Origin of the sequence: Sinorhizobium sp. CB7 (assembly GCF_041357635.1) — a bacterium.
Lineage (GTDB): Bacteria > Pseudomonadota > Alphaproteobacteria > Rhizobiales > Rhizobiaceae > Rhizobium.
In genome coordinates this window covers 1-57,191 of the sequence record NZ_JAULLL010000002.1, presented here as the reverse complement: position 1 = coordinate 57,191, position 57,191 = coordinate 1, and the positions used below count along the sequence as shown (strand labels likewise).

The 57,191-nt window shown below is 58.6% G+C and carries 54 protein-coding genes (1 of these 54 running past the window's edge); 27 read left to right on the top strand and 27 right to left on the bottom strand.

Annotation, left to right across the window (positions count from 1 at the left end; genetic code table 11):
- Together AAE029_RS04420 and AAE029_RS04415 are read left to right on the top strand one after the other, a co-directional pair.
- Window positions 1-375, top strand: partial view of a DUF1684 domain-containing protein gene (locus AAE029_RS04420; protein WP_371071596.1) — the 3' portion only. Its footprint begins 291 nt before the window's first position; the window shows 375 of its 666 coding nt (coding positions 292-666); its start codon lies off the left edge, out of view; the stop codon is at window positions 373-375.
- A 200-nt stretch (window positions 376-575) separates the two neighbouring features.
- Entirely contained in the window at window positions 576-995 is a 420-nt protein-coding gene (locus AAE029_RS04415; RefSeq protein WP_183926613.1) for a GNAT family N-acetyltransferase, read from the top strand.
- A 237-nt stretch (window positions 996-1,232) separates the two neighbouring features.
- Here AAE029_RS04415 and AAE029_RS04410 read toward each other — a convergent pair whose 3' ends face one another.
- From AAE029_RS04410 to dnaG, 14 genes are all read right to left on the bottom strand, one after another.
- Window positions 1,233-1,925: a B3/4 domain-containing protein gene (locus AAE029_RS04410; protein WP_371071595.1), complete on the bottom strand. Its 693-nt coding sequence runs from the start codon at window positions 1,923-1,925 to the stop codon at window positions 1,233-1,235.
- Window positions 1,926-1,929: 4 nt separating this feature from the next.
- Window positions 1,930-2,856 (bottom strand): DMT family transporter, encoded by a 927-nt coding sequence (locus AAE029_RS04405; protein WP_371071594.1) that lies wholly within the window; start codon window positions 2,854-2,856, stop codon window positions 1,930-1,932.
- 81 nt (window positions 2,857-2,937) lie between these two features.
- On the bottom strand, window positions 2,938-3,747 hold the full coding sequence (locus AAE029_RS04400) for an AraC family transcriptional regulator (protein WP_371072090.1): 810 nt from the start codon (window positions 3,745-3,747) through the stop codon (window positions 2,938-2,940).
- A gap of 27 nt (window positions 3,748-3,774) precedes the next feature.
- A complete protein-coding gene (locus AAE029_RS04395) occupies window positions 3,775-4,173 on the bottom strand; it encodes a DUF427 domain-containing protein (protein ID WP_371071593.1) in 399 nt (132 codons plus the stop codon).
- Window positions 4,174-4,263: 90 nt separating this feature from the next.
- On the bottom strand, window positions 4,264-5,202 hold the full coding sequence (panE, locus tag AAE029_RS04390) for a 2-dehydropantoate 2-reductase (protein ID WP_371071592.1): 939 nt from the start codon (window positions 5,200-5,202) through the stop codon (window positions 4,264-4,266).
- A 197-nt stretch (window positions 5,203-5,399) separates the two neighbouring features.
- Complete coding sequence (locus tag AAE029_RS04385) at window positions 5,400-6,425, bottom strand: DUF930 domain-containing protein (protein WP_371071591.1); 1,026 nt, start codon at window positions 6,423-6,425, stop codon at window positions 5,400-5,402.
- A 103-nt stretch (window positions 6,426-6,528) separates the two neighbouring features.
- Window positions 6,529-7,251, bottom strand: a complete 723-nt coding sequence (locus tag AAE029_RS04380) for a DUF930 domain-containing protein (protein ID WP_371071590.1) — start codon at window positions 7,249-7,251, stop codon at window positions 6,529-6,531.
- 199 nt (window positions 7,252-7,450) lie between these two features.
- Entirely contained in the window at window positions 7,451-7,744 is a 294-nt protein-coding gene (locus tag AAE029_RS04375; RefSeq protein ID WP_371071589.1) for a GYD domain-containing protein, read from the bottom strand.
- A 207-nt stretch (window positions 7,745-7,951) separates the two neighbouring features.
- Window positions 7,952-10,006 carry an RNA polymerase sigma factor RpoD gene (rpoD, locus tag AAE029_RS04370; RefSeq protein ID WP_371071588.1) on the bottom strand — a complete coding sequence of 685 codons (2,055 nt, stop codon included), beginning with the start codon at window positions 10,004-10,006 and terminating at the stop codon, window positions 7,952-7,954.
- A 492-nt stretch (window positions 10,007-10,498) separates the two neighbouring features.
- Window positions 10,499-11,536 (bottom strand): L-threonine 3-dehydrogenase, encoded by a 1,038-nt coding sequence (tdh, locus tag AAE029_RS04365; protein ID WP_371071587.1) that lies wholly within the window; start codon window positions 11,534-11,536, stop codon window positions 10,499-10,501.
- Window positions 11,537-11,557: 21 nt separating this feature from the next.
- A complete protein-coding gene (locus AAE029_RS04360; protein WP_371071586.1) occupies window positions 11,558-12,745 on the bottom strand; it encodes a glycine C-acetyltransferase in 1,188 nt (395 codons plus the stop codon).
- Window positions 12,746-12,887: 142 nt separating this feature from the next.
- A complete protein-coding gene (locus AAE029_RS04355; protein WP_371071585.1) occupies window positions 12,888-13,619 on the bottom strand; it encodes a class I SAM-dependent methyltransferase in 732 nt (243 codons plus the stop codon).
- A 46-nt stretch (window positions 13,620-13,665) separates the two neighbouring features.
- Window positions 13,666-15,540: a DNA helicase RecQ gene (recQ, locus tag AAE029_RS04350; RefSeq protein ID WP_371071584.1), complete on the bottom strand. Its 1,875-nt coding sequence runs from the start codon at window positions 15,538-15,540 to the stop codon at window positions 13,666-13,668.
- A 101-nt stretch (window positions 15,541-15,641) separates the two neighbouring features.
- The gene (gene dnaG / locus AAE029_RS04345) at window positions 15,642-17,654 is read right to left on the bottom strand and encodes a DNA primase (protein WP_371071583.1); all 2,013 of its coding nucleotides are present in this window, start codon (window positions 17,652-17,654) and stop codon (window positions 15,642-15,644) included.
- Window positions 17,655-18,216: 562 nt separating this feature from the next.
- Here dnaG and AAE029_RS04340 point away from each other — a divergent pair.
- The gene (locus AAE029_RS04340) at window positions 18,217-19,104 is read left to right on the top strand and encodes a hypothetical protein (RefSeq protein ID WP_371071582.1); all 888 of its coding nucleotides are present in this window, start codon (window positions 18,217-18,219) and stop codon (window positions 19,102-19,104) included.
- Window positions 19,105-19,182: 78 nt separating this feature from the next.
- Here the strand turns inward: AAE029_RS04340 and AAE029_RS04335 are convergent, their stop codons facing one another.
- Entirely contained in the window at window positions 19,183-19,632 is a 450-nt protein-coding gene (locus AAE029_RS04335) for a GatB/YqeY domain-containing protein (RefSeq protein WP_371072089.1), read from the bottom strand.
- 318 nt (window positions 19,633-19,950) lie between these two features.
- Here AAE029_RS04335 and carA point away from each other — a divergent pair, with 318 nt between their 5' ends.
- Both carA and AAE029_RS04325 read left to right on the top strand, forming a co-directional pair.
- Window positions 19,951-21,156 (top strand): glutamine-hydrolyzing carbamoyl-phosphate synthase small subunit, encoded by a 1,206-nt coding sequence (gene carA / locus AAE029_RS04330; RefSeq protein ID WP_371071581.1) that lies wholly within the window; start codon window positions 19,951-19,953, stop codon window positions 21,154-21,156.
- 152 nt (window positions 21,157-21,308) lie between these two features.
- Entirely contained in the window at window positions 21,309-21,626 is a 318-nt protein-coding gene (locus tag AAE029_RS04325) for an antibiotic biosynthesis monooxygenase (protein ID WP_371071580.1), read from the top strand.
- Between the two features lie 32 nt (window positions 21,627-21,658).
- On the opposite strand, the gene AAE029_RS04320 is transcribed toward AAE029_RS04325, so the two are convergent.
- Window positions 21,659-23,056 (bottom strand): MATE family efflux transporter, encoded by a 1,398-nt coding sequence (locus AAE029_RS04320; protein WP_371071579.1) that lies wholly within the window; start codon window positions 23,054-23,056, stop codon window positions 21,659-21,661.
- A gap of 141 nt (window positions 23,057-23,197) precedes the next feature.
- Window positions 23,198-24,442, bottom strand: coding sequence for a TCR/Tet family MFS transporter (locus AAE029_RS04315; RefSeq protein WP_371071578.1), 1,245 nt, complete (start codon window positions 24,440-24,442; stop codon window positions 23,198-23,200).
- On the opposite strand from AAE029_RS04315, the gene AAE029_RS04310 reads away from it, so the two are divergent.
- Entirely contained in the window at window positions 24,441-24,644 is a 204-nt protein-coding gene (locus tag AAE029_RS04310; protein WP_371071577.1) for a hypothetical protein, read from the top strand. The two genes, AAE029_RS04315 and AAE029_RS04310, sit on opposite strands and share 2 nt — an antisense overlap.
- Before the next feature lie 49 nt (window positions 24,645-24,693).
- On the opposite strand, the gene AAE029_RS04305 is transcribed toward AAE029_RS04310, so the two are convergent.
- On the bottom strand, window positions 24,694-25,596 hold the full coding sequence (locus tag AAE029_RS04305; protein ID WP_371071576.1) for a LysR family transcriptional regulator: 903 nt from the start codon (window positions 25,594-25,596) through the stop codon (window positions 24,694-24,696).
- Between the two features lie 112 nt (window positions 25,597-25,708).
- Here AAE029_RS04305 and AAE029_RS04300 point away from each other — a divergent pair, with 112 nt between their 5' ends.
- On the top strand, window positions 25,709-26,701 hold the full coding sequence (locus AAE029_RS04300) for an aldo/keto reductase (protein WP_371071575.1): 993 nt from the start codon (window positions 25,709-25,711) through the stop codon (window positions 26,699-26,701).
- Between the two features lie 61 nt (window positions 26,702-26,762).
- Here AAE029_RS04300 and AAE029_RS04295 read toward each other — a convergent pair whose 3' ends face one another.
- Window positions 26,763-27,674, bottom strand: a complete 912-nt coding sequence (locus AAE029_RS04295) for a neutral zinc metallopeptidase (RefSeq protein ID WP_371071574.1) — start codon at window positions 27,672-27,674, stop codon at window positions 26,763-26,765.
- Between the two features lie 380 nt (window positions 27,675-28,054).
- On the opposite strand from AAE029_RS04295, the gene carB reads away from it, so the two are divergent.
- From carB to AAE029_RS04280, 3 genes are all read left to right on the top strand, one after another.
- On the top strand, window positions 28,055-31,540 hold the full coding sequence (gene carB, locus AAE029_RS04290; protein ID WP_371071573.1) for a carbamoyl-phosphate synthase large subunit: 3,486 nt from the start codon (window positions 28,055-28,057) through the stop codon (window positions 31,538-31,540).
- A gap of 696 nt (window positions 31,541-32,236) precedes the next feature.
- The gene (gene greA / locus AAE029_RS04285) at window positions 32,237-32,713 is read left to right on the top strand and encodes a transcription elongation factor GreA (protein WP_371071572.1); all 477 of its coding nucleotides are present in this window, start codon (window positions 32,237-32,239) and stop codon (window positions 32,711-32,713) included.
- 21 nt (window positions 32,714-32,734) lie between these two features.
- On the top strand, window positions 32,735-33,802 hold the full coding sequence (locus AAE029_RS04280; RefSeq protein WP_371071571.1) for a glycosyltransferase family 4 protein: 1,068 nt from the start codon (window positions 32,735-32,737) through the stop codon (window positions 33,800-33,802).
- 22 nt (window positions 33,803-33,824) lie between these two features.
- On the opposite strand, the gene AAE029_RS04275 is transcribed toward AAE029_RS04280, so the two are convergent.
- Both AAE029_RS04275 and AAE029_RS04270 read right to left on the bottom strand, forming a co-directional pair.
- Window positions 33,825-34,751 (bottom strand): glycosyl transferase, encoded by a 927-nt coding sequence (locus tag AAE029_RS04275; RefSeq protein WP_371071570.1) that lies wholly within the window; start codon window positions 34,749-34,751, stop codon window positions 33,825-33,827.
- 5 nt (window positions 34,752-34,756) lie between these two features.
- A complete protein-coding gene (locus tag AAE029_RS04270) occupies window positions 34,757-35,224 on the bottom strand; it encodes an Lrp/AsnC family transcriptional regulator (RefSeq protein WP_371072088.1) in 468 nt (155 codons plus the stop codon).
- Window positions 35,225-35,458: 234 nt separating this feature from the next.
- Here AAE029_RS04270 and trxB point away from each other — a divergent pair, with 234 nt between their 5' ends.
- The 5 genes from trxB to AAE029_RS04245 all read left to right on the top strand — a co-directional run bounded on the left by trxB (window position 35,459) and on the right by AAE029_RS04245 (window position 40,386).
- The gene (gene trxB / locus AAE029_RS04265; RefSeq protein ID WP_371071569.1) at window positions 35,459-36,433 is read left to right on the top strand and encodes a thioredoxin-disulfide reductase; all 975 of its coding nucleotides are present in this window, start codon (window positions 35,459-35,461) and stop codon (window positions 36,431-36,433) included.
- 23 nt (window positions 36,434-36,456) lie between these two features.
- On the top strand, window positions 36,457-37,353 hold the full coding sequence (locus AAE029_RS04260; RefSeq protein ID WP_371071568.1) for a LysR family transcriptional regulator VtlR: 897 nt from the start codon (window positions 36,457-36,459) through the stop codon (window positions 37,351-37,353).
- 607 nt (window positions 37,354-37,960) lie between these two features.
- On the top strand, window positions 37,961-38,254 hold the full coding sequence (locus AAE029_RS04255) for an ArsR/SmtB family transcription factor (RefSeq protein ID WP_371072087.1): 294 nt from the start codon (window positions 37,961-37,963) through the stop codon (window positions 38,252-38,254).
- 126 nt (window positions 38,255-38,380) lie between these two features.
- Complete coding sequence (locus AAE029_RS04250) at window positions 38,381-39,508, top strand: alkene reductase (protein WP_371071567.1); 1,128 nt, start codon at window positions 38,381-38,383, stop codon at window positions 39,506-39,508.
- 77 nt (window positions 39,509-39,585) lie between these two features.
- Window positions 39,586-40,386 carry an aminoglycoside phosphotransferase family protein gene (locus AAE029_RS04245; RefSeq protein ID WP_371071566.1) on the top strand — a complete coding sequence of 267 codons (801 nt, stop codon included), beginning with the start codon at window positions 39,586-39,588 and terminating at the stop codon, window positions 40,384-40,386.
- Between the two features lie 13 nt (window positions 40,387-40,399).
- Here the strand turns inward: AAE029_RS04245 and AAE029_RS04240 are convergent, their stop codons facing one another.
- Window positions 40,400-41,374, bottom strand: a complete 975-nt coding sequence (locus tag AAE029_RS04240; protein WP_371071565.1) for an NAD-dependent epimerase/dehydratase family protein — start codon at window positions 41,372-41,374, stop codon at window positions 40,400-40,402.
- 93 nt (window positions 41,375-41,467) lie between these two features.
- Here AAE029_RS04240 and AAE029_RS04235 point away from each other — a divergent pair, with 93 nt between their 5' ends.
- The gene (locus AAE029_RS04235) at window positions 41,468-42,475 is read left to right on the top strand and encodes a LysR family transcriptional regulator (RefSeq protein ID WP_371071564.1); all 1,008 of its coding nucleotides are present in this window, start codon (window positions 41,468-41,470) and stop codon (window positions 42,473-42,475) included.
- Between the two features lie 62 nt (window positions 42,476-42,537).
- Here the strand turns inward: AAE029_RS04235 and AAE029_RS04230 are convergent, their stop codons facing one another.
- The gene (locus AAE029_RS04230) at window positions 42,538-42,819 is read right to left on the bottom strand and encodes a DUF2188 domain-containing protein (protein ID WP_371071563.1); all 282 of its coding nucleotides are present in this window, start codon (window positions 42,817-42,819) and stop codon (window positions 42,538-42,540) included.
- A 231-nt stretch (window positions 42,820-43,050) separates the two neighbouring features.
- Between AAE029_RS04230 and AAE029_RS04225 the strand changes: the two genes are divergently transcribed.
- On the top strand, window positions 43,051-44,148 hold the full coding sequence (locus AAE029_RS04225) for a calcium:proton antiporter (protein ID WP_371071562.1): 1,098 nt from the start codon (window positions 43,051-43,053) through the stop codon (window positions 44,146-44,148).
- Between the two features lie 120 nt (window positions 44,149-44,268).
- Here the strand turns inward: AAE029_RS04225 and AAE029_RS04220 are convergent, their stop codons facing one another.
- Window positions 44,269-45,471, bottom strand: coding sequence for a pyridoxal phosphate-dependent aminotransferase (locus tag AAE029_RS04220; protein ID WP_371071561.1), 1,203 nt, complete (start codon window positions 45,469-45,471; stop codon window positions 44,269-44,271).
- Between the two features lie 440 nt (window positions 45,472-45,911).
- Here AAE029_RS04220 and AAE029_RS04215 point away from each other — a divergent pair, with 440 nt between their 5' ends.
- From AAE029_RS04215 to AAE029_RS04195, 5 genes are all read left to right on the top strand, one after another.
- The gene (locus AAE029_RS04215; protein WP_371071560.1) at window positions 45,912-46,406 is read left to right on the top strand and encodes a hypothetical protein; all 495 of its coding nucleotides are present in this window, start codon (window positions 45,912-45,914) and stop codon (window positions 46,404-46,406) included.
- A gap of 206 nt (window positions 46,407-46,612) precedes the next feature.
- Entirely contained in the window at window positions 46,613-47,737 is a 1,125-nt protein-coding gene (locus AAE029_RS04210; RefSeq protein ID WP_371072086.1) for a PQQ-dependent sugar dehydrogenase, read from the top strand.
- Window positions 47,738-47,949: 212 nt separating this feature from the next.
- On the top strand, window positions 47,950-48,843 hold the full coding sequence (locus AAE029_RS04205) for a DMT family transporter (RefSeq protein ID WP_371071559.1): 894 nt from the start codon (window positions 47,950-47,952) through the stop codon (window positions 48,841-48,843).
- A gap of 486 nt (window positions 48,844-49,329) precedes the next feature.
- Window positions 49,330-49,545 (top strand): cold-shock protein, encoded by a 216-nt coding sequence (locus AAE029_RS04200; protein WP_007534130.1) that lies wholly within the window; start codon window positions 49,330-49,332, stop codon window positions 49,543-49,545.
- Window positions 49,546-49,691: 146 nt separating this feature from the next.
- Entirely contained in the window at window positions 49,692-50,123 is a 432-nt protein-coding gene (locus AAE029_RS04195; protein WP_371071558.1) for a BA14K family protein, read from the top strand.
- A 265-nt stretch (window positions 50,124-50,388) separates the two neighbouring features.
- Here the strand turns inward: AAE029_RS04195 and AAE029_RS04190 are convergent, their stop codons facing one another.
- Entirely contained in the window at window positions 50,389-51,030 is a 642-nt protein-coding gene (locus tag AAE029_RS04190; RefSeq protein ID WP_371072085.1) for an MBL fold metallo-hydrolase, read from the bottom strand.
- Window positions 51,031-51,214: 184 nt separating this feature from the next.
- Here AAE029_RS04190 and AAE029_RS04185 point away from each other — a divergent pair, with 184 nt between their 5' ends.
- On the top strand, window positions 51,215-51,832 hold the full coding sequence (locus AAE029_RS04185; protein WP_371071557.1) for a DUF1236 domain-containing protein: 618 nt from the start codon (window positions 51,215-51,217) through the stop codon (window positions 51,830-51,832).
- 214 nt (window positions 51,833-52,046) lie between these two features.
- Window positions 52,047-52,313, top strand: a complete 267-nt coding sequence (locus tag AAE029_RS04180; RefSeq protein WP_371071556.1) for a hypothetical protein — start codon at window positions 52,047-52,049, stop codon at window positions 52,311-52,313.
- A 155-nt stretch (window positions 52,314-52,468) separates the two neighbouring features.
- Here AAE029_RS04180 and AAE029_RS04175 read toward each other — a convergent pair whose 3' ends face one another.
- Window positions 52,469-53,359, bottom strand: a complete 891-nt coding sequence (locus AAE029_RS04175; protein ID WP_371071555.1) for a branched-chain amino acid aminotransferase — start codon at window positions 53,357-53,359, stop codon at window positions 52,469-52,471.
- 368 nt (window positions 53,360-53,727) lie between these two features.
- On the opposite strand from AAE029_RS04175, the gene AAE029_RS04170 reads away from it, so the two are divergent.
- From AAE029_RS04170 to AAE029_RS04160, 3 genes are read left to right on the top strand one after another with little or no spacing between them, the layout of a single operon-like run.
- Entirely contained in the window at window positions 53,728-54,216 is a 489-nt protein-coding gene (locus tag AAE029_RS04170; protein WP_371071554.1) for a MarR family winged helix-turn-helix transcriptional regulator, read from the top strand.
- An 18-nt stretch (window positions 54,217-54,234) separates the two neighbouring features.
- Window positions 54,235-54,927 carry a response regulator gene (locus tag AAE029_RS04165; RefSeq protein ID WP_371071553.1) on the top strand — a complete coding sequence of 231 codons (693 nt, stop codon included), beginning with the start codon at window positions 54,235-54,237 and terminating at the stop codon, window positions 54,925-54,927.
- Between the two features lie 33 nt (window positions 54,928-54,960).
- A complete protein-coding gene (locus tag AAE029_RS04160) occupies window positions 54,961-56,340 on the top strand; it encodes an ATP-binding protein (protein ID WP_371071552.1) in 1,380 nt (459 codons plus the stop codon).
- A gap of 350 nt (window positions 56,341-56,690) precedes the next feature.
- On the opposite strand, the gene AAE029_RS04155 is transcribed toward AAE029_RS04160, so the two are convergent.
- On the bottom strand, window positions 56,691-57,191 hold a 501-nt coding region (locus AAE029_RS04155), incomplete at its 5' end, for an IS110 family transposase (RefSeq protein WP_371071551.1).

The window sequence follows — 57,191 nt, the reverse complement described above, 5'->3', positions numbered from 1 at the left end:
ATCACCGTCGCAACAGGAGTGGATGGTGACCTGTCGATGCATGCGTTCTCCCGTACAACGGGGCTGGAGGCCAGATTGGGTGGCGAATTAACCCTTTACTGGATTGAGGGGTACGGCGGTGGCGTGTTCCTGCCGTTTGTCGACGCGACCTCAGGGACCGAGACGTATGGTGGTGGCCGATATCTCCTCGACACCATCAAGGGAGCGGATCTCGGAGTTGTCCGTCCAGACGGCGCACTGGTGCTCGATTTCAACTTCTCCTATTTTCCTTCGTGCGCCTATTCTTCCCGCTATGTCTGTCCATTAGCGCCATCGGGCAATCGACTGAAAGGCGCGGTGAGAGCCGGAGAACGGCTACCTGTCTCGAAACGATAAGTCGTGCCTGCTTCCTCCGTCTCCAATTATTTGGGCGGATTCCGTTCTTCGTTAGCGCTGGTTGCCTCGCATCTTGACCATGCGCGTATTGCCGTTTCGAATAATACCGCTGTGACAGAGATGGCAAAAATGCGCCAATTGCGGTCATTGCACCCCGATGGACCGCCCCTATAATCGTTCTACTGCGAGAGGCTGCTGATTTGAAGCTGGTACGGGTATCGAGCCAATCTGAATGGGAGGCGTATCATCAGATTCGACGGCATGTGCTGTTCGATCTGCGCGGATTGTCTGGATACGACGATCACCATCCTGACGACAGAAAGCCGGAGCATCTTCCGCTGATTTTTGTCGATGGCAATGAGTGCGTCGGTGCCGTCCGTCTTGATCTCACTGGGAACGGGAATGGGGTGGTTCGCACGGTTGCAATCGTTGCGGAGCGCCAGCGGCAAGGTATCGGCCGAGCCATGATGACCGCCGTCGAGAGACTAGCCATGGCTCACGAGGCAGTCAGGCTAGAAGCCCACGCAGCGCCCGACGCAGTGGGTTTCTATTACAAAATTGGCTGGGAAATTGTCGATGCACACCGGCCTAATCCTCTTATGGCAAAGCTTTTGAAATGACCGCTTATGGGTCGACAGCGGAACTCAGCCGTGTGTTCGCTCCGTACCCTCCATGGAGAAACTCCCATTGCTCTCCATGGAAAGCCGATCACAGATCAGATCATGAAGGACAACGTGGGAGTGAAACACCGGTTACGTCCTGACGCTAAGCTGGGCTGCTACACCCTTGCGCTGCTTTTCATGGAACCGGCTTCATTCGTGGATCATGCGGACAACCTCGTGAGAACTCACATCTAGTCAGAAATCAAATCTCGGCGATGCTTGGTTCAATATCCCGCTCTTGGCCGCCGAAGACCAGAGCTCGCCAATTTCTTCTTTGATAGCCGCAACGAGCTTGGCGACGTCTTCAGCCGCCGAAGCATGCATTGCTTCGGCGACAATCAGCGCTGCGCTGGTTCCTTCACCAACGGCCGAATAGCCGCTCTGCCGGTTCGTCCAGCGCCGGGCATGCGCCCGTCCCTCCCCGTCCGCGAAGATCACCTCAAGGACGCTCGGATGTTCCGTTTCGCCGGCAAAGGTAAGATACGTCTCATGGCCTTGGGCATGCCGCACTTCCAGATGGTCGGCTATTCTTGAAACGTCGAAAACGGCAATGGGGATGGCAAAGGCAAGTGAAATCGCGTTGCAAAGATCGACGAGCGGATGAAGCTGCGGTAGCGATTTTTCCTGCCGGAAACGCCGCAGGAGCGCCTCTGAGGCGCAGCGATATTGAGTAGGCTTCAGCCCCATCCGTGCAAAGGTCCGCCGCCACGCCTGGATCTCCGGAAATTCGCCTTCCGGTCCCATTGCCAACCGGGCCGCTGCGGCCGCCTGAAATTCTTCGATCCGGAGACCAACCGATACGTTCTTGCCGATGCCTTCGGCAAAGACCACCCCTGCAACCAGTTCGGGGAACTCTCTCCAGATCTCGTTCGAGTGACGGAAGTGCATAGTTCTACTTCTCCTTGAGGAGGTGCCTGCCATTGATCGATGGCACCGTACGAACCTTGCCTGGCGCCATAAAAGCCAAGCTCAAAATGGCGGCGAGAACGCAGCCGATGCCGATCAACTGATTTGTGCCAATCGGCTCCGCAAGAAACAAACCGGCGAATGTGACGGCCGACGCCGGCGCGAACGCCGTGAAAAGCGAGGCTTCGCTGCCGCTCACGCGCGCCGCGCCTGCATACCAGAGCAAGAAGCCGCCGACGGTGGGAACGAGAGCGTAATAAACGATTGCTGAGATGACCTCGGCAGAAAGCGCATCACGACCGGGCGCTTCAAAAAACGCTGGAATCGCCGCAATTATCAGACCGACACCGGTCATGATTGCAGAGAGCGCCAGCGGCTGCAACTCAGCCTGCAGTCGCTTGTTCAGCAGAATGAACAAGGCTTCACATATGACGGCGGCGAAGATCAGTGCGTTGCCCGCTAAGGAATGATCGCCGGCATTGCTGGGAGTAAGGGCAATCATGAAAACACCGGCTGCGGCAAGGGCAATCGCCATCAGCAGGAAGCGATGCGGCCGCTCGCCGAGGACAAGAACGGCCGTTGCTGCCGAAACCGCAGGAAGCGTCCCGATAATGACTCCGGCATCTGCGGCCGATGACAGCCGCAGCCCGGAAATCAAAAATGTCGTGTAGCCGACGCTGCCGGCGCCGGCCTGCGCGATCAGGATGAGCCAGCTACGAAAGGGCAGCTTCGGCAACTCCGTCCCCTTCAGCCGCATCAACAGGATGAAGATCGGAAGGGCGATAGCGAAGCGCAGTGCGGTTGCGGTGAAGGGCGGCAATCCCGAGGCAATAATCTTGCTGGCAATCACCGTGCTTCCGACCAGCACCATCGCCAGCGCAAGATAGAGATATCCCTGAATCCGTTTCGACATGACGCCTTCTCGATTGGATGGCGCCAGAAGAACTCAAGAGAAGTTCCTGGTCTTGAACGAAATTGCAGGCGATCGAGTAGGTCAGCTTACGGCTTCGGCATAGACGCCCGGCGAGATGCCGTAGTTGCGGACGAAGACGCGCGTCATATGGCTCTGGTCCGCGAAGCCACTGACAAGAGCCGCCTCAGCGAGAGCCGTACCCTTGGCGATAAGTCGCCGCGCGAGATGGACGCGCCGCTGAACGAGATAGGCATGCGGCGTCAGTCCGGTGACCCTTGCAAAAGCGCGTAGCACCTGAAATCGGTTGAGACCGCTCACGCGCGCCAGATCCGACAGGGTCACGGTTGCGGTCGGATCATCGTCGATCAGGCCTCGCGCCAACCTTATGGACTCCGGAACCCCCGTCTCGCCTTCAGCCTCGGTCTGATCGCACATGACGTCAGCGACAAGCCGCAGGAACAGTTCATCGCGCTGAAGGGAATCCGGGGAGCCCTCTGTATCGATTGCGGCGGAGAAAAGGCTGTCGAACCGCGCTGCGATGGCTGCCTCATGGATAACCGGCCGTGGGATCTCGACGGCCCGACTTCTCCCCTCGGTGACATCGCAAACGACGTCACCAATCAAGCCAGGCTCGAAATAAAGAATACGCCACCAACGATCGTCGCCGATCGGCGCGCCGTCATGGACTTCGTTGGGATTGACGGTGATGACATCGCCGGCACCGGCCTCCACCATGCCGCGGCCGCTCAGCGACTTCTGCGCGCCGCGATAGATGACGCCGATGCCGAATTGCTCATGCGTATGTCGGGGAAAGCTGTGGCGCGTCTCCGCCTCCACCGCCTCCACTCCGGCGATGGCGCAGCGATATAGCCTGAATCTGCCGCGCGTCATTTTCGCCATTTCGTTATCCGGTGGAGTCTAGAACTGTCCCGCCTCAGGCGCCGGCAATTCCTCGATACCATCAACGCGGTCCGGATAGAAAGCAAGATGATCCTTGATCTCTCTAACGGAGTCATAGGGCGTCTCATAGGTCCAGACGGCATTCTTCGACCGATCGCCACCAAGTGGAATACTGTAATAGGAGCAATCGCCCTTGTAAGGGCAATAGGTCTCGTGGTCCGTGCGCTCCAGAAGCGACATGTCGACGTCCTTGCGCGGAATGTAGTGGACGGGCGGATAGGATGCCTCGCGCAGCGTCAGCACATTGCGGCTGTCGGCAATCGTGCGGCCCGCGAGGGTCACGACCACCCGCGACGGATTGTGATCGACTGTGATCGGATGATCCGGCCCCGGAATCTTGATGGCCTTGGCGGTCATGGATGTCTCCTCTCTTAGCTTTGAGGCTTCGACCCGATCAATATAGGGTGGAGACTGGCTCCAACCAAAAGGCTGCCGCATTCGAAATGCTCAGCCCTGCCCGCCCTCTCGCTGCCGCCGGGCCTCATAGGCTTTCAGATGCGTATAGGCGATGTTGAGCATGGCATAGGACGCGCGCTTATGCGGATCGGCGCGCGCGAGCATATCGCCGATGATCTGGTCCCCCTCGATGCGGGCGCCGGCTTCGATGTCGCGCAACATCGACGCCGTGATCGGCGAGCCAGCCTGCATCAGGAATCCATTGGAACGCTCGATGACCGACTGCTCCATCGGAAAGCCCCGCACCGCGGCAATTTCCAGGCATTCCGAAACCAGCCTCAGGGCAAGCTCGGCGCCGCCGGCCGCGACATAGTCGCCGATCGAAGAACGCATCAGGCAGGTTATCCCGGCAAGGGAGGCGATGAATATCCATTTCGCCCACATATCCCTAAGAATATTGGTGCTTGCCTCGACATCGAACCCGGCACCCGACAAAACTTCGGTGATCGCCTGGATCCTCGCCGGCATGCCACCACGACGATCGCCGAAGGTGATGCGATGCGCTTCGTTCAAATGCAGGATCGTACCGTCCGGGCCAATCGTCGACGATATGAAGCATGCGCCACCGAGCACGGCTTCAGCACCGAAACGCGCCTCCAGCCGCTCGATATGCGCCATGCCATTCAGCGTCGGCAGGATCGCGGTCTGCGAGCCCACGGCCGGGGCGAACGAATCCATTGCGTCGTCGAGGTCATAGGCCTTGCAGCTGAGAAGCACGAGATCGAAGGTCTCATTGAGGGTGTCGGTGGTCACAAGCTTCGGCATGGGAATATGCGCGTCGCCCGTTGGGCTGCGGATGATCAGGCCACTCTTGCGTAGGAGCTCTGCCCGCTTCGGCCGGACGAGAAAGGTCACGTCCCTGCCCGCGGCTGTCAGCCTGCCGCCGAAATATCCGCCGATACCACCGGCGCCGACTACGAGGATCCGCATGATTGAATGTCCCGTTGTTTCATTGTGACGATTGACGACAAACACCATCGCGCAAAGGAAGCCGACGTCAAGAAAGTGGCATGCCGATCAGTGGCAGAACAACCTTCGATATGAAATCACAGGCCGATAATCGATAGCAATGATCCATAGCCGATTAGTCAGCTCTGCGACCAATATTGCCTGAATAATAAATGCGCTCAATCCAGAGGAAAGCCGCGGCTTTTCCACTCGCTTTTCGGCACCGCATTACCAACGGCATATGAGAAGGAAACCACTTTTGTCGCATCCGCATCCACGTCGCATCTAAAACTTAGGTTGTACCAGCGACCGCGATCTCGAAACGCATCGCGCCTTACGTTGTCGGCTCCAGCGGGAGGAAAAGGCACTATGTCCGGCTGATACTCAGCATATTGGAGCTGCGACCGAAGCTCGGTTACACAGAGCAGTTTGATGCGTTTGCCTGGTGACAATTTGCCTATTGCAGTTCTGATCCGTGGATCAGAGATGGCGTCTGGCGAAAACAGGGTCTTGGCTTCGGTAAGTTTCTCGTCCTGCACGGGTTTAGCGTCCAGCGATTTCGGTGATGCCAATGTTTCTTTTTCTTCGGGCTTTATCTCTTTCATCGGCTTTTCCGGTTCCAATTGCGTCTTGGCCTCATCCGTCCCTTCAGCATCCGGGCCATTCTTTTCGGCATGGACCTCAGCAACCTCAACCTCGGGCAGCCTGACATCCTGAGGGACGGGACGTGCCGAAGGCTGGTTCTCCGCAGATTTCGGCTGTTCGGCTTCAGTCAGCGGCTGCTCGGCAGGCTTTCTGTCTTCCGGCTTCGTTATAGCAACAGGGGGGGTCCTTGCCTCCGGTTGTTGCAACCCAGTGTCCTTCGGCCCGAATTCGTATACCGGCCGCGCTGTACTCAGCGCAGGCTTGGGCGCGGCCGGATCTCCAGGCTGAGGCTTCTCCCCTTCCGATGGCGCAGAAGTGTCTTGTGGCGGCGGCGCTGGCGGCGGTTTCTGAGCCTCCTCCTTCGGCTTCTCTTCCGCCGCTTTCTCTTCCGGCTTATCTTCAGGGGGCACGAGATCGACGTTAACGGTCTCTTCCTCAGGCGGCGATTGCAGGTCGGGCAACTTGACCAGGAAGAAGGCGACAGCAGCGACATGCAGCACAACCGAGGCAAAAACGCCCCAGCCGATACCTTTCCGCCGCTTCTCCGATACCTGGTTCATGCTGCACGACCATGATGACAGCTTCGCATGTGGGCCGAAACCGACCGGCATCAAGCCTTAAAGCCAGAAAACGACGGAATGACGCCTATGAGCAACAACCGACCTAATCATCCGGTCCATCCTCGGCGACGAGATCATGCGCCTGCCATTCGCCTTCTGGAATAGGAGCGCCAATGGCAAAGGCGAATGAGACGACCTTGCCGGAACGGGCATCGAGCGCGCATTTGAACTTGAGGCCATACCACTTTTTCCCGGCCCGAAAGGCGCCGCCCTTCACCTCGACGCCATCTGCCGTCACCTTCTCGGCCGCCATCGCATAAGGGGCGACCAGATCGGCCGGTGGCCCAGATTGGGAACGGCTGATCTGCTCCAGCGCCTCGAGATCACAGAGCTGGAGATTCCGCTCCGCAGCGGAAAGCTGTCGGAGCGCTTCCCGCGCGTGCTTGCTGCGTGGATTGGACAGCACCTTCTCCGAGAAGAACTGCTTTGCCTCGGTGAATTCCCTTTCTTTTACAGCGGGAGGCAAAATAGGCGGTACGTCCTTCGCCGGCGCTTTGGATGGATTAGGCTCCCTTGGGGGCGGCTCGCTAGGCGTGATCTCCGGCTTCTGCAGCACCTCCTTCGGAGTTGCGCGCTCCGGGGTAACGACAGGAAGGCTGGGCGCCGACACGATCTGAACGGTTATGCCCTCTTCCGGCGGCGCCGTCTGAGATCCGAGGTGCGGAAGGAAGAGCAGAAGAAGCAGGCAGACAATAAGGTGCAGTCCCAGCGATGCCGGAACGCTCCAGCCGACCTCCCTCCGCAACTGCTCTTCCGCCAATTCCATTGGCTAGAACGGGAACCTTGAATGACCTACATCAGGTGACGAACGCCTAGACGTTTTCATCAATAGCCCTTGCCAATGAAAAGTCGGACGACCACGATCAGGCAGACGTCCGACAGCCAGATTTCTCAGCGCCGCAACAGTCTCACCGTCACGGGAGTTCCGCAACGGCTATAATCATCGCTGTTCTATCGGCTTGTCTTTATCCGAGCGATGTTATGATTTCACGATAAGCAGCTTCCGGAAACGACTTCAGGGTGCGCGTGCGCACATTGCCGGCGGTGCTGAGAGAAAGAATGAAACGCGCCATCACCGCATCGTCCGGCGCCTCGCAGACGGCAACCATGTCATGATCACCCATGGTAAGATAGAAGTCCTTGAAGGAACCACCCATCTCTCCCAGCGCCTTCTTGGCCGCGTCGAGCCGTTTCGGCGAATCCCGTACGCTCTTTATGCCTTGCTCCGTCCAATTGATAAGCAGGATATAAGTGGCCATTTCACACCTCCCAACGGAGGGCTTGGTCCACGCAGGCGTGTGTGGCGTCTCCCCGCGCGCCGCGATCGCTCCCTTCGCCCCCGTTTGCAAGAAGCATAATAAACTTGTCACCGAGAAGGGACAAGTAAACTGGTCACAGCGGCACGGCTTAAACTAAAAAGCCGGGCGCGAGGCCCGGCTTTCAATCGACGTAACATCGCCGAATGATCAGCTGTCGAGGAAGCTTCTGAGCTTGCGCGACCGGCTCGGATGCTTGAGCTTGCGCAGAGCCTTTGCCTCAATCTGACGGATGCGCTCGCGCGTGACCGAGAACTGCTGGCCGACCTCTTCGAGCGTATGGTCGGTGTTCATGCCGATGCCGAAGCGCATGCGCAGAACACGCTCCTCACGTGGCGTCAGGGAGGCCAGAACGCGGGTCGTCGTCTCGCGCAGGTTCGCCTGGATGGCCGCATCGATCGGCAGCAGCGCATTCTTGTCCTCGATGAAATCGCCGAGGTGAGAATCTTCTTCGTCACCGACCGGTGTCTCGAGCGAGATCGGCTCCTTGGCGATCTTCAGGACCTTGCGGACCTTTTCGAGCGGCATCGCCAGCTTTTCGGCCAGTTCTTCCGGCGTCGGTTCGCGGCCGATCTCATGCAGCATCTGGCGCGAGGTACGGACGATCTTGTTGATCGTCTCGATCATGTGCACCGGAATGCGGATCGTGCGGGCCTGGTCGGCGATCGAGCGGGTGATCGCCTGCCGGATCCACCATGTCGCATAGGTGGAGAACTTGTACCCGCGGCGGTACTCGAACTTGTCGACCGCCTTCATCAGGCCGATATTGCCTTCCTGAATAAGATCAAGGAACTGCAGGCCTCGGTTCGTGTACTTCTTCGCGATGGAGATGACGAGGCGAAGGTTCGCTTCGACCATTTCCTTCTTGGCGATGCGCGCCTCGCGCTCGCCCTTCTGCACCATGTGCACGATACGGCGGAATTCCGAGATCGAGATACCGGTTTCGGTCGCGAGATTCTGGATCTCCTGGCGGATATCCCGGATCGTCGTGTTCTCGCTCTTGGCGAATTCCTTCCAGCCGCGGGCAGCCAGATTGCCGATCGACTTCATCCAGTTCGGATCGAGCTCGGCGCCCTGATACTGTTCAAGGAACGAGTCGCGCTTGACGCCATAGGATTCCGCCAGACGCAGCAGACGGCCTTCGTTCTGTACGAGGCGCTTATTGATGTCGTAGAGCTGCTCGACCAGCGCATCGATGCGGTTCTGGTTCAGCGACAGAGACTTGACGGCCTTGATAAGCTCATCCTTGAGCTCCTTGTAGCGACGCTCCTGGGCGGACGACAGGGTACCGGAAGCAGACAGCCGCTGCTCGACCTGCTGATCCTGCAGCTTGCGCAGTTTCTTGTAGGTCTCGGCGATATTGTCGAGCGTCACCATCACCTGCGGACGAAGCTCGGCTTCCATGGCAGCGAGCGAGAGGCTGGATTCGTCTTCGTCCTCCTCCTCTTCCTCGACCGGCATTCCTTCGCCGCCGACATCGGTGATGTCATCATCACCCGAACGGGTGCGGCGCGCCTTTTCCTTCTCTTCCGCAGCCTTCCGATCAGCCTCGATCTTTTCCGGGCTCTGGAACTGCGGCGCAGCCTTGGCCTCAGGACCCGAATAGGTCGTCTCGAGGTCGATAATCTCCCGTAGCAGCGTCGTGCCTTCGTTGAGTTCGTCGCGCCAGATGATCAGCGCCTGGAATGTCAGCGGGCTTTCGCAGAGGCCCGCGATCATGGTTTCGCGGCCGGCCTCGATGCGCTTTGCGATGGCAATTTCGCCTTCGCGGGAAAGCAGCTCGACCGAACCCATCTCGCGCAGATACATGCGCACTGGATCGTCCGTACGATCGGCCGGCTCCTTGCGCTTGGTGGTCGCCAGTGCGGAACCGCCAACGGAGGCGAGCTCGCCGCCTTCACCGTCCTCGTCGCCGCCGGCATCGTCCTCGTCACCGCCCGCAGCGCCCGCCTCTTCGACCTCTTCATCCTCAACGACGTTGATGCCCATATCGGAAAGCATCGCCATCGTGTCTTCGATCTGTTCGGACGTGACTTCCTCGGACGGAAGGACGGCGTTGAGCTCGTCCATCGTCACGTAGCCGCGCTTCTTCGCGGCCTTGATCATCTTCTTGACCGCGTCATCGGAAAGATCGAGAAGGGGGCCGTCGGTGGCGCCGTCGCGTTCGACTTCTGCTTCTTCGTTCTCTTTGACCTTGGTTGCCATCTATATCGTCGCTTTCCCTGACGCTTCAAACACTATGCGATGAATGGTCGCCTTATGGCCCGGCGCATCTGCGCACCAGCCGCGACTCACCTTCACTCAGCTAACGGATTGACCTTTAATGCCCGATTAACCACTATTGCCGGCACAAGACAGCAAAGCTGGATTGCTATTGTATTTCCGGCCATGGTTGTGCGATCCGCCTTGACCCAATTCACCGCTTAAGCCAAACGGTGATTCCCACAATTTTTGTTCTCGTCAAGCTTTTCCAGCAAAAAAGCCTGCGAAAAACCGGAAAAAGCCTTTTCCACAGGCTTCGCCCGCCCAACAATTGACCCCTAATTTAGGAAGGGGTTACCAGATGACAAGGGCGCGCGATCCCTGAGTGATGCCATAGGGACTATTTTTTCAGTGGATCGATCTTAGGAAGCGGACGATGACGGGACCCCGCGGCTTAAATTCTTCGAACTTCAGCTGTTCTTCCCGTCGAAATGATTACATCCAGTCCATCACAACCTTGCCGGAGTTACCCGAGCGCATCGCTTCGAATCCATCGCGGAAATCGTCGATGCCGATGCGATGCGTAATGACGGGAGAAAGGTCAAGCCCACCTTGGACGAAGGCGATCATCTTGTACCAGGTCTCGAACATCTCGCGGCCGTAGATGCCCTTCAGGTTCAGCATCTTGAAGATGACCTTGTTCCAGTCGATCTCGAACCCGGCAGGCGCGATCCCGAGAATGGCAATCTTGCCGCCATTGTTCATCTTGTCGATCATGTCGCGAAAGGCGGGTGCAGCACCGGACATTTCCAGGCCGACGTCGAAACCCTCGGTCATGCCGATTGCCTTCATCACATCGGCAAGATTTTCCTTCGACGCGTCGACGACGTAGTCGATCCCGAGCTTGCGGGCGAGCGCCAGCCGGTGAGGATTGATATCGGTGATGACGACCTTGCGCGCGCCCGAGCGCTTGGCGACCAAGGCCCCCATGATACCGATCGGCCCTGCGCCCGTGACCAGAACATCTTCACCGACGAGGTCGAACGAGAGCGCGGTATGGACGGCATTGCCGAAAGGATCGAAGATTGCCGCGATTTCGTCCGGGATATCGGCGGGGATCGGCACGACGTTGGACTCAGGGATACAGACGAACTCACCGAAGGAACCCGGTCGGTTAACGCCGACCCCTTGCGTGTTGCGGCACAAATGCCCCCTGCCCGCGCGGCAATTGCGGCATTTGCCGCAAACGATATGTCCCTCCCCGGAGACACGCTCGCCGACATGATACTTAGTGACCGCCGAGCCGATCTCTGCGATCTCCCCGCAAAATTCATGACCGACGACCATCGGCACCGGAATGGTCTTCTGCGCCCACTGGTCCCAGTTCCAAATGTGGACATCGGTACCGCAGATCGCCGATTTCTTGACCCGGATCAGGACATCGTTGGGGCCGACCTCCGGCACCGGCACGTGCTCCATCCAAAGCCCGACTTCAGGTTTCGATTTGACCAGCGCCTTCATCATGTTCGACATGATCCAGTCTCTCCAATGACTTTAAATAACACCGAGCTCGCGGCCGACCTCTGCAAACGTGGCGATGGCGCGCTCGACATCGGCTTTTGAATGCGCCGCCGACATTTGCGTGCGGATACGCGCCTGCCCCTTCGGAACGACAGGGAAGGAAAAGCCAATGACATAGACACCCTTTTTCAGCATCAGCGCTGCCATATCCTGCGCAAGCTTCGCATCGCCAAGCATGACCGGAATGATCGGATGGCCTTCGCCCGCGAGCGTGAAGCCAAGTTTCGTCATCTCCGAGCGGAAGAGATCGGCATTGTCGAAAAGACGCTGGCGCAATCCGTCGCCGTGCTCGATCAGATCGAAGATCTTGAGCGAAGCGCTGGCGATCACCGGCGCCAGAGTGTTGGAAAAGAGGTAGGGTCGGGAACGCTGTCGCAGCCAATCGACCACTTCCGCCTTGGCCGAAGTATATCCGCCGGAAGCGCCGCCGAGCGCCTTGCCGAGCGTACCGGTGATGATGTCGATCCGGCCTTCGACGCCGCAATGTTCAGCCGAGCCACGACCGTGCCGGCCGACGAAGCCGACCGCATGACTGTCGTCCACCATGACCAGCGCACCGTATTTCTCCGCGAGATCGCACACGCCCCGCAGATTGGCGATGATGCCGTCCATCGAGAAGACGCCGTCGGTTGCAATTAGCTTGAAACGGCAGCCTTCGGCCTTTTTCAGCTCTTCTTCCAACGCTGCCATGTCATTGTTCGCATAGCGAAAGCGCTTGGCCTTCGAGAGCCGGACGCCGTCGATGATCGAGGCATGGTTCAGCGCGTCGGATATGATCGCATCCTCTTCACTGAGCAGCGTCTCGAACAATCCGCCATTGGCGTCGAAGCAAGAAGAATAGAGGATCGTATCTTCCATTCCGAGGAAGGAAGAGATGCGCGCCTCGAGCTGCTTGTGCTCCTCCTGCGTACCACAGATGAAGCGCACAGAGGCCATGCCATAGCCATAGCGATCGAGCGCCTTCTTGGCGGCTTCCGCGAGCTCTTCATTGTCGGCGAGACCGAGATAGTTGTTGGCGCAGAAATTCAGCACCCGCTCGCCGCCGGCGACGACAATCTCGCCGGCCTGCTTGGACGTGATGACGCGCTCGGATTTATAGAGCCCCGCGGACTTCAGTCCGTCGAGTTCGGAGCGGAGATGGGAGAGAAAGCTGGAGGTCATTGGGTGGCCGCTTCTTTTTGATATTCCCGAATGCCTGTCGAGTATCACATCGGCGATATCTTGTCTTGCAAACAGCGCGACGAAAAACGCCTCTACAGTACTCGTTACGGCCGCAGACCCAGGCCGTCCGTATCAGTGCGCCTCAAGAGCGCTGGACGGCTATCAGGAGAAACATCGGGCGATCCAGCTCCTCCTCCCAGCCCGGATTTTGCAGCAATTGATCAGCAGTCGGGCGCCACTCCTCGACATGCCGGACGGTGAAGCCGGCGGCAATCAGGCTGTTCAAGGTGGTGCCGATCGTCCGGTGCTGCTTGACGACGCCCTTGGCGAGCCAGTCCGTCCTACGGCTTCCCTCGACCGAATAGTGGTCCAGGGGCCAGACCCTGCGACCTTGCCCGTCGATTGTCCATTCCGGATTGGACGGCGCCATATAGATCGGATGTTCGATCGTGAAGACAAAATCGGCCCCGGGCACGAGTGCGCGATGGATTGTCGCAACGAGCTTCCCGAAGTCTTCGATGTAGTGAAACGCCAGCGAGCTATAGGCGAAATCGAAAGCCTCCTCGGGCAAGCGCAGATGTTCGAGATCCGCAATCTCGTAGGCAACTGCCGCATCGGACGTCTCTGCCCTGGCTCTGGCGATCATATTCTCCGATATGTCCAGTCCCAGCACGCTAGCCGCGCCTTGCGCCATCGCGAAGCGGCAGAACCAGCCGAAGCCGCAACCGAGATCGACGATGCGCTTGCCGGAAAGATCAGGCAGCAGCGCCCGAATCGATTGCCATTCCGCTGCTCCATCCAGGCCATGCACCGAACGGCTGAGCTGGCTGTAACCTTCGAAAAATTCCGGCGTGTCGTAGATATTCTGGGCCATGACTGCATCCTTTCAGGCAGTCTTTATAGATCGCCCTTTCGCGACCTCAAGAGTCATGTGCGAGGATGATCTCCAGAAACGCATCGCCATAGCGCTCCAGCTTTGCCTGCCCGACTCCGGAAATGGAAAGCAGCTCCTTGCGGCTGCGCGGTCGTTCGGTGGCAAAGGCAATCAACGTCGCATCCGGGAAGACGACGTAAGGCGGAACGCTAAGGGATTTTGCAATCGACATCCGCTCGGCGCGCAAAGCCTCGAAGAGACCGGTATCGGCGCCTGAAAGACCGGATCGTCGCTCCACGCGCGCCGCCTTCTTCGTGCGGCGCTCGGAGTTGGGGCGGTCCTTACGGAAGAAAACCTCCCGCTCACGCTTGAAGACAGCACGGGCCTCCGGTTCCAGCTTCAATGCGCCGAAGGCATCGTGATCCACGCGGACCAGGCACATGGCAAGCAGTTGGCGAAAGACGGATTGCCAGTTGCGCGCAGGAATATCGCTGCCCGCGCCGAAGACCGGCATGGTCGTATGGCCGAAGCGTTCGGTCTTTTCGTTGACGTTGCCGACGAGCACGTCGATGACATGGCCCGTGCCAAAACGCTCGCCCGTCCGATAAACCGCCGCAAGCGCCTTGATGGCCGCTTCCGTGCCGTTCCACGTTTCGACGGGTTTCAGGCAGGTGTCGCAGCTACCGCAATTGCCCGAATGCGCTTCGCCGAAATGGCCAAGGATCGCCTGGCGGCGGCAGCTCGCCGTTTCGCAGATGGCAAGCAACGCATTGAGCTTCGAGCGCTCGATGCGCTTGATTTCCTCGGCAGCACCGCCTTCGTCGATCATGCGCCGGCGCTGGATGACATCCGCCATGCCGTAGGCCATCCAGACTTCGGAAGGCAGGCCGTCGCGTCCGGCCCGCCCGGTCTCCTGATAATAGGCCTCGACGGAACCGGGCAGATCGAGGTGGGCGACATACCGCACATTCGGCTTATCGATCCCCATGCCGAAGGCGACGGTCGCGACGAGGCAGAGTTCATCCTCCTTCAGGAAGGCATCCTGATTGGCGTCGCGCAAGGCCCTGTCCATGCCCGCGTGATAGGGCAGTGCCCGAATACCCTGCCCGCTCAGCCATTCGGCCGTATCCTCAACTTTGGCCCGCGACAGGCAATAGACAATGCCGCTATTGCCCTTGTGCCCGGATAGGAAACGGAGCAGTTGCTGACGCGGCTGATCGCGTTCGACGATTTCATAGCTAATGTTCGGTCGGTCGAAGCTGGTCGTGAAAACCCTGGCATCGTTCAGCGCCAGCCGCTCTATGATGTCGTCTCGCGTGTGCGGATCGGCCGTCGCCGTCAGTGCGATGCGGGGCACCCCCGGATAGTATTCGGCAAGCTTGCCGAGTTCGCGATATTCCGGCCTGAAATCATGCCCCCACTGGGAAACACAATGGGCCTCGTCGATGGCAAAGAGGGCGATTGTCGCGTTGCCGATCATATCGCGAAAACCATCCATCAGGATACGTTCGGGGGTTACATAGAGCAGATCGAGCGCGCCCCGGGAAAGCGCGCGGCGAACCTCGATTGCCTCCTCACGCGACAGCGAGGAATTCAGGGCCGCCGCCCGGATGCCGAGTTGCTTCAAGGCCTCGACCTGATCGCGCATCAGTGCGATGAGCGGAGAGACGACAATGCCGACGCCGCCCCGGCAAAGGGCCGGTATCTGGAAGCAGAGCGATTTGCCGGCACCGGTCGGAAACAGCACGACCGCATCACCGCCGGAAACGACGTGATCGACGACGTCCTGCTGCTTTCCGCGAAAAGCCGGATAGCCGTAGACTTGTTTCAGGATATTGAGAGGATCCTTTGAAGCGGAAGGATCGCCAAAGAGGGCGTTTTCGACCGAAAAACTCCGATCATCTCTGCTCGATTGTGACATCCTGCCCTTTCCGTCGGAATCGCCAGGACATCGTCATCGTTAGCAGCAGGATTGCAAGACCTCGACCGACAATTCCGCCCAAATCAGTTGACTGCAACCCGTTACGAGCTTACCGCCGCCCCCTTTACACGACCGGACAATACGCCGAAGCCGTCGATGATCGCCTCCTGATTTTCAAGGCGCAGGCCTTCCAGATGCACCTCCTGCAGGGCCCGCATGAGTTGCTCGATCCGTTCGCCGTCACCGGCTTCCGTCGCGTCGGCAATCTCCCGTTCGAGCTCGATCTTCTGCCAGCGAAGCGCCTTTGAGCGCTTGTGAAGAGCCAGCGCCTGTCGGTAACCTTCGCGCGCGTCCTCGGTGGCGGCTTGCTCCGTCGCCGTCCAGAGACGGGCATTGCGGACCTGCTGCTCAAGATTCTTGAGAAGGACCCCAAACCCCTGCCCCTCCAGCAGCTCCAGAAGCTGGTCGCGGGAGACTTGCGGACCGGCCGCCGCGGCCAGCATGACCGACCACAGCCGCTGAAGCTCGCGGCTTTCATATTCGATGACGGCGATTTCGTCATACTCATCCCGCAGGAGCTGCGGGTGGTTGACGACCGTGAGCGCAAGTACGCTTTCGCGCAGCGCCGGAAGATCCTGAGGACCGCGCACGAGGGCGGATCGCGCGAGCCGATCGGAAACGCCGCCTCCCAGCCCCGCCCCCTGCGGCCCCCGTCCCTGGTTCGTTTGCCGGCCAAAAGACCGGCCGCCGCGCTCGAAGCCACGACGTTCGCCATTCCTGTTCTGGAAGTGCGGCTGGAAAAAAGCGTTCAGCCGGTCGCGCATGTCCTGTTGGTAATGACGGCGCACATTCTCATCCGCAATGACAGCAACCAGCTGCTTCAGACGCGCTTCCAGTTCTGCACGGCTTTCCGGCGTATCGAATTTGCCAGTATTTATCTCGCGGCTCCAGATCATTTCCGCTAGCGGACGGGCTTGCGCCAGCACCCTGTCGAAAGGTGCTCGCCCCTCCTGGCGGACAAGATCGTCTGGATCCTTGCCATCAGGCAGCAATGCAAAACGCACCGAACGACCCGGTTTCAAATGCGGCAATGCCAGGTCCGCGGCTCGGTTGGCGGCCCGGATGCCGGCCCCGTCACCATCGAAGCAAAGCGTTGGCTGCGGCGTCATCTTCCAGAGCAGATCGAGCTGGTTTTCCGTAAGCGCCGTGCCGAGTGGCGCGACCGCATTTTCCACGCCGGCCTGGTGCAGCGCGATCACGTCCATATAGCCTTCGACGGCAATAATCGTCCCCGCGGCACCTTCTTCATGCCCAGTGCTGCCAGTGCGACCTGCTCCCTGCGCAGCCCGACGCGCGCGAGCGAAATTGTAGAGGACATTGCCCTTGTGAAAGAGCTCGGTCTCGTTGGAGTTGAGATACTTCGCCGGCGCATCGGGTGACAGCGCACGGCCGCCAAAGGCGATGACCTTCTCCCGTGAGGACAGGATCGGGAACATGATGCGGTCCCGGAACCGATCGTAGGATACGGGAACATCCGGACCGTGCACGACGAGGCCGCAGGCCTCGATCTGCTCCTTGGCAATTCCCTTGCCGGCCAAATATTCCTTGAGCGCGTTGCGGCTGTCGGGCGCGTAACCGAGACGGAAGGTCTCGATTGTGCGGCCCGTCAGGCCTCGGTCGCGAAGATAGGCGCGCGCCTTGGCGCCGCTCGCAGTCTGGAGTTGATCCTGAAAGAAGCGCGTCGCGAGCTCCATGACGTCGAACAGCGAAGTGCGCTCTTTCTCTCGCCTCTCGGCAACCGGATCGGATTGAGGCATGGCGACGCCCGCCATGTCGGCGATCTGCTGCACTGCCTCCGGGAAACTCAGTCCTTCGAGATCCGTCAAAAAGCGGAAATGATCGCCGGTCACACCGCAACCGAAGCAATGATAGCGACCCTTGCGGTCCTCGCAGTGAAAACTCGGTGATTTCTCGCCGTGAAACGGGCAGCAGGCCCAGTAATCGCCGCGTGACGTATTGGTCTTCTTGCGGTCCCAGGTGACACGACGGCCGATCACGTCCGAAATCGGAACGCGGTCACGGATCTCGTCGAGAAACGAATTGGAAAAGCGCATGAATACCTCTGCTATCCTCTCCATATACGCAGGAAAGGAACTCCTGGCCACGAAACTTGTCGATTGAGCCCGCTATTCACAGGGGCATTGCAGATAACGATTGTCAAAGGGCAGATTGCCCTGCTTTCGAGGCGAACCGAGCTTCCTGGCGAGACCGAGTCAGCTGAAGCCGCGCAAGTCTGTTACTGATGGTGGCACATTTGCGGCATCCCGAAATCACGAATTATTATATTTTTGTAATTTGAAAATGCTACGGCAGCGCAATATGGTTTTCTCAACAGACGATCCCCTGGCAAGGCACCATCCCTACCCCCGGCGCCGCCTTGCAAGGGTGCCTTTGCAACAAACCGTGCGATTTGGGCTCGGCCCTGCGTCATCGTTCGGAGCAAAGTGCAAGAAGGCAGGAGTGCCCCCAACTCCTGCCTTCTTTATTTTTTCCGGCACAGTTGTATTTTCATAACGCCCTGCGCTAACCGCAACAGGACAGCGGTCCTGTCAGCCGATGTATTGACAGCCTATATTTTCCCAGTAATGAATTTTGTCTTATTCGGACGAAAATATAATGCCTTTAGCCGCAAAAGATCTCAGAAACAGCCGCAGTTTTTTCGTGACATTTCTACGCGGCGCGCAAGAACTGATCGCCATCTACCGTGAAAGTCCACGCATTGGCTCCATTTTCGCGGCTCAGCAACGATGGCTGATGGCGCATGCGGGCTTCGCGCTCTATTACGGTTATCCGGACGATCCGCGCTCGGGGCTTTATTCCGAGCGCTTTGCGGAATTCGTCCTTAAACACCGGATTGCAAGCCGAAATACGGGAGCTGCCTTCCTCCAGGAAATGCTGGCCTATCGTTTCGTGCGTCCGATGCCCAATCCACCGGATCGCCGGACGCGCCTCCTCGAGCCAAGCGAAACCGCCGTCGAGTATTTTCACAAATGGCTTCATCTGCATCTTTTGCTTCTCGATGGCCTCGACCAGGGGCACAGGGCTGAGACGTTAGCGGCCAGTCCAGCAACATTCGGCATAATGCAGCCACTGATTGCAAAAGAGATCATCGACAGCGATGCCATCAGGAATCCGGGCGCCGCGTTCAATCTCTTCAACTGGGCCAACTCCGGGGGCCTCGTCATGGACTACCTGATGTCCCGGATCGACCCATCAGAACCCGAGCTGCACGATAGGAGGATCGTTATCGGTCCGATTTCCATGCGGGAGATTAGCGACGGGTTCATGATTTCCAATACGCACCTGAAACGGCTGATAAGCCAGGCAGTCGGCATGGGAAGCCTGGGCTGGATGGAAACGGCCGGCAAAAGCAACCTTTGGATATCCGGTGATTTCGTCGCGGAATATTGGAGCTATCAGGCGGAAAAATTCGCCGTCGTTGACGCCGTGGCCGAAGCGGTATTGGGAACACCGTACCAGCAGGCTGCGGGACCGGCCTTTTAGGCAGTTCGTAGGAGGTGACAAGCGGCTCCGCAGTTCCGATGGAAGCCGAGCCGCTCTAATAAGGTCGGTCTTCGACCTTTACTTCAACAACTCCTTGAGCACAGCGGAAGCCTTGGCGAAATCCATCTGACCCGGATAGCGTTCCTTAAGCACAGCCATGCATTTGCCCATGTCACGCAGGCCCTGCGCTCCGATTTCGGAAATAACGGCCGCACAGAGCTCGCGGACTTTCTCTTCCGGAATCTGCTCCGGCATGAAGCTCTGGATGACGGTAATCTCCGCCCGCTCCTGCTCCGCCAGTTCGGAGCGTTTCGCCTCGTCGTAGATCTTTGCCGATTCCTCGCGCTGCTTGATCATCTTGGCAAGTATCTGCATGATCTCATCGTCGCTGGCAGGTTCCTTGCCAGTGCCGCGATTGGCAATATCGCGATCCTTGATGGCCGCCTGTATCAGCCGGATGGTCGAAAGCTTGGTCGTTTCCTTGGCTTTCAAGGCACCCTTGAGGGCATTGGCGAGCGTATCACGCATCATCTTCTTTACTCCTAATGAAATCGAGCGGATTCAGGTCCCAGCCGTCCTTCGCCTGAACAGGTGTCATAAACCAGCAGGATCGGAACAATCAAACAAATGATGCTGTTCCCGGCCTTGTACGGCCAGGAATCGATTGCGAATTCACAAGCTATAGATTGACCGCAGGATCGGCTTTGGCTATTTACCGACACCTGCACGAAATTCGACATCAGGTCCCGAACCGCGACATTTGTCGCGCGCTCTCGTCTGCGACATAAATGGCCGGCGCCATCGCCCTTTTCAAGGCGGAGAGCTGCGGCCGGAAACAGGATGAATATGACCGCAACAGCTCCTTGGACGACAGACAAACCGACTGCCATGCTCGTTCTGGCCGACGGCACAGTGATCGAAGGAAAGGGTATCGGCGCGACTGGCAAGGTCCAGGCCGAAGTTTGCTTCAACACCGCTCTCACCGGCTACGAGGAAATCCTGACCGATCCCTCCTATCTCGGCCAGATCGTCACCTTTACCTTCCCCCACATCGGCAATATCGGAACGAATGAGGAAGACATCGAGGACCTTACACCCGCAGCCCGCCACGGCGCGGTCGGCGTCATCTTCAAAGCCGACATCAGCGATCCCTCGAACTATCGCGCCGCAAAGCATCTCGACCAGTGGCTGAAGGCACGCGGCATCATCGGCATGTGCGGGATCGACACCCGCGCCCTCACCGCCTGGATCCGCGAAAACGGCATGCCGAATGCCGTCATCGCCCATGACCCTTCGGGCGTCTTCGATCTTGATGTGCTGAAGGCGGAAGCCCGGGCATGGAGTGGATTGGAGGGACTGGACCTCGCCAAGGTCGCTTCGTCGGGCCAGTCGTCGCAGTGGACACAAACACCCTGGATCTGGAACGAGGGTTATGGCGAGCTCGATCCCGAAAATGCCAAGTTCCACGTCGTCTGCCTCGACTACGGCGTGAAGCGCAATATCCTGCGCCTCTTCGCCGGGCTCGACTGCAAGGTCACTGTGCTGCCTGCCACGGCGAGCACGGAAGACGTCCTCGGCCTGAAGCCCGATGGCATCTTCCTGTCGAACGGCCCCGGTGATCCCGCCGCGACCGGCGAATATGCCGTGCCGGTTATCAAGGATCTCATCAAGACGGATATCCCCGTCTTCGGCATCTGCCTCGGACATCAAATGCTGGGTCTCGCTCTCGGGGCGAAGACGGCCAAGATGCACCAGGGCCATCATGGCGCCAATCATCCGGTGAAGGACCACACGACCGGCAAGGTCGAGATCGTCTCGATGAACCACGGCTTCGCGGTCGACACGAACTCCTTGCCGGAAGGCGTTGAGGAAACTCATGTTTCGCTCTTCGACGGCTCGAACTGCGGTCTACGGGTCGTCGGAAAGCCCGTCTTCTCCGTTCAGCATCATCCGGAAGCTTCTCCTGGCCCCCAGGACAGCCACTATCTCTTCCGCCGCTTCATCAATCTGGTGCGCGAGAAGAAGGGCGAACCGGCTTTGGCGGAACGCTGAGTTAGCCAATTCGTCACTAGACGAGCCCCGGCTTCGACGCAGTCGGGGCTTTGTTTTTGTGGCACAACTTGAGAAATTTAAGCTTGACCTCAACCTAACTTGAGGAAGTAGACCGGTCGTCGTCAAAGGAAGCACACGATAAGGTTTTGAGAATGAGAGAAAGCATCTACAGGCTGGATAGATTTGCCGTCCCGGCTGCCGCGCGCGACGAATTTCTGCTGAACGTCCGCAGGACGCATGAGATACTAAAAGATCAGCCGGGTTTCATCTGGGACGCCATACTCGAACAGGATGCCGGAACAGGCGAATTCAATTTTGTCACCATCGCCGAATGGGAAAACGAGACTCATATCCGAGCAGCAAAGGCAGTGGTTGCAGAGGTGCACCGGAAAGCAGCCTTCAATCCGCAGGAGATGTTCGCCCGGCTCGGCATCACGGCTGACATCGCCAATTACAAATACGCTGAGTGAATGGCGGCGCGGCCTGCCGGACGCGCACCGCCCTACTCAGCCACCTCCTCGCGGCGGACGAGCACATAGAAGCGCCCGCAAAGCATGACCGCCGCCGCGGCAAGGCCGACGAGAAATCCGAACCAGATGCCGACGCCGCCAAAGCCGAGCGGAAAGGCAAAAGCCCAGGCGAGGAAGAAGCCGATCGGCCAATACGCAATCAGCGCCATGATCATCGGCACACGCGCATCCTTGAGGCCGCGCAACAGACCGTTGGCGATCGCCTGCAGGCCGTCGACAAGCTGAAACAATCCTGCCACGACGATGAGTGGCCCGGCATAGGCCAGCACCTGTGGTGCATCGGCCGAGGTCACGTCGAGGAACCAGCCTGCCAGGAATATGGGCATGACGGCAAAGAGAACGCTTCCGATGCTTGCAATCACGCAGGAAATGATCAGAACGGCGATGGAGGCACGTACCAGACCCTGATGATCACCCTGTCCATGGGCGACGCCGACGCGAACCGTCGCCGCTTGCGAGAGCCCAAGCGGAATCATGAAGGCGATCGACGCCCATTGCAGCGCGATACCATGCGCCGCGAGTTCGATCGTGCCGATCTGTCCCATCAGCAGCGAGGCGGCCGTGAAAAGGCTGACCTCCGCCAGCACGGTGACGCTGATCGGCAGGCCCAGTCGTACCACCTCCCAGAATGCATGCCAGTCCGGCTTCCAAAAGCGCACGAAGATCTCGTATTTGCGCGTCTCCTCCCTCGACTGCACATAGGCGACGATGAAGATGAAGCCGGCCGTCTGCACTGCGACCGAAACGATTGCCGCTCCCTCCAGACCAAGCGCCGGCAGGCCGAAATGACCGAGCACGAGCGCATAGGCGAAAAGCGCATTCATGACGAGCATCGCAAGCGTGACATAGAGAATGACGCCTGCCCTGCCGATCGCACTGACGAGGGCGCGCAGCACGTTGTAGAGAAGGCCCGGCAGCACCGCGAAATGGCCGATCATAATATAGCCGTGCGCAAGCCGCGCCACCTCCGGCTTCTGGCCCGCAGCAAGCAGGATCTCCTCCGAATGCAGGAAGGCCGGCAGCATCAACACCCAATAGGCAATGACCACCCAGAGGCCCATGCGCAGCGAACGGCGCACTGTGACGACGTCTCCTCGCCCATAGGCCTGAGCCACCATCGGGATGACGGCGATCGCGAAGCCCGAGCCGAAGACCAGAATCGTGAAGAGGAACTGCGCCGACAGCACCATGGCGGCCAGCCGTTCGGCCCCAAGCCGACCAACGATCATGACGTCTGTGGTGTTAATGCCGAGCTGCGCCAGTTGCGCACCAATCAGGGGGATGCCGAGCGCCAGCGTGGCGCGGAAATGCGCGGACCAGGAATTGTCGGTTTTACGCGCATACCTATGCGCGTCGATCGGCGTATCCATGTCGATGTTCCCGTCTTGGTCTTGTTCAGGCGCAAGAATGCACGCAAAGATAATCCGGCCTTAGATCAATTGCCCGCAGGGAGCCATCCCAAAATGGGCAAATGATGAAAAATTCATCATCGCATCACAAAATCTGATCGTTCAACCGACGGCACCGTAAGCCTCCCCAGCCCTTCGCGGCCGTACGCGCCACACAAATACGCAGGTTGCCAGAAGGATGAAGGCGGCGGCCAAGAGATAAGGGGCTCCCGCGAAAGTAACGGGCGCGTCCTCACGCGTGAAATAGCTGAACATCCGTGTGAAGATCAGTGGTCCGACGATCGTGGTAATGCTGGTAAGGCTCGTCAGGGCCCCCTGAAGCTCGCCCTGCGCGGAGGGCGGCACCTTGCCCGCGGCGATGCTGCGCAGCGGAGCATCCGCCACGTTCTCGATCGTGGTCGCGATGATCACGACATAGACGACCCAGCCCTCCCAGGCAAAGGCATATCCCGTCAGACCGGCACAGGAAAAACAAAGACCGAGAACGGCTGTCTTCCATTCGCCCAGGACCGCGACGATCCGCGGCAGGGCAAACGCCATGACGAGCGCGGCGCAAATCCCGAAAAGACCGAGCGAGAGACCGATCTGGCCTTCACTCCAGCCGTAGCGATAGACGGAAACGAAGGACCACACCGCCGGATAAACCGCATGCGCGAGCCAATAGAGGAACAGGACGAGACAGACCCAGCCGATACCCGGATAGTTGCGCATCTGCTGCAGCGTTCCTAGCGGATTGGCGCGTTTCCATTCGAAGAACCGCCGATTCTTCGCCTCCAGCGTTTCCGGAAGCAGAAAGCAGGCAGCGATGAAATTGACGAAGGAAAGGAGGGCTGCGCCAAAGAAGGGAACGCGCGGACCGAACTCACCGAGAAACCCGCCGATTACAGGCCCGAGCGTAAAGCCGACGCCGAAGGCGATGCCGATAAGCCCGAAATTCTTGGCGCGATTTTCATCATTGCTGATGTCGGCGATATAGGCCGAACAGGTGGCAAAGCTGCCGCCGCTGATCCCGGCCAGAATGCGGCCGACGAAGAGCATCCAGAAACTGGTCGCAATTGCGCAAATGAAATTGTCGATGGCGAAGGTTAGCACCGAGGCAAGCAGGATCGGACGGCGCCCGAACCGGTCGCTGAGATTGCCGAGCAGCGGCGCAAACAGGAACTGCATGCCGGAATAGACCAGCAGCAGCCACCCGCCGTCGACGGCCGCCTCGCTGATGCTGCCGCCCGTCAGTTCCTCCAGATAGACCGGCAAGACGGGCATGATGATCGCAATCCCGATAATATCGAGAAACAGGATCATGAAGACGAGAAACAGGCCACGACGAACGAATTTGGGATCGAGCATGAGCGAACTTTCTTCTGTTGTCGTTCCTCAAAAGACGAACAGGTCGCCGGGTGGTTTGCATAAACGATTGCAAATACAGAAACAATCCGTGAACATCACAAAGCTTTTGATGGGTCAAACCAGTAAAATTGATGAGAGCCTCGACCGTCTTAATGCATGTCGCGCAAAATTGTGCAGCGGTTTTGCGGCGAAAACAGCATGAAACAACAAGCTAAAGCCTGTCGCGTGAACCTACCTTTACGCGATAGGCTTTAGCTCGAACGTCGCTCAGTCTTCAGGAAATCGACAAAGGCGCGCAAAGGCGACGGCATGTGGCGACGGCTGGCATAATAGAGAAACGGACCGGAGAATTCGGTTTCCCATTCGCAGAGTATGGGCACAAGATCCCCTCTCGCTATCGGCGGCGCCAGGAACTCCGAAAAAGTGCGGATGACGCCGAGACCTGCGACCGCTGCGAAATTCTCGATCTCGGGGGCATTTGCGAGAAGCGATCCGTTTGGAGAAATCACGACAGTCTCACCCTTTCGTTCGAATTCCCAGGCGAGCGTCGTGCCACTCAAGAAACGGTGGCGGATGCAGTTGTGATCCAGCAGATCCTTCGGATGTTGCGGAACACCATTGGCTTCCAAATATGCGGGTGAAGCGGCCGTGACATAGCGCTGAGTGCGAGGGCCAATCGGCACGGCGATCATATCCCGCTCCAGCCGCTCCTCATATCGGATCCCCGCATCGAAGCCGGCTGCGAGCACGTCGATGAAACTATCCTCCGCGACGATTTCCAAGGTCACCTGCGGATGAAGCTTCAGGAACCGGCTGGCCATGTCGGGAAGGAAGGTGATTGCTGCGACGGTTGTCACGTTGAGCCGGAGCGTGCCCGCGGGGCTGTCACGAAAACTGTCGAGCTGTCCGAGCGCCGCTGCCACTTCACCAAGTGCCGGTGAGAGCCGCTCCAGAAGCCGCTCACCTGCCTCCGTCACCGTGACGCTCCGCGTTGTCCGGTTAAGAAGCCGAACGCCAACCTTCTCTTCCAATCGTCTCAACGCCTCACTCAGCGACGAAGCGGAAACGCCGCGCTTGCGGGCTGCCGCGCGAAAACTGCGCTCTCGCGCAACGGCAGTGAAGGCATCGAGATCACTCAAGGGCAAATCATTCATTGTACATAATTCCGCACGGCTCGTTCGACAGCATCCCGATTATTGCACAGTTGCCTTTGCGATAAAACCTGTACCGGGGGACGCGATTGGGCGTCGCCGAAGGAGAAGACAGATGCAAACCTATCGATTGGGAAAGACTGGGCCGGAAGTTTCGGCCATTGGGCTTGGTTGCATGGGCATGTCCGGCATGTACGGTCCTTCAGACCGGGCGGAAAGCATAGCCACCATTCATGCTGCGCTCGATGCCGGCGTCAACCTGCTCGACACCGGTGATTTCTATGGCATGGGTCACAACGAGATGCTGATCGGCGAAGCCCTGAAAGGACGTCGGCGCGAGGAGGCCATCATCAGCGTCAAGTTCGGCGGCCTGCGGGATCCCGCAGCCGGCTGGATCGGCTTCGACGCACGTCCGGCTGCAGTGAAGAACTTCCTTGCCTACAGCCTGCAGCGTCTTGGCGTCGACTATATCGACATCTACCGCCCGGCGCGCCTCGATCCGGCTGTACCGATCGAGGAAACGGTCGGCGCAATCGCTGACTTGGTCAAAGCCGGCTATGTCCGTCATATCGGTTTGTCTGAGGTTGGCGCCGACACGATCCGTCGCGCAGCCGCCGTCCATCCGATCGTCGATCTGCAGATCGAGTATTCGCTGATCTCGCGCGGTATCGAGGACAAGATCCTTCCGGTCTGCCGGCAACTGGGCATCTCGATCACCGCTTATGGTGTCCTTTCGCGCGGCCTCATCAGCGGCCATTGGCAGAAGGGTGCGGCCGGCGCCGGCGATTTCCGTGCCGGCAGCCCTCGTTTCCAGGAAGGCAATGTCGAAAAGAACCTCGCGCTGGTCGAGGCGCTGCGGAGCGTCGCCGACGCGAAGGGCGTAACAGTCGCTCAGATCGCCATCGCCTGGGTGGCAGCCCAGGGCAACGATATCGTCCCCGTTATCGGCGCCCGTCGTCGGGATCGGCTGGCTGAGGCGCTCGGTTCACAGGCGGTCACGTTTTCGGCGGAGGACTTCACCGCAATCGAGCGCGCCGTCCCGAAAGGCGCGGCTGCCGGCGCCCGTTACGCCGAAGCCGCACTTGCGCATCTGGACAGCGAGAAATAAGCAAGGTCAACCAACAAGCACCTTCGCCCATATCGGGCGAAGGTCGTTCCTATCCTGAGCCTTACACCGGATTGGAAAATGTATCGCAGGCTCTCATCTCGCCCGTGTCGAAGCCGCGCTTGAACCATTGGACGCGCTGGGCAGACGTGCCGTGATTGAAGCTCTCCGGGACCACATAACCCTGGCTGCGTTTCTGCAGCGTGTCGTCGCCGATCTGCTTGGCGGCGTTCAGCGCCTCCTCCAGGTCTCCGGAATCGAGAATGCCCTTCTGCTGGGTAAACTTGCCCCAGATGCCGGCAAAGCAGTCGGCCTGAAGCTCGACGCGCACGGACATCTTGTTGGCATCGACCTCGCTCATCGACTGGCGCATCTGGTTGAACTTCGGCAGGATGCCGAGCAGGTTCTGGACATGATGTCCAACTTCGTGGGCAACGACATAGGCTTCCGCGAAGTCGCCGGAAGCTCCAAATCGCTCGCTCAATTCCTGGAAAAAGTCCGTATCGAGATAGACCTTGCGGTCGCCTGGGCAATAGAATGGCCCGGATGCGGCTGACGCGAAGCCGCAGGCCGATCGTGTCTGACCGGAGAAGAGAACGAGCGTCGGCTCCTGATAGGTGCCGCCTTCCGCTTGGAAGATGCCGTGCCAGGTATCCTCGGTCTCAGCCAGCACCGTGCGAACGAAGGCCGTCATTTCGTCATTGGCGGAAGTGCCGTCGGTCGACTGGCTCTGCTCGTAACCCGGGCCGCTCGTGCTGCCGGTATCCAGCACCTGCAGGAGATCGATGCCCATCGCCTTGAAGATCAGATAGATGACGACGAGGAAAATGATTGTGCCGATGCTGAGCCCCCCGCCCGCCCGGCGCATCCCACCGCCGCCCGTCGGAAAGCTGAATCCACCGCCTCTATCGATGCCTCCGGACTCGCCGCGGCGATCCTCGATATTGCTGGACTGACGCCGTCCTCTCCACTCCATCTAGCGATCCCCTGGCTCTACTAAAATGCCGTAGCAAATTCTTATATATCCAGCAGCGCGAGAAATTCCAGTCATTTGACGCGCTGCGCGCGACCATGCATCGAGTGCCCGAAATGGCTTTCACCGGGACAATCGGATCAGTTGAACCGATGCGGATATTGTGTGCAGTCGGTTCGGCTAAACGGCTGTGCGCGCCAGCGGAAATCCGTTTTTCCGGCGCCGTCGAATTCTTGTCGATTCCGGCATTTATGGGGTTCCGTTTGCAAAAACATTTGCCTATAAGCCGCTTCTAGCCTGAAAAGACCATCGTTGCGTACGCCCCGGCCGGTGACCTCCCACCCTGGCCGGTTTTTCGCGCAGCCAAAATTGGATGAGAACCCATGCCGAAGCGCCAAGACATCAAATCGATCCTAATCATCGGTGCGGGACCGATCGTCATTGGCCAGGCTTGCGAATTCGACTACTCCGGTACCCAGGCCTGCAAGGCCCTGAAAGAGGAAGGTTACCGCGTCATCCTCGTCAATTCCAACCCCGCGACGATCATGACCGATCCAGGCCTGGCGGACGCAACCTATGTCGAGCCGATCACACCGGAGGTCGTCGCCAAGATCATCGCCAAGGAGCGGCCGGACGCGCTGTTGCCGACCATGGGTGGCCAGACGGCGCTTAACACTGCACTCTCGCTCCGCCGCATGGGTGTGCTCGACCGCTACAATGTCGAGATGATCGGCGCCAAGCCCGAGGCGATCGACAAGGCGGAGGACCGCGCTCTCTTCCGCGAAGCCATGGCAAAGATCGGCCTTGAGACACCCCGCTCGATGCTCGCCAATGCCACCGACATCAAGGATCTCGACCGCAAGACGCATGAGGCCGAGCGCAACGCGCTCAAGGAATCCCTCTCCGGCCCTGAACTCGACAGCGCGCTCGACGAGTTAGAAAACCAGTGGAACCTCGGCGAGAGCGACCGCAAGCAGCGCTACATGAGCCATGCCATGGCAATCGCCGCGCAGGCGCTTGACCATGTCGGCTTGCCCGCCATCATTCGCCCGTCCTTCACGCTCGGCGGCACCGGCGGCGGCATCGCCTACAACCGCTCGGAATTCTTCGAGATCGTCGGCGGGGGGCTAGACGCTTCGCCGACCACCGAAGTGCTGATCGAGGAATCGGTACTCGGCTGGAAGGAATTCGAGATGGAGGTCGTCCGCGACAAGGCGGACAACTGCATCATCATCTGCTCGATCGAAAACATCGATCCAATGGGCGTCCATACCGGTGACTCGATCACGGTTGCCCCGGCATTGACGCTCACCGACAAGGAATACCAGATCATGCGCAACGCCTCGATCGCGGTGTTGCGTGAGATCGGCGTAGAGACGGGCGGCTCGAACGTGCAATTCGCCGTCAATCCGAAGGACGGTCGCCTTGTTGTCATCGAAATGAACCCGCGCGTCTCGCGCTCGTCGGCTCTCGCGTCGAAAGCGACAGGGTTTCCGATCGCCAAGGTCGCCGCCAAGCTGGCGATCGGCTACACGCTTGATGAGCTGGAGAACGATATTACCGGCGGCGCGACCCCTGCCTCCTTCGAGCCGTCCATTGACTATGTCGTCACGAAGATCCCGCGCTTCGCCTTCGAGAAGTTTCCGGGCGCCTCGCCGGTGTTGACCACGGCCATGAAATCGGTTGGCGAGGTCATGGCGATCGGCCGCACCTTCGCTGAATCGCTGCAGAAGGCATTGCGCGGTCTCGAAACCGGCTTGACCGGCCTCGACGAGATTGAAATCCCCGATTTCGATGAAAACGGCGACGGCAAGAACGCCATCCGCGCCGCAATCGGCACGCCGACCCCGGACCGGTTGCGTATGGTCGCCCAGGCGCTGCGCCTTGGCATGAGCGAGGAAGAAGTCCACGAGGGTTGCAAGATCGACCCCTGGTTCATTGCGCAGCTGAAGAACATCATCGACATGGAAGCCCGCATCCGCGAGCACGGTCTACCCACAGATCCCGCCAATCTGCGCATGCTGAAGGCGATGGGCTTTTCCGATGCGCGTCTTGCAACGCTGACGGGCAAGCGGCCGAAGGAAGTCGCCGAACTGCGCAACAGCCTCAATGTGCGCCCCGTTTTCAAGCGCATCGACACCTGCGCCGCCGAATTTGCCTCACCGACCGCCTATATGTACTCGACCTACGAGACGCCCTTCGTCGGCGCCGCACGCTCGGAAGCTCTGGTCTCCGACCGCAAGAAGGTTGTCATCCTCGGTGGTGGTCCGAACCGGATCGGCCAGGGCATCGAGTTTGATTATTGCTGCTGCCACGCGGCCTTCGCGCTGAAGGACGCCGGCTATGAAGCGATCATGATCAACTGCAATCCGGAGACGGTTTCGACCGACTACGACACATCCGATCGCCTCTACTTCGAGCCGCTAACGGCCGAGGACGTCATCGAGATCCTGAAGACCGAACAGGAGAACGGCGAACTTGTCGGCGTCATTGTCCAGTTTGGCGGGCAGACGCCGCTGAAGCTTGCCGAAGCGCTGGAAAAGAACGGGATCCCGATCCTTGGCACGGCGCCGGACGCAATCGATCTTGCCGAAGACCGCGACCGCTTCCAGAAGCTTCTGATGAAGCTCGATCTCAACCAGCCGAACAACGGTATCGCCTATTCCGTCGAGCAGGCTCGTCTCGTCGCCGCCGAAATCGGCTTCCCGCTGGTCGTGCGCCCCTCCTATGTCCTGGGCGGCCGCGCCATGCAGATCATCCATTCTGAAAGCATGCTGCAGACCTACCTGCTCGACACCGTGCCGGAACTGGTGCCGGAAGACATCAAGCAGCGCTATCCGAACGACAAGACCGGCCAGATCAACACGCTGCTCGGCAAGAATCCGTTGCTCTTCGACAGCTACCTGACCAACGCTATCGAAGTCGACGTCGACTGCCTCTGCGACGGCAACGATGTCTATGTCGCAGGTATCATGGAGCATATCGAGGAGGCCGGGATCCATTCCGGCGATTCGGCCTGCTCGCTGCCGCCACGCTCGCTGCCCGTCGATCTGCTTGATGAACTGGAGCGTCAGGCGAAAGCCATGGCGAAGGCGCTCAATGTCGGCGGTCTCATGAACGTGCAGTTCGCGATCAAGGACGGCACGGTCTACGTGCTCGAAGTCAACCCGCGCGCCTCGCGTACCGTGCCCTTCGTCGCCAAGACCATCGGCGCGCCGATCGCCAAGATCGCCGCCCGCGTGATGGCCGGCGAAAAGCTGGACGCCACGTTCGCCGCCTATGGCGCCAAGCCGGATCCCCGCGGGCTGAAGCACATCGCTGTCAAGGAAGCCGTCTTCCCCTTCGCCCGCTTCCCCGGCGTCGATACACTGCTTGGGCCGGAAATGCGCTCGACCGGCGAAGTTATCGGCCTCGATACCGATTTTGCCCTCGCCTTTGCCAAGTCGCAGCTCGGCGCAGGCGTCGAGCTGCCGCGCGACGGCACCGTTTTCGTCTCGGTGCGCGATGAAGACAAGCCGCGTGTGCTGCCGGCAATCCGCATGCTGACCGATCTCGGCTTCAAGGTACTGGCAACGGGCGGCACCGCACGCTTTCTCGGTGAAAACGGCATCGCCGCAACCAAGATCAACAAGGTTCTCGAAGGCCGTCCTCATATCGAGGATGCCATCCGCAACCGTCAGGTCCAGCTTGTCATCAACACAACAGACGGCAACAAGGCGATCTCGGACTCGAAATCGCTGCGACGGGCGACGCTGATGCAGAAGGTGCCCTACTACACCACGATGGCCGGCGCCGAAGCCGCTGCCCAGGCAATCAGGGCACTGAAAGCCGGCAATCTCGAAGTGCGGCCGCTGCAGAGCTATTTCTGAGAGACAGGCAATTCATTTTATGAACCTGATGACCGGACGGCAACGTCCGGCCATTGGCTCCGTTCCGATTTGCGGAGCCGCGCATAGCGCGCTCACATATAGACGCTGACGAATTTCCAGAACCAGATGACGGCTGCAATCACCGCGCCCCACATCGCCAGCGATATCAGCACGGACAAAATCAGGTATTTCAGCCGCTTTGTCATCCTACGAATCCTCTGTGGGACTTCAATCGCAGCGGAATTTAGTCAACGGCCGAAGGATGTCTTTTTTACCGCTCATTAAAGTTAGTGCTTTGTAAAGATTGCCGAAGCTGTGGCGGAATTTGGTCTCCTTCCGATACAAACTGTATCAGGACAGGACGGCGTCAATAGGTAGCAGGTGTGGAAAACGAAGCCTTCTCGTTGCACACCGGTCCATCTTGCGACGACTTCCACCGGTGTGCGGCACGACAGCGGTTTTCGTTCGCAAAGCGAATCTTGCCTGCCGAGGGAAACCATTTACTGGCTGACCATTGACCAATCCGGCTAACGCCTGCTTGGTCCGTTTCAAATTCGATGCGAATTCTCTGGAAATCGAACTGCGCGTTCTGCTATAAATCACCGAGTATGTTTATTGCACGGTTCCGAAGTCCCCTTCGGAACCTGTTTTCTTTTGTGTCTGCTGCAAGCGACGCAGGGAGTGAAGGAAAGAAAAATGGTTGATAAGGTACCGATGACACACAACGGGTTCGTCAAGCTGCAGGAAGAGCTGCGCTGGCGTCAGCAGGAAGAGCGCCCGCGAATCATCGAAGCGATATCGGAAGCCCGCGCCCATGGCGATCTCTCCGAAAACGCGGAGTACCACGCTGCCAAAGAAGCACAGAGCCATAACGAAGGCCGCATCACCGAGCTGGAAGATTTGGTGGCTCGCGCCGAGGTCATCGATCTGTCCAAGATGTCGGGCTCCAAGGTCAAGTTCGGAGCACGGGTGAAGCTCGTCGACGAGGATACGGACGAAGAGCGGATCTATCAGATCGTCGGCGACCAGGAAGCCGACGTGAAGGCCGGCCGCATTTCCATTTCCTCCCCGATCGCTCGCGCGCTGATCGGCAAGGAGGTCGGCGATTCGATCGAGGTCAATGCGCCCGGCGGCTCAAAGGCCTATGAGATCCTTTCTGTTTCCTGGGGCTGAAAACCACAGTAGAAACCACCCGTGCCGGATATACATGACGTCGAGATCATCGCGCCGAATTTCAAGCACCGCCTCTCCGGTGTGACGTCGACGATCGTCCAGCTTGTCCCTTGCCAGGTCAGGCTGGGAATGAAGATTGCGACGATCGGACCGGGCCTGCCCCCTCACCTTCCAAAGCTTGATTGGGGGCAGCTTCGCGGACTGTGGCGACATCCTTCGGCGCGCCCCTGCCGCGTATGGCATGCGCGGCGCAACATCGAGATGGCGTTCGGCATCCTCCTGCGCGACGTCTTGCGCATGCCGGTAAAGCTTCTCTTCACGTCCGCTGCTCAAAGGCGCCACTCCGCCTATACGCGTTGGCTGATCCGCCGCATGGATGAAGTAATCGCCACCAGCGCCCGCTCCGGTTCCTTTCTCCGGGTGCCGCACACCGTCATCCAACACGGCGTCGATCTTGAGCTGTTCCATCCACCGCAGGGTCCGGAAGATACCATCGAGGCTACCGGACTGCCCGGTCGCTATCTGGTCGGCTGCTTCGGACGTGTGCGCCATCAAAAAGGGACAGATCTCTTTGTCCAGGCGATGATCGATCTGTTGCCGCAACACCCCGAGTGGACCGCGGTCATCTCCGGCCGCATAACGGCGGAACACACCGCCTTTGCGGAAAAGCTGAAGGCCGATGTCGCCGCGGCGGGGCTTACCGAACGCATCGTTTTTCTGGGGGAAGTGCCTGACATCAAGGTCTGGTACCGCCGGCTGACGCTCTATGTCGCTCCCTCGCGGAACGAGGGTTTTGGGCTTACGCCGCTCGAAGCAATGGCTTCCAAAACCGCCGTCGTTGCCAGCGACGCCGGAGCCTATGCCGAATTGATCGTCCCGGGCGAAAATGGCGCCATCGTTCCATCAGGCGACGGCGAGGCTCTGACCCGGGCGATAGCACGTTTTCTGCAAGCTCCTGCCATGACGATGCGGCAGGGAGATGATGCCCTGCAACACGTCCGGCAGCATTTCGCGCTGGAAAAGGAAGCGAAGGCGATCGGGATGGTCTACGAACGGCTTCTCGGTGGAGAGCCCGGTTCCCAAGCTTGATGTTGCTGCAGCTTGACGACGTTCATTGGTCGCCGTGAGACTTGCCCGCAAAGCGGTTGTCATAGGCAAGACCGATTTTCGCAAGCGCCGATACGGACGAATGATTCCTGAGCGTGATGCCCTTTTCAGCGGCAACGGTCCGGGCCAGCGTGAAGTAGTCGAGGATACGCCCTTCAGCACGCACGATCCCCGAATAGGCCATGTCCTGCCCGCTCTCGTAGAACCGCGGCTGGGACGCGTTGGAAATATCGATGCCGAGAATGCCGATCAGATCCGGTGAACAATAGAATGCGAACTGAAGAGCGCTGATCGCCACCGAGCCGCCCTGAAACACGCCGCGATCCGGGTCAAGTGAAAGTCCCGCGGAACCGGTCTCATTTAGCCGGATGAAGGAGAAATCACGGATTTCGGCGAGGCTCCGCCGCCGTGCGCCATAGGGTTTGCGGATATCGTCGATCAGCACGATCCGCTTGTCATAGAGCCAGCCAATGCCGCGTTCGCATATTGCCCGGATGACAGCGACCGATAAGAGACAGATGGTCTGTGGTGCGATCTTTTCTTTCATGAGGTCGAAATGACGCCAGACGAAACGCTCGTCCTCGATGGCGATGGCAAGTGGCGCAGGGATCTCGCTGCCGATCAAGTGGATGGCGCCATTAAGAAGGATCGCGCTCGAAGACTCGATGCGTGTTACGTCGCTTTCGGCAATCGATGGCCCTGAGCCTACGATATAGATCCCTGGACCGGCCTCCTGTCGGAGCATGTCAGCCCTATAGAGTGGGGCGATCGCCGCCTGGCGATATCGAATCAGCCCTGGTTGGGTGGCGGGCGGCAGGATGAGCCTCAGCCCCGGAAACCAGTCCTGAACATGAGCACGCGAATTCCCGAGGAAGAGGCGGGTGCCGATCTTGACCAGCGACCGGGAAAACGGACGATTCGCGCGGGCCATGGCTTTTACAATTCCACCAGACCGAGCTTCTTCACCTGCCGGATGGTCAGCATGGTGCGTACCGTATCCACGTGTTCGTTCGCCGTCAGCACCTCGATGACGAAGTCCTGGAACCGGGTGAGGTTCTCTGCCACACAATGCAATAGGAAATCGCTGTCGCCCGAGACCATCCATGCCTGGCGCACCAGCGGCCATTCCATCGTTGCCGTTGCGAATGCCTTGAGATTGGCCTCCGATTGATGCTTGAGGCCGACCATGCAGAAGGCGACGAGGTCAAAACCGAGCTTCGGACTGTTCAGCATGGCGTGATAGCCCTCGATGATGCCACCCTCTTCCAGCTTGCGCACCCTGCGCAGACAGGGCGGCGCGGAGATGCCGACACGATCCGCGAGCTCGACATTTGTCATACGCCCATCTCGCTGCAGTTCCCGCAATATTTTTATGTCGATCGCATCAAGTTCAGCCCGCAACACGTTCATTGCCCTTCTTTGAATTTCCCCGCGCCAGCTTCTATATAAAGCATGGGAATCCGCAAGAAAGTTTCATCAAAGTGATGGATTATTACGACAAGGGGATTTGCTCTGTTGGTAATGCAAGGCTGCCCTTGAATAAATGCATGCAGCGTTCATAAATGAGTCGCAGATCGTGAAACCGCCTGAATCTCCCCATAGCGCCGCTTCCGTCTGCAGTTGTCGAAAGGAAATAGCATGCCCGCCCGCCACACCAAGGTGCTGATCATCGGTTCCGGCCCCGCCGGCTACACAGCTGCGGTCTACGCCGCCCGCGCCCTGCTGAAGCCGGTGCTGATCGCCGGTCTCGAACAAGGCGGCCAATTGATGATTACCACCGACGTCGAAAACTATCCGGGCTTTGCCGATCCCATCCAGGGACCATGGCTGATGGACCAGATGCTGCAGCAAGCAAAGCATGTCGGCGCCGAGATCGTCAACGATCTGGTGACCGAGGTCGATCTCTCCATCCGTCCTTTCATTATCAAGATGGATTCAGGCACCACCTGGACCGCCGATACGCTGATCATTTCGACGGGCGCCAAGGCGAAATGGCTGGGAATCGAAAGCGAGCAGCATTTTCAGGGTTTCGGCGTTTCCGCCTGCGCGACCTGTGACGGTTTCTTCTATCGCAACAAGGACGTGATCGTGGTGGGCGGCGGCAACAGCGCCGTCGAGGAGGCGCTCTATCTTTCCAATATCGCGAAATCCGTGACAGTCGTGCACCGCCGCGATTCCTTCCGCGCTGAAAAGATTCTGCAGGAACGCCTCTTTGCAAAGGAGAACGTCAAGGTTCTCTGGAACACGGAAGTGGCCGAAATCACCGGAACTCCGGCCAAGCCGCCGATGCCGCCATCCGTTTCCGGCGCCCGGCTGCGCAACACATTGAGCGGGGCGATCACTGAGATGCCGATCGACGGGGTCTTCGTGGCGATCGGCCATGCGCCGGCGACTGAGTTGTTCAAGGGCCAGCTGAAGCTCAAGTCGAATGGCTATTTGTGGACTGCGCCCGATTCGACGGCGACCGATGTCGAAGGCGTCTTCGCCGCAGGCGATGTGACCGACGATACCTTCCGCCAGGCGGTTACCGCGGCTGGGATGGGCTGCATGGCCGCACTTGAGGCCGAACGTTATCTGGCCGGGCAAGTGCCCGTCGCCATGGCAGCGGAGTGATGTTGCCGATGAGGGGTGGGGGTATGCCATTGGACTGGGACAAGCTGCGTATCTTTCACGCGGCTGCCGAAGCTGGGTCGTTCACGCATGCGGCCGACAAGCTGCATCTGTCCCAATCCGCCATCAGCCGGCAAGTAAGTGCGCTCGAGCAGGACGTTGGTATCAAGCTCTTCCACCGCCATGCGCGTGGCTTGATCCTCACGGAACAGGGGGAACTACTCTACCGGACGGCCCATGACGTTCTGCTGAAGCTCGAGACGGTTAAGATGCAATTGACCGAGACGACGGAGAAGCCGAGCGGGAAACTACGCGTAACGACGACAGTTGGCCTGGGGCAAGGCTGGCTCACCGACAAGATACAGGAGTTCCTGCAGCTTTATCCGGATGTTCAGATCCAGCTCATCCTCGATAACGAGGAAGTCGATGTGAACATGCGCCATGCCGATTGCGCCATCAGGCTTCGCCAGCCGCTGCAGTCGGATCTGATTCAGCGCAAGCTTTTCACCGTGCACATGCACGTCTACGCCGCCCCCTCCTATATCAACCGTCACGGCGAGCCGCAGACGATGGAGGATCTCGACAATCACCGGATTATAACCTTCGGTGAGCCGGCCCCAAGTTATCTGCTCGACGTCAACTGGCTCGAAATCGCCGGGCGCTCTTCCGACAACAAGCGCGTGCCGCATCTGCAGATCAACAGCCAGACTTCGATCAAGCGCGCCTGTCTGCTTGGCATCGGCATCGCCTGCCTCCCTGACTATATCGTCGGACGCGACCCCGGACTTATCCAGCTCGCGATCAATGCGGATGTGCCCTCTTTCGATACCTATTTCTGCTATCCCGATGAAATTAAGAATGCCGCCAAGCTGAAGGCATTTCGTGATTTCATCGTCAGCAAGGCGCGCAACTGGAACTTCTAATGCATGTCGCGCAAAAGTGTGCAGCGGTTTTGCGGCAACGACATGCATGAAAACAGCAAGCCTTTTTTAGCTGGGGCGACCAGAGACATGCGCAAAATGCATAACTGGCATGCATAAACGAGCATTGTCCGGTGCACATTTAACCACCATATCGCACATAGCTGATGCACATGGTGGCTTTTCCTCCCAGTTCCACCGCAGCAGCTGTTCCCCTCTGGAGGTTTTGACCTTCACACCTATAGGGCCCTGGTTTACTCCGGCGGCCCCTTTTTTTGCCTTTAATTTCCGCTTTCTAGCTTTGATCTCGCAAATGCATAGCTGTCATGCACAAAAAAGCATTGTGCTCTGCACAAATAAACACCATATCGCTCGTGGCTGATGCACATGGTGGCTTTCCTCCCAGTTCCACCGCAGCAGCTGTTCCCCTCTGGAGGTTTTTTGACCTTCACACCTATAGGGCCCTGGTTTACTCCGGCGGCCCTTTTTTTTTGCCTAAAATTTCCTCAGCGCTCAAATGGGTTCACGGCCTTGTGACTTGCCGCATCGAGAAAAGGCGATACATATATCGAGAAAACTCGATATGAATTTCGCACTGCAGCAAACGACGATGGATAGAGACGAGATCCTGAAAGCATTGGCGCACCCTGCCCGGTTGGAGCTTCTGCACAAGCTGAAGAACCCCGAGATACATTTCAGCTCCCAGGCGCATCCCCTGGAAATGGGCGTCTGCGCCAGCCAGTTCGAATGCTCTGGCCTTTCGCAATCAACCGTGTCCGCCCATCTCGGAACCCTTCAGCGCGCAGGCCTCGTCACGACGCGTCGCGTCGGACAGTGGATCTTCTACAAGCGTAACGAGGAAACCATCGCCGCCTTCCTCGACTGCCTCAAACGGGATTTATGACATTTCTCTCGCTTCGGTCGTGCTGACCTAAGCTTGGCTCGGTGACGCTTACGCCCTCATCGCAACGAGCCAAGGAGGCAGCTCCGCCTCATCCCCTCAATCACAGGAAAGCAAAAGGGATCATACATGACAAAGCTTTTCGAGCCCGCGCAGATCGGTGATATCACCGTTGCCAACCGCATCGTTATGGCGCCTCTCACCCGGAATCGTTCTCCCGGCGCCATCCCGAACGATCTCAATGTCGAATATTACCGCCAACGCGCCACGGCCGGCCTCATCATCACCGAGGCGACCGCGATCACCCACCAAGGCCAGGGTTACGCGGACGTTCCCGGCCTCTATAAGAACGAAGCGCTGGAAGGCTGGAAAAAGGTGACGGACGCGGTGCATGCCGCCGGCAGCAAGATCGTGGTGCAGATGTGGCATGTCGGCCGTATCTCGCACACAAGCCTGCAGCCGAACGGCGGCAAGCCGGTCTCCTCTACTGACAAGGCTGCCAAGGCGAAGACCTACATCATCAATCCGGATGGCACAGGTGCCTTCGTCGACACGTCGGAACCGCGTGCGCTCGAAACCTCCGAGATCCCGGGCATCGTGGAAGATTACCGCAAGGCCGCCCGCGCCGCCATCGATGCCGGCTTCGACGGTGTTGAGATTCACGCCGCCAACGGCTATCTCCTCGACCAATTCATGCGTGGCGGCGTCAACGACCGCACCGACCAATACGGCGGCTCGATCGAAAATCGCGCCCGCTTCACCTTCGAAGTCCTGGATGCCGTGACCAAGGAAATCGGCGCCGGCCGCACCGCGATCCGCATTTCGCCGGTCACGCCATCAGGTGATTCCTTCGATCCCGATCCGCAGGCACTCTTCACCTACGTCGTCGAAGGTCTGGCGAAATATGATCTCGCCTATGTCCACATCGTCGAGGGCCAGACCGGCGGCGACCGCGATTACAGGCAGGGCGGCAATCCCTCGTTCGATTACAAGGCGCTTTGCCTCGCCTACGAGAAGGCGGGCGGCAAATCTGCCTGGATGGTCAACAACGGCTACAATCGCGACATGGCGTTCGACGCCGTCGAAAGCGGCCGGGCCGACCTCGTCGCCTTCGGCAAGCCGTTCCTCGCCAATCCGGATCTCGTGGAACGACTGAAGAAGAATGCCCCGCTCAACACGCCCGACCAGCCAACGTTCTACGGCGGCGGCGCAAAAGGCTATATCGACTACCCTGAGCTGGAGAAGGCGATCGCCTGAGCCTCCAAGTCCATTCCCACGAAAATCCCGTCGCCTGACGGGATTTTCATTTGGTGCGCGCTGTATAGACTGCGGCGATGTTCGAATCCTATCTAGATCGCTGGTCGCTCGTCCAGGACGGCACTCCCATCATCACTCCTTCTAGCCACCTTCTCCCTGTTTTCTGGCAGAAGAGGCCGGCGATGTTAAAAATCGCGACCGACGCCGAGGAAAAGTTCGGCGGTCTTCTCATGCGATGGTGGAACGGCGACGGTGCCGCCGCCGTCTATGAATGCGAAGGCGATGCGGTGCTTCTCGAACGTGCCATGGGCCAACGTTCGCTCTTCGATATGGCTATGAATGGCGAGGACGACGAGGCGAGCCGCATCATCTGTCGCACCATCGAGAGACTGCATGTTCCGCGTGACACGCCCCCGGAGCATCTAGTTCCGCTCGATCAGTGGTTCCGGGAGCTGGAGCCGGCCGCGCGCACCTATGGCGGCGTGTTCATGCGCTGCGCCGAGATCGCCCGCCATCTCCTTGCCGAACCTCGAGATCAAACCGTGCTGCATGGCGATGTCCATCACCGCAATATCCTGGATTTCGGCAAACGCGGCTGGCTCGCCATCGACCCGAAGCGGATCCACGGCGAGCGCGGCTTCGACTATGCCAACACTTTCTGCAATCCGGAACTTCCGATTGTCAGAGCACCAGGACGACTGCAGCGACAATTATCGGTCGTCTGCGACGAGGCCAGGCTGGAACCGCGACGAACGCTGCGTTGGATCATTGCCTATGCCGGCCTTTCGGCCGCCTGGTTCCTCAGTGACGGCGACAACGAGAACGCTGGCTCGGATTTGACGATAGCACAGATCGCGCTCGCCGAACTTGAAGCTTAGTCTTTGAAAGACATCACGCAGGCGACAGGCAACCATGGGCGACAAGCGTAGCGCGCACTGCCTCGTCTATCGCTGTGCGCGGCTCCTGGCCAAGTGTCGCAACCAGCCGGTCATTGCGCATGCGCAGCGGCTCTTGCCATAGATAGCGCATTTCACGGAGCTCGCGCATTAGGGCGATGAAGGGTACCATGACCGAAAGCAGCCACCACGGAAACGACTTCACCTTAACGTTGTGACCGACAACGCGCTGAATGGCTGCGACCAGTTGCCTGCCATCCGCATCCCAGAAACCTTCCATATGATAGACCGCGAATGGCGGAAGCTGGTCGGCGCGCTCGATCAGGCGAACCATAATCTCCGCCACGTCCGGCAGATAGGCCCATTGATGACCGACGTCCCGGGCGGCAGGGTTCTTGACGGAGGTCACCGGTTTGCCCTCCGTAATGATGCCCTGAGAGAACCAGCTATTGCGCGCACCTGGTCCAAAGAAGTCGCCGGCGCGGACGATGACGACGCCTGTTCCGCCTTCGGAGGCGAGCTTGAGGCGCCGTTCCATCTCCACGCGGATCGCACCTTTCTTCGTGACCGGATGCTGAGGGCTGTCCTCGGTCAGGATCGGAAAGGCGTCGGGCCCGAAATTATAGACGGTTCCCGGCAGAACGATGCGGGCACCAGCGGCGCGAGCGGCTGCAATCGTGTTGTCCAGCATCGGCAGCACCAGCTTCTCCCAGTCCCTATAGCCGGGCGGATTGACGGCATGGACGATAAGGTTTACCCCCACTGCCGCCTTCAACACGTCGTCCGGCTTCATGGCGTCACCCTGGATCCACTGAAACGCATGCTCCCGCTTGGCAGCGGCTTCTGCGTTGCGGTTCAGCGCCCGGATCCGCCAGCCACGCGCGTGCAGTTTTTGCGCGACGGCGCCGCCAATGCCGCCGGTCGCGCCAAGCACCAATGCGATCGGCCTCTGATTTATTTCCTCGATCATGCTCATCTCCATTGAGTGTGGTGAGCGTGACTCTGGCACCTGCAAATGATAAACAAAATTGTCGAAATATTTGCAGCAGATATACGAAAATATATGAGCTCCATCGAACCGAGTTGGGACTATTACCGCACCTTCCTGGCCGTGCTGCGGCACGGTTCACTTTCAGCTGCCGCCCGCGAGCTTGGGCTGACGCAACCGACCATCGGCCGACACATCGATGCCCTGGAGCAGATTGCCGGCCTCGAGCTCTTCACTCGCTCGCCACAAGGCTTGTTGCCGAAAGAAGCGGCCCTTGAACTGCAACCCTATGCGCAAACGCTGGAGGCGACTTCGGCAGCGCTCTTGCGCGTCGCCTCCAGCCAACGAGCCGAACTCCAGGGCACAGTCCGCATAAGCGCCAGCGATATCGTCGCTGTTGAGGTTCTGCCCCCTATTTTGGCGAAGCTGCAGGAGGCCCGTCCCGGCTTGGTGATCGAGTTGTCGCCATCCAACACGGTCGAGGATCTTTTGCGGCGCGAGTCAGATATAGCCGTTCGCATGATAGAGCCCGCGCAGGCGGTACTGCTCGTCCGGCGCATCGGCGATATTCCGCTTGGTCTCTATGCTCACCGCCGCTATCTGGACCGCCACGGCACGCCAGAGAAGATGGCCGATCTCGCGCGACATAGGATCATCGGCTTCGACCGCCAGACGACCTATATTCGAACGATGGCGAAACGCTTCCCGCTTCTCGACGGCATGAAATTCTCCTTCAAGGCCGACAGCAACCTCGCGCAACTAGCTGCGATCCGCGCCGGTCTCGGTATAGGCATTTGCCAGATAGGCCTTGTCCGAGATAATCCCGATCTCGTCAGGCTTCTGCCGGACTCCTTCGAGATTCCGCTCGGCACGTGGGTTGCCATGCACGAGAACCTCAAATCCTCGCCGCTATACCGAGTAACCTTCGATGCTTTGGTGGAGGGACTGCAGGCCTATGTGAAAGACTCCGTCGAGCGGCGCGCCGGCGGACAGATTGAGGATAGATTTGACCTGCGGGATGGCAGCGTACGAAGCCCTTCCGAAGATCCGCCTGAAACGAACTTCAGCGATGGTGGGAGATGATAACGGCGGCGAAGCGTGGCCGCATCAGAGACGCTCTTGAGCTGGCTCAACGAATATCGCGTTCAGACGCTCGGCGCGATCTCGGCTGGAGGAATGTGCCGCCCGCCATCGACAACCTCCGTTTCCGGCCGGTCGCCACCATCTGTATATTCCTCGTGCCACTTGCCCTGCTCGTCCTGCCAGCTGATTTCGGCCGCGTCACCACCGATCTGCTGTTCGGCCGCAACGATACGTGCGGCTTCCAGCGCATCGGCATGGGTCGGGAACGCTTCCGAGTAGACATCTCCAAACCGGTAGGCCCAACCGCCGTCATGCGGCACGACCTCGTAGACCACCTTGACCATGCATATGCCTCCTCTTCGTTTCAAGGCCACGGCTTCCGGATTTCATCCGGTTGGATCGCGGGTTCATCTGGCGAGAATTCAAGAGGACGCCGCGACATCATTCCGGCTGACCGATAGGAACAGTATTCCATCAAATGCGCCGGACTGCAAATTTAGCCGGGTCCGCAGGCACTTGATGCAGAAAATCATTGGCTTAGACTGAAGCGACAATTCAAGGCCGGAGCTGGAAACTTGCGAACATCGCAACTGCTGAAAGAGGAAAGATTTCTGTTAGTGGCGCTCCTGGTCGCGACAATCGCCTACGCTGTGGATCATTCAGTCCTCGAAATGGGTCGAAGCGCCGCACTGATTGCCGCCGCCTTGCTAGTCGTGACGATCGTGCTCGTCTCGATGCGCGTCGCCCATCACGCGGAAATCCTGGCAGTTAAGGTCGGCGATCCTTATGGCACCATGATCCTGACGCTGTCGGCAGTCACCGTCGAGGTCATCATTCTGGCGATCTTGATGGGTGGAGAAAGCTCGCCGACGCTCGTTCGCGACACGATCTATTCAGCGGTCATGCTCGACATCAACGGCATTCTCGGCCTGGCAGCCCTTCTCGGCGGGCTCAAGCATGGCGAGCAACCCTATAATGATGATTCCGGAAAGACCTATGGGGTCATGATCCTGACGGCCATGGGCATCTCCATGGTCGTGCCGGAGTTCATTCCGAGCGCCAAGTGGCATTATTATTCCGCCTTCACGATCTTCGCGATGATCGCGCTCTACGCGCTGTTTTTGCGTATGCAGGTCGGCCAGCACAGCTATTTCTTCAGCTACAGCTACCCGAAGACGGAAATGAGGAAGCACGCCACAGACGAAGAGCACGCGGGCGGTTCCGCCTTCGTCTCCATCGCAATTATTCTGGCAGGCGTAATCATCATCGGCGTTCTCGCGGAATTCATGTCAGCCTTCATGAATGCCGGCCTCAAGGATCTGGGGGCACCGGTTGCCATTACCGCGATCGTCGTGGCCGCAATCTCAGCCGCGCCGGAGATCCTGACAGCACTGCGCGCGGCATTGCGCAATCGCATGCAGGCGACCGTCAACATCGCCATGGGAGCCTCACTTTCGACCGTGATCCTGACCGTGCCCGTTATGGAAGCGATCGCGCTCTATACCGCCCAGCCCTTCATCATGGCGATGTCTCCCGTCCAGACCGTGATGGTCGCAATCACGCTGATCGCCGCGGCCATCAACCTGAACGACGGCGTAACCAACGCCATCGAAGGCATGACGCATTTCATCCTCTTTGCCACATTCCTTATGCTCTCCGCCCTTGGACTTTGAATTCAGCCAATGATGCGAGAAAGCTCAATCGGACTAAGATAAAACTGAATCGAGCCGCCGCGTCGAACAAAAAGCCCGCCGCACCGGCGAGCTTTGATCATGGTCAGAATCCGAGGCGGCTTATTTGCAGGCTGCGCAGAAGCGCTGAATGCGGCGGCAAGCCTCTTCGAGGAGCGCTTCCGATGTCGCGTAGGAGATGCGGAAGTTCGGGCCAAGGCCAAAAGCCGACCCGTGAACGACAGCAACGCCTTCCGCTTCCAAAAGCTCCGAAACGAAGTCCTCGTCAGTCTCGATGACCTTGCCGGAGGGCGCGATCTTGCCGATCAGGCCAGCGCAGGACGGATAGACATAAAAGGCGCCTTCCGGAGTTGGGCAGGAGATGCCCTTGGCCTGGTTTAGCATGGAAACGACGAGATCGCGGCGACCTTCGAAGATCTTCTTATTCTGCGGGATGAAGTCCTGCGGACCGTTGAGCGCTTCGACGGCGGCCCATTGCGCAATCGAGGTGGCGCCCGAGGTCTGCTGTCCCTGGATCATGTCCATCGCCTTGATGAGCTGCAACGGTCCGGCTGCATAGCCGATGCGCCAGCCTGTCATTGCATAGGCCTTGGAGACGCCGTTCATCGTAAGCGTCCGATCATAAAGTTTGGGCTCGACCTCGACCGGTGTGACGAACCTGAAATCGCCATAGGTCAGGTGCTCGTACATGTCGTCCGTCAGGATCCAGACATGCGGATGCTTCAACAGCACATCGGTCAGCGCCTTGAGTTCGGCATGGCTGTAAGCGGCGCCTGAGGGGTTTGACGGCGAGTTGAAGACGAACCACTTCGTCTTCGGCGTGATCACCTTTTCCAGGTCCTCGGCCTTGAGCTTGAAATTGTTTTCCTGCGTTGCCGAGACGAAGACAGGTGTGCCGCCGCAAAGTGCCACCATTTCCGGATAGGAAACCCAGTACGGCGCAGGGATGACGACTTCATCGCCCGGATTGAGCGTCGCCATAAAGGCGTTGAAAAGAATCTGCTTTCCGCCCGTACCGACAATCGTCTGCTCGGGCGCATATTCGAGACCGTTCTCGCGCTTGAACTTCGCGGCAATCGCCTTGCGCAACTCCGGAATGCCCGAGACCGGCGTGTACTTCGTCTCGCCACGGTTGATCGCGTCGATGGCGGCTTTCTTGATATTATCCGGTGTGTCGAAGTCCGGCTCACCGGCGCCAAGTCCGATCACGTCGCGTCCCTTTGCTTTCAGATCGCGGGCTTTCTGGGAAACGGCGATGGTGGCGGAAGGCTTCACACGGGAAAGGGCGTCGGCAAGAAAGGCCATGATGATCGGTCCTGTTGGTTGGAAACAGCAGAAAGCCTGTGGACCGGATTTCTGCGGTTAGCTCTATGTCCAATGTATGACGGCATTTCAAGCACAAAGCTGTCATGGTGACATGATTTCTATTGATTGGTTTGCCAAGGACGTGGCGCCTAAGTCTAAGGTCGCAACCATGACGCGATTTTCTTGCCCGCGCTCCGTAGAAAACGACATATTGCGCCCGGCTTCAATGCTTCAACAGGCGCTTGGTCACCAAGGTCCGGCCGCTGTCAAATCGACATCTCGAACATTCAAAATTTCGTTAACAAATCATAGGCATCACGAAAATGTCATTGCCACAAAGAAGCCGCAACAAATACCGAGCCATGCCGCAATTCGGTCGCGATGGAGCCGCCATCGCGGTGCTCTTTTAGCGCCAGATAATTGCTATTTGAGGACGAGCCATGTTTTTTGATGATGCACTTGCGACCAAGCGCCTCCAGCAAGGATCGAGCGCCATGGCTGACAGATATTCCACGGACGAATGGAAAGCCGACACGTCAGCCTATGAAGCACTGCCGAGCTATCTAGAACTGGAAATGGCGGCAGCGGCCGCGCTCGCCATGTACGTCGAACCGACGGAGGAGCCGGCCTCAACGAAGAAGCCAATGAAGCCATCTGCCCTGATCCAGCTTTCTCCGATCGAAAAGATCATCACAGTCGGCATTACCGCCATTGCTCTTTCAAGCCTCGCCCTCATCAGCAATGGTCACTACGTGAAGGCGGAAACCGAGCTTTCTCAGGCGATCCTCGATCATGGCTTGGACCCTGAGCTGCGCAGAGACGGTGTCGAATTTCGGACCGATTTCATGACTGAGCCGGAGGTGTTGCGTCCGCAACATGCGGTGATGCCAGTGAGTGTCGACGGCGGGGCGCTCAGTTCAGCGGATACGCTATAGTTCGACAACGAAGGTATTGCGCTTAGCTGGCAGGTGCAGCCAATCAACCGCCAAACACAAATGCGTTATCCGGCGACACCCTCCCCCAGGATGACTTGAAGCGGAAGACGCGCCGCGCCACGTTGCATGCGGGAAGCGGCGCAAAGGGGGACATCACAATGGCTTTCTATTATACCGGCTTTTGCGGTCCGGCTCGCTCAGCGACGATGGCGCTGGCAATCGCCCTGTCCGCCTTTACCCCAGTTATCGCAGCGCCCCCGGAAGACGTAAGCACGCAGGAAGTCACGGTGCATGTGGAAACGATCGCTGATGGCCTTGATCATCCCTGGGCGGTAGAGGTGCTGCCCGATGGCGCCTTCATCGTGACCGAGCGTGTAGGTCGCATTCGCATCGTCCGCGATGGAAAGGTCAGCGATCCGATCGGCGGGCTGCCGAAAATCCATGCCCGCGGACAGGGCGGCCTCATGGACGTCGCCCTCGCCCCTGATTTCGCCTCCACGCGGAAGCTCTATCTGACTGCCTCAGTACCCAAATCTGGCGGCTCCGGAACCGCTGTCTACAGCGCGACGCTTTCCGGCAATGAGAGGCGCCTGGAAGACCTGAAGCAAATCTTCGCGATGAAACGCTTTACCTCCGGTAATATCCAATACGGCTCTCGCATCGTGATCGCTGACGATGGCAGCCTATTCATCGGTATCGGTGACCGCGGCGACAGGGATCGTTCCCAGGATTGGCAGGACGATGCCGGTTCAATCATTCACATCAACACAGATGGAAGCATCCCTTCCTCCAACCCAGATCCGGGAGGCTCCAAAGGCCTGCCCGAAATCTGGTCCAAGGGCCACCGCAATCCTCAGGGAATCACTTTCGATTCCGCCGACGGCAAGCTCTACACCGTCGAACATGGCGCACGCGGCGGCGATGAGATCAACGCGCCCGAACCGGGCAAGAATTACGGCTGGCCGATCATTACCTATGGTCGCGACTATTCTGGCGCTGAGATCGGCGAAGGCACTGCCAAGAAAGGACTCGAGCAGCCGCTCCATTATTGGGACCCATCGATCGCGCCAGGCGCCATTGCCGTCTACCGCGGCAAGATGTTCCCAGAGTGGGATGGCGATTTCCTCATCGCCGCTTTGAAATACCAGCTCCTGTCGCGTATGCAGCGCGACGAAAGCGGAAAGTTCGTCGCCGAGGAGCGCGTGTTCAATGGCGACTATGGCCGCATCCGTGATGTCATCGTTGCGCCCGATGGTGCATTGCTCATGGTCACCGACGAGGATGACGGCCGGCTGCTGCGTGTGTCGCGCGCTACCCGCCAGGAAGGCTAATGCATGTCGCGCAAAAGTGTGCAACGCTTTTGCGGTACGACATGCATGAAAACAACAGTCTGAAGCTTATCGGCAGCGGGCACCACCACGCATAAAATCAGCACCAATGCTCGATCGAGGCTTATGTATAAGAAGAAAAGGTGTTATTGCGGTTTCCACGCGTCCGATGGGGCGTGATCTGTTCATACTCCTTCCCGACATCAAGGGTGAAAATGACGCGCATCCAGGCGAATCTCGTTCTGTTGCTCGCCGCTGCGATCTGGGGCGGCGGCTTCGTTGCCCAGTCGACTGCCATGGCGGCGATAGGCCCGCTCTGGTTCATCGGGCTACGCTTTGCCGTGGCTACGCTCGTCGTCCTGCCCTTCGTCCGAACTGAATCGCGCAGAGCGTCTGCCAAGCTTACTCGCAGGCATATGGTCCTGTTCGTTACGGTCGGATTGGCTCTGTTCGGTGGTGCCGTTACGCAACAGATCGGCTTGAAGACGACGACTGTTACGAACTCCAGTTTCATCACCGGGCTCTACGTGGTTTTTGTGCCGCTGATCGCGGTTATATTCCTTCGCCGCCCGCCTCACTGGATCATATGGCCTGCCTCGGCCATGGCGCTGACTGGAATCTATCTCCTCTCGGGCGGCGCGCTGTCCGGCCTCACGACAGGCGATCTTCTGACCGTGATTTGCGCAGGCTTCTGGGCGATCCAAATCACCTTTGCGGGTATCGCTGTCAGAGAAACCGGTCGGCCACTTGCCCTTTCAGCCACGCAATTTGGCGTGACGGCAGTCGCCGCTCTTGCTATCGCCGTATTGATGGAACCCGTGAGCCTCGAAGCGGTCCGCGCCGTCCTCGGTGAAATCCTCTATGTCGGCATTTTTTCATCTGGCCTCGCCTTCGTGCTGCAGGTCATCGGTCAGCGCTACACGACATCCTCGCAAGCGGCGATCTTTCTCTCATCGGAAGCACTCTTCGGGGCCACACTGGGCGCCCTGCTCCTCGGCGAAACCATTTCTCCGCTCGGTTATGTCGGCTGCGCGCTGATGTTTACCGCGATGTTAATGGTCGAGCTCGTCCCGGAATTGACTCGCCGCCGCCTCCAGCTCGCCGGCTAATGCTGCCACCAGCCTATCCGGTTAGCGCCATCGCAATTTTTTTATGTATCGCTAAATCGCGCTAAAGCCGAGCATCTGAGGTAAAATCTACCAAGAACTGCATTACAACCGATATAAAAGATGACCTCCAGCGGCTGCAAGAAGTTGAATTTTGCGGCGATGGTCGACAGGGTCGGCGAGATCGAGTGTGCCCTTAACGACACGTTAAAAAACTTTTGCTTGCTAATTTCGAATAAACGCAGCACTCTCGAACGCGTTCGGGCATTTTGCGAGCATGGGAAGTCCTTATAAACAATGCGCGCCGGAAACGCTAATATTCCGGTCAGCCTGATTTTTGAAGATGATGCACGAGAGTCACGTCAAAAATCACGCCGAGGTACTGGGACCTTTTCCTCACATTTCGAGAACTGCCTGCCCACGCCCCACAAGGGCAATAGTGTAATGCTGCCCGTGTGGATGGCGGGCAGAGAGAAAAGGACCTGACGCATGGCCGAGACTGGCACCGTAAAGTTTTTCAACACCGATAAAGGCTTCGGCTTTATCAAACCGGACAAGGGTGGCGCCGACATCTTCGTCCACATTTCTGCCGTACAGGCTTCTGGCCTGGCCGGACTGACTGAAAATCAGAAGGTAAGCTTCGACACAGAACCGGATCGCCGAGGCAAGGGACCGAAGGCCGTCAATCTGCAGATTGCTGGCTGAAGTCTCCAAAAGGCTTTCAATCCGAGTTGAAGCCCGGCAGACATGCCGGGTTTTCTCATTCAGCCTGCATTCAGCTTGTCGCCCCTAAAGTACCGCAATCGATGCATAGGAAGCCGATATCCGGTTCCCATCAAGGATACGACATCATGAACAGGCTCGCCAAAACGATTCTTCTCTCCGCCACCACCGTTGCGCTTACCCTGTCGTCCATCGGCGCGGCGTCAGCGGGTGACTGGCGGCATCATCACGGTGATGACGCGCTTGTCGGCGGTGCCGTCGGTCTTGCTACGGGGCTGATCGTCGGCTCGGCGATTGCCAATAGTGGCCCTCGCTACGTCGAGCCCGCTCCTGTCTATGTTGAGCCGGAATATGAGCCTGTTCCGGTCTATCGCGCTCCGCGGCGCGTCTATGTCGAGCGCGATTATTATCCCGACCCGCCACCAGTTCGGGCCGTTGGACTGGAGCCCTGGTCTCCTCAATGGGAACGTTACTGCGCCTATCGTTACCGCTCGTTCGATCCGGGTAGCGGCACCTATGTCGGGTATGACGGCGAGCGCCGTTTCTGCACGGCCGGCTGACCGGAACGCCTTTTTGGAAGATAAATAGCGCCGCCTAAAGCCTGTCGCGTGATTGACGCGACAGGCTTTAGGTTATTGTTTTTATGCATGTCGTTCCGCAAAACCGCTGCACACTTTTGCGCGACATGCATTAGATCAGGATGATTTCAGGCCGAATCGGCTTGAAATTTGAATCCCTGATCTACATCAAAGAGTTAGAGCGGGATTTTAGCCGAAAACCGCTCACACTTTTCGGCATCCCGCTCTGTAGCGGCGCTTTTTTGTTTCATATGCCGCGCAGGAAGGGGTTCGTGCGACGCTCCTCGCCGATCTGTCCGCCGGGTCCATGACCGCAGATGAAGCCAACGGTATCGCCGAGCGGCAGCACCTTATCGCGAATCGAATCCAGAAGCTGCTGGTGATTCCCGCCTGGAAGGTCTGTCCGTCCGATCGAACCGTTGAAGAGCACGTCGCCGAGATGCGCGAAGTTCTGCTCCCGGTTGAAATAGATCACATGGCCCGGCGCGTGTCCCGGACAATGGTAGACCTCGAAGACATGGTTGCCGAAGGAGACCCTGTCGCCGTCCTTCAGCCACTGATCCGGAACAACATTCTGCATTCCCGCTGGAATGCCATAGGTCTGTGCCTGGGTCTCGATCCGTTGCAGCAGCGGCAGATCGTCCTCGTGCGGACCAATGATCTTGATATCGAGCGCCTCCTTCAACGCCTTTGCGCCGCCTGCATGATCGAGATGGCCATGCGTAAGCCAGATCGCCTTTACGGCGATGCCATTTTCTCGAATTGCTTGCAGAATGACATCGACATCGCCGCCCGGATCCACGACGACACCCTCTTTCGTTTCCGGGTCGAAGAGAATGGTGCAGTTCTGCTGGAACGGTGTGACCGGGATGATGCCGGCCTGGAGCATGCCCATGGAGCGCCTCGTGCTTTGCTTGTCTCGTCCATGGGATATAGCGGCAAATGTCGGCGAAAACAGCCTCGATACTGCATCGGCTGACGGATTGCCCTTACGGATTACAGGCAGACACACAGCGTGAGGGAACCTCCCCATGTAGCAGACGTTTTCATTTCATCGGCAATAAGTGGAGAAAATGACCATGAAGAGAAACATTCTGCTGGCAGGTGTCTTTCTCGCCGTAAGCGCCGGATTCGCCCAGGCAGAAATGACCGCAACCGTTGTCAGCGATCTCAACGTTCGGGCCGGCCCGGGGCCGCAATATCCATCAGTGGGCGTCCTTACCCGCGGTTCCTCCACACTCCTTGATGGCTGCATCGAAGGCAGCCGGTGGTGCCGCATCGATGCTAACGGTGTGCGCGGCTGGGTCTATGCGCAGTATCTCAGCGTTGACCGGAATGGTGGCCCAGTGATCGTCGAAGAGCACCGCGCCGATCTCGGCGTACCGGTGGTAACCTATGAGACGACCGGCGCAGTCGTTCCTGCGGCGCCGCAACCCGCTCCGGGCGACGAACTGATAGGCCCGGTTGAAGCGGTTGACGCCATCACACCGCCCGAGACAGTGAGGACTTATATCGACACCAACCCTGTCGACACTGTGCGCCTGCGCGGTGATGTCGTGGTCGGCGCGCAGGTTCCCTCCAACGTCGTCGTGCGCGAGATACCGGATTATGACTACCGCTATGTCCGCATCAACGATCGGCCGGTTCTGATCGATCCGGGCACGCGGCGTATAGTCTATGTCTACCAGTGATAGGAACTGGTGCATGACTCCAAGAGAGACGAGAGAGACGGCCCTATGGCCGCCTCTCTCGATGAACGGAGAAATGCAAATTTCTCGCATGAGTTGCCTCCCATTCCATCCCCTACCAAAATATAATAATATGCTAAAATTGCAGGTGATACCCGGTGGTGGATATCAACTGTAAGGGGTCGGTTCCGAGAGCAAACCGATGGTGGAGGAAGTCATGGAAACCTTGGTGCCACTTATAACTCAAGTCGTCGCCGGTGCTATTGGCGGCAATGCAGCCAGTGCTGCGCTGAAGCAGCAGGCAATCAATGCTGTTGCCCGAACCATTGCAGGTGCGGTGGGCGGAATCGGCGGTGGTATCCTTCTGAGCATGATGGGCGGTGAAGCCGCGATGACTGGACTTATCGCTGACGGTATCGGCGGCCTGATCGGCGGCGGCGTTCTCTCGAGCATCGTAGGCGCCGTTATGGCGCGGCGCGCATAGTTGCGTCGGAAAGCCAGCCGGATGAGCTGCTGCATGGTTCTTGAAATCAGACCGATTTAAGGAGGAACCATGCAACAAATCAGAGTGCTACAGCGACCTTGAGCGCACGGCGCTGTAAGAGCGTTGCGCCCCGGCTTGCCATCGACTTTCTGTTCCTATTCGGCGGCTACCGCTGCCGGATAGACCTCCTTGATGTAGTCGCTCATCAGCGTTTCGGAGATCGTCGACGGCGTGAACCTGTACGGCCCGATTTCGGATACCGGTGTCACTTCGGCAGCAGAGCCCGTCAGGAAGCATTCACTGAAAGTCGCGAGTTCTTCCGGCATGATTGCCCGTTCGATGACCTGAATGCCGCGCCGCTTCGCAAGCTCGATCACCGTCTGGCGCGTAATCCCATTGAGGAAGCAATCCGGCGTCGGCGTATGAATGACACCGTCCTTGACGAAGAAGATGTTGGCGCCCGTCGCTTCCGCCACTTGGCCGCGGTAATCGAGCATCATCGCGTCCGCGTAGCCTTTGGCTTCGGCGGCATGCTTCGATATGGTGCAGATCATATAGAGACCAGCCGCCTTCGAGAGGCACGGTGCGGTCCTTGGGTCGGGACGACGATACTCCGCAATATCGAGACGGATACCCTTGAGCTTTTCGGCCGGATTGAAATAGCTTCCCCATTGCCAGATGGCGATGGCGACATTGATCCTGCTGTTTTGGGCCGAAACACCCATCATCTCGCTGCCGCGCCAGGCGATGGGGCGGACATAGGCATCGGAAAAACCCTGTCGCTTGAGAAGCTCGATGGTTGCCGCGTCGAGCTCTTCCACGCTGTAGGGAATCTTGAAGCCGAGGATCTCCGCGGACTTGTGAAGTCGCTGATTATGCTCGGTCAATTTGAAGACACGGCCACCATAGGCGCGCTCGCCCTCGAAGACGGCGCTCGCGTAGTGGAGCCCATGCGTCAGTACATGAATCTTGGCGTCCTTCCACGCGACAAACGTGCCATTGAACCATATTTCTCCATCCAATTGGTCAAAAGGAACTGAAGCCATCTGTCTATCCTCCGGCGCAAACGCGCCATGACTGTTGATTATTGTCCCCGTTACGTTTTATCCACTGATGCCAAAGGGGAAAACGCGTTTGACGCGGGGTTGCAGAACCGGGCCGGCTTCTCAGACAAGAAATGCTCCTCCGTCCGGGATCCGCAAGGTTCGGGGAACCTATCAGTGGCAAAAATTTGCGTCAACGAAGCCGGCCTATTTTTGCAGACGTTTCCCTTAGAGCCGGATGATTTCAGGTCGAATCGACCTGAAATCTGAATCCGTCTCTAAATTAAAAAGTTGGGGCGGGATGTTGCCCGAAAACCGCGCACACTTTTCGGCATCCCGCTCAAGCGTGCAATCAAGAAAGGAAATGCCAGGTGCCACGACAGACCAGCTCGAAAGCAGCCAAGCCGGAGCCGCTGGCCACACCGATGCAGAACACAGAGAACATCGATTTCGAGATCATCGAGCTCTTCTTTTTCGCCTATCGCGATTTCGTCTCTGATCCGGATGCGATTCTTGCGAAAAGCGGCTTCGGCCGAGCGCATCATCGGGTGGTCCATTTTGTTAACCGTGAACCCGGCATGACAGTTGCCGATCTTCTGGATACATTGAAGATCACGAAGCAGAGCCTCGCAAGGGTGCTCAAACAGTTGATCGATTCAGGTTATATTTGTCAGGTGGCAGGCCCTGAAGATCGCAGACAGCGCAAGTTGTATCCGACGGCATCGGGACGCGCGCTTGCCCTTGCCTTGGCAGGGCCGCAATCGCGCCGCATTGAACACGCATTCGAAGGCGCTACCCCCGGAGCGCGCGAAAGCGTCAGGGATTTCCTCCAGGGGATGCGGAACCGGAAAGAGACCTAGACCGAGAAAAGGACGACGATGGCAATCATTTCAGATGATGCGGCTCACCTGCTTGTGGTTGATGACGACACGCGCATTCGCGCCCTTCTCAATCGCTACCTGACGGAAAACGGCTTTCGCGTCACCGTTGCCGCCGACGGAGCCGAAGCACGACGCAAGCTTCAGGGCCTCGATTTCGATCTCATCATCATGGACGTAATGATGCCTGGTGAATCGGGCCTCGCTCTCACCAAGGGTCTGCGCGCCATCAAGAACGTGCCGATCATCATGCTGACTGCGCTGACCGAGGCAAACTCGCGCGTAGCGGGACTGGAGGCCGGAGCGGACGACTATCTGGCCAAACCATTCGACCCCCGCGAGCTCGTGCTGCGCGTGAACAATATCCTGAGGCGCAATAATTCCGCCGACACGCCGAAGATCGAGCAGATCATGTTCGGTCCCTTCACCTTCTCCCTCGTCCGTCGGGAGTTGAAGAAATCATCCGAACTCATCCGGCTGACAGACCGCGAACAGGAAATCATGCTGCTCTTTGCCAAGCGCGCCGGCGACACCATTCCAAGGCACGAGCTGATCGGCAATGACGCGGAAGTGGGCGAACGGACGATCGACGTCCAGATAAACCGCCTGCGGCGCAAGATCGAGGACGATCCGGCCAATCCGGTATGGCTTCAGACGGTGCGTGGAATAGGATATCGCCTGAGCATCGATTAATATGGCGTAGGTTCTGGCGGGATCAGCGGCAAGATGGCAATACTCGACACCATACGGCGTGAATACCAGAACTCGTCAGTTCCGAGATTACGCCGATTGGGCTGGTGGTTGCGGCGTCGGCTGCCGACAGGGCTTTACGTCCGCTCCCTGCTCATCATCATTATTCCAATGATCCTTCTGCAGTCGGTTGTCGCCGCCGTTTTCATGGAGCGGCACTGGCAGATGGTCACGCAGCGGCTTTCCATGGCCGTTACGCGCGACATTGCGGCAATCATAGACATCATACAGACTTATCCCGAGGATACGGATTATAGCGAGATCATCCGCATCGCTCATGACAAGCTCAATCTAAACATTTCAATCGAACCCGGAGGCGAACTGCCCCCTCCGCGCTCCAAGCCGTTCTTCTCCATCCTGGATGGGATTTTGAGCGACGAGATCAAGGATCAGGTTCACCTCCCCTTCTGGATCGACACCCTTGGCGACTCGAGATTCGTCGAGATTCGCATCAAGCTTCCCGACAAGATTTTGCGTGTCTTTACCCGCCGCAGCCAGACCTATGCATCGAACACCCATATCTTCATCCTCTGGATGGTCGGTACGTCGCTGGTGCTGATCGGCATTTCGATCCTCTTCCTTCGCGGCCAGATCCGCCCGATTCTCACGCTTGCCCAGGCGGCTGAAAGCTTCGGCAAGGGGCAGAAACCCGATAATTTCCTTCCGCGTGGCGCCGATGAAGTACGCCGGGCTGGCCTCGCCTTCATCCTGATGCGCGAACGCATCGAGCGGGCGATGGAGCAACGCACCGCCATGTTGAGCGGCGTCAGCCATGACCTGCGCACCATCCTGACGCGCTTCAAGCTGCAGCTCGCTCTTGTGGGAAACAATCCCGATCTGCAGAGCCTCAATGAAGACGTTGAAGACATGCAGACTATGCTCGAGGGCTATATGGCCTTCGCTCGCGGCGAGATCGAAGAGGATGTCGGTTCGCTGAAACTCAGCGAGATCTTTGAGAAGATCGAGGCCGATTTCGAGCTGCACGATAAGTCACTAACCTACAGCATCGAAGGTGACGACAGTATTCTCGTGCGCCCGAACGCCTTCTCACGCCTCATCACCAATCTGGCCTCCAACGCCCGGCGCTATGCGAATACGCTGAAGATCGACGCCAAGCATGGCGTCAAATGGCTGACGGTGACTTTCGATGACGATGGACCCGGCATTCCCGAAAGCGCACGCGAGGATGTCTTTAAACCGTTCTTCCGTCTCGACGAAGCGCGCAATCTTGACGATTCTGGAACCGGGCTGGGGCTTTCGATCGCTCGCGACATCGCCCGCAGTCACGGGGGTAATGTCACCCTTGGCGACAGCCCGCTGGGCGGCTTGAGGGCGACGATCCGCATTCCGGCCTAATGCATTTCGCGCAAAAGTGTGCAGCGGTTGTCTAATCGCATTGCCTTAGTCAAGGGCCGTTTTGGCATTCGGCATTGGCCGTTTTTGAGAACGGGGCAACGCGACATCTTCGATTGGTTGGGCGATGCTGTCTTCAAAGCTGTCCAGCGCCGGGAGCAGGGTTGTCTCCGCGGTCGACAGATGGTCGCCGCATAATGGGTCTCCGCAGGCAGGACCTTCCTATGTTTTGCGCGCAGTCTCGATGAGCTGCGGCCGCTACAGCGGAATGATCCGACCCACGCCCGCAGCTGGGACGCTCAGTGCCTCAAATCAGGCTTGACGCACGGAGGCAAGAAGACCTGACACTTCGCTTATGCCGCAGCGCCGGCCAATCTGTTGAATCCTTCTCCTGTCTTGAGCATGGTGTGCATGATGACCGCAAGCTTTCGGGCGAGCGCCACCGCAGCGCGCTTGAAGCCCAGCCGCTCACGCAGCTTAAGCCCCCAGCTTTTGAGACTGCTCTCGTTCCTGGCACTGGTTCTCGTGAGGATCACCGTCGCCGCTTCATAAAGCAGCCCCCGCAGATGGGGGTCGCCTCTTCGAGAGATATGGCCGTCGTAGTCGACCTCGCCTGACTGGTAGCGCCGCGTTGTCAGCCCGAGCCAGGCGCCCACCGAGCGCGACGTTTTGAAGTTGGCTGGATCTTCAATCGCGGCGACATAGGAGACGGCCGTGACGGCGCCAATGCCCGGGATCGTCATCAACCGCTTCGTAGCCTGGCTCTCCCGTGCTGCTGCGATCAGCTGGCGATCAAGATCGGCCGCGCGCCTGCGTATGCCGCACCACGCCTCAAGCAGAGGCAATATGATCAT

Excerpts from the sequence above, each read along its gene's own strand:
- AAE029_RS04165 (WP_371071553.1), top strand. The coding sequence starts at position 54,235 with ATGGCAATCATTTCAGATGATGCGGCTCACCTGCTTGTGGTTGATGAC.
- AAE029_RS04240 (WP_371071565.1), bottom strand. The coding sequence starts at position 41,374 with ATGATCGAGGAAATAAATCAGAGGCCGATCGCATTGGTGCTTGGCGCG.
- carA (WP_371071581.1), top strand. The coding sequence starts at position 19,951 with ATGACCGCAACAGCTCCTTGGACGACAGACAAACCGACTGCCATGCTC.
- AAE029_RS04175 (WP_371071555.1), bottom strand. The coding sequence starts at position 53,359 with ATGGCTTCAGTTCCTTTTGACCAATTGGATGGAGAAATATGGTTCAAT.
- AAE029_RS04250 (WP_371071567.1), top strand. The coding sequence starts at position 38,381 with ATGACAAAGCTTTTCGAGCCCGCGCAGATCGGTGATATCACCGTTGCC.
- AAE029_RS04410 (WP_371071595.1), bottom strand. The coding sequence starts at position 1,925 with ATGCACTTCCGTCACTCGAACGAGATCTGGAGAGAGTTCCCCGAACTG.
- AAE029_RS04320 (WP_371071579.1), bottom strand. The coding sequence starts at position 23,056 with ATGGATACGCCGATCGACGCGCATAGGTATGCGCGTAAAACCGACAAT.
- tdh (WP_371071587.1), bottom strand. The coding sequence starts at position 11,536 with ATGTCGAACATGATGAAGGCGCTGGTCAAATCGAAACCTGAAGTCGGG.
- recQ (WP_371071584.1), bottom strand. The coding sequence starts at position 15,540 with ATGTCACAATCGAGCAGAGATGATCGGAGTTTTTCGGTCGAAAACGCC.
- AAE029_RS04300 (WP_371071575.1), top strand. The coding sequence starts at position 25,709 with ATGCAAACCTATCGATTGGGAAAGACTGGGCCGGAAGTTTCGGCCATT.
- AAE029_RS04385 (WP_371071591.1), bottom strand. The coding sequence starts at position 6,425 with ATGAACCAGGTATCGGAGAAGCGGCGGAAAGGTATCGGCTGGGGCGTT.
- AAE029_RS04310 (WP_371071577.1), top strand. The coding sequence starts at position 24,441 with ATGAGCGAACTTTCTTCTGTTGTCGTTCCTCAAAAGACGAACAGGTCG.
- AAE029_RS04340 (WP_371071582.1), top strand. The coding sequence starts at position 18,217 with ATGCCTTTAGCCGCAAAAGATCTCAGAAACAGCCGCAGTTTTTTCGTG.
- AAE029_RS04380 (WP_371071590.1), bottom strand. The coding sequence starts at position 7,251 with ATGGAATTGGCGGAAGAGCAGTTGCGGAGGGAGGTCGGCTGGAGCGTT.
- AAE029_RS04245 (WP_371071566.1), top strand. The coding sequence starts at position 39,586 with ATGTTCGAATCCTATCTAGATCGCTGGTCGCTCGTCCAGGACGGCACT.
- AAE029_RS04305 (WP_371071576.1), bottom strand. The coding sequence starts at position 25,596 with ATGAATGATTTGCCCTTGAGTGATCTCGATGCCTTCACTGCCGTTGCG.
- AAE029_RS04180 (WP_371071556.1), top strand. The coding sequence starts at position 52,047 with ATGGAAACCTTGGTGCCACTTATAACTCAAGTCGTCGCCGGTGCTATT.
- AAE029_RS04195 (WP_371071558.1), top strand. The coding sequence starts at position 49,692 with ATGAACAGGCTCGCCAAAACGATTCTTCTCTCCGCCACCACCGTTGCG.
- carB (WP_371071573.1), top strand. The coding sequence starts at position 28,055 with ATGCCGAAGCGCCAAGACATCAAATCGATCCTAATCATCGGTGCGGGA.
- AAE029_RS04400 (WP_371072090.1), bottom strand. The coding sequence starts at position 3,747 with ATGACGCGCGGCAGATTCAGGCTATATCGCTGCGCCATCGCCGGAGTG.
- AAE029_RS04375 (WP_371071589.1), bottom strand. The coding sequence starts at position 7,744 with ATGGCCACTTATATCCTGCTTATCAATTGGACGGAGCAAGGCATAAAG.
- AAE029_RS04220 (WP_371071561.1), bottom strand. The coding sequence starts at position 45,471 with ATGGCCTTTCTTGCCGACGCCCTTTCCCGTGTGAAGCCTTCCGCCACC.
- AAE029_RS04295 (WP_371071574.1), bottom strand. The coding sequence starts at position 27,674 with ATGGAGTGGAGAGGACGGCGTCAGTCCAGCAATATCGAGGATCGCCGC.
- AAE029_RS04230 (WP_371071563.1), bottom strand. The coding sequence starts at position 42,819 with ATGGTCAAGGTGGTCTACGAGGTCGTGCCGCATGACGGCGGTTGGGCC.
- AAE029_RS04335 (WP_371072089.1), bottom strand. The coding sequence starts at position 19,632 with ATGCGTGATACGCTCGCCAATGCCCTCAAGGGTGCCTTGAAAGCCAAG.
- AAE029_RS04210 (WP_371072086.1), top strand. The coding sequence starts at position 46,613 with ATGGCGCTGGCAATCGCCCTGTCCGCCTTTACCCCAGTTATCGCAGCG.
- AAE029_RS04360 (WP_371071586.1), bottom strand. The coding sequence starts at position 12,745 with ATGACCTCCAGCTTTCTCTCCCATCTCCGCTCCGAACTCGACGGACTG.
- greA (WP_371071572.1), top strand. The coding sequence starts at position 32,237 with ATGGTTGATAAGGTACCGATGACACACAACGGGTTCGTCAAGCTGCAG.
- AAE029_RS04315 (WP_371071578.1), bottom strand. The coding sequence starts at position 24,442 with ATGCTCGATCCCAAATTCGTTCGTCGTGGCCTGTTTCTCGTCTTCATG.
- AAE029_RS04235 (WP_371071564.1), top strand. The coding sequence starts at position 41,468 with ATGAGCTCCATCGAACCGAGTTGGGACTATTACCGCACCTTCCTGGCC.
- AAE029_RS04395 (WP_371071593.1), bottom strand. The coding sequence starts at position 4,173 with ATGACCGCCAAGGCCATCAAGATTCCGGGGCCGGATCATCCGATCACA.
- AAE029_RS04260 (WP_371071568.1), top strand. The coding sequence starts at position 36,457 with ATGCCATTGGACTGGGACAAGCTGCGTATCTTTCACGCGGCTGCCGAA.
- AAE029_RS04190 (WP_371072085.1), bottom strand. The coding sequence starts at position 51,030 with ATGCTCCAGGCCGGCATCATCCCGGTCACACCGTTCCAGCAGAACTGC.
- AAE029_RS04200 (WP_007534130.1), top strand. The coding sequence starts at position 49,330 with ATGGCCGAGACTGGCACCGTAAAGTTTTTCAACACCGATAAAGGCTTC.
- AAE029_RS04255 (WP_371072087.1), top strand. The coding sequence starts at position 37,961 with ATGGATAGAGACGAGATCCTGAAAGCATTGGCGCACCCTGCCCGGTTG.
- panE (WP_371071592.1), bottom strand. The coding sequence starts at position 5,202 with ATGCGGATCCTCGTAGTCGGCGCCGGTGGTATCGGCGGATATTTCGGC.
- AAE029_RS04325 (WP_371071580.1), top strand. The coding sequence starts at position 21,309 with ATGAGAGAAAGCATCTACAGGCTGGATAGATTTGCCGTCCCGGCTGCC.
- AAE029_RS04405 (WP_371071594.1), bottom strand. The coding sequence starts at position 2,856 with ATGTCGAAACGGATTCAGGGATATCTCTATCTTGCGCTGGCGATGGTG.
- trxB (WP_371071569.1), top strand. The coding sequence starts at position 35,459 with ATGCCCGCCCGCCACACCAAGGTGCTGATCATCGGTTCCGGCCCCGCC.
- AAE029_RS04275 (WP_371071570.1), bottom strand. The coding sequence starts at position 34,751 with ATGGCCCGCGCGAATCGTCCGTTTTCCCGGTCGCTGGTCAAGATCGGC.
- AAE029_RS04215 (WP_371071560.1), top strand. The coding sequence starts at position 45,912 with ATGTTTTTTGATGATGCACTTGCGACCAAGCGCCTCCAGCAAGGATCG.
- AAE029_RS04205 (WP_371071559.1), top strand. The coding sequence starts at position 47,950 with ATGACGCGCATCCAGGCGAATCTCGTTCTGTTGCTCGCCGCTGCGATC.
- rpoD (WP_371071588.1), bottom strand. The coding sequence starts at position 10,006 with ATGGCAACCAAGGTCAAAGAGAACGAAGAAGCAGAAGTCGAACGCGAC.
- AAE029_RS04160 (WP_371071552.1), top strand. The coding sequence starts at position 54,961 with ATGGCAATACTCGACACCATACGGCGTGAATACCAGAACTCGTCAGTT.
- AAE029_RS04185 (WP_371071557.1), top strand. The coding sequence starts at position 51,215 with ATGACCATGAAGAGAAACATTCTGCTGGCAGGTGTCTTTCTCGCCGTA.
- AAE029_RS04355 (WP_371071585.1), bottom strand. The coding sequence starts at position 13,619 with ATGGCCCAGAATATCTACGACACGCCGGAATTTTTCGAAGGTTACAGC.
- dnaG (WP_371071583.1), bottom strand. The coding sequence starts at position 17,654 with ATGCGCTTTTCCAATTCGTTTCTCGACGAGATCCGTGACCGCGTTCCG.